The organism is Pseudomonas sp. GW822-FHT06B12 (genome assembly GCF_058799675.1).
Genome location: NZ_JBXALR010000002.1, coordinates 115,344 through 173,014, shown reverse-complemented (window position 1 = coordinate 173,014; position 57,671 = coordinate 115,344). Strand labels below are relative to the sequence as shown.

The window sequence follows — 57,671 nt, the reverse complement described above, 5'->3', positions numbered from 1 at the left end:
GGCGCTGCTGGGTTATGTCGCCGGGGACATTGCGGTGTCTGATCCGGTGGTGGCGGGCTGGGTCAACAGCCAGTCGCCGGCGCTCAATCAGGTGCTGCCGCTGTTGTGTGCGGTGTATGTGGTGCTTCAGGCGCGGATCATTCTTCGGCAGCGTGCGCGGTTGCCGAAACCGGCCGTCAGGCAGCGGGTTGCGCCGGCTGTCGCGGTTCAGGCGCCGCCTGGCACCAAGGTTGCGTTACCGATAGTGAAGCCTGAGGTCGTACTGACTGCTCAGCCCGCGCCTGCGATTGAGGCGATTGCCGATGAGCCGCCTCGGCGCTTGGCTCGGTGGTTCGGCGGCTACAGTGGCTGGGCGACGGTGTTGGCCGGGCTTGCAGGTATTTTCGTGATCAGTGCGGCGTTGTATAGCCTGGTGGGCGGCTTGTCGGGTGGTCTGCTGCCCACACCGCAAAAGGATTATGTGTATGTCTGCACCGGTGCCAGTACCACCCTTTACTATCGGCCCGGTGGCAGCACGATCCGGATCGTCACGGGCGGCGGTGAAGCCACGGGTTACGTGAGGTACAAGAAAATCCTCTGGCAGAACCCGCAAAACGCCCTCAAGGAGCTGCACCTGACGCCCCCCAGCGAGGTGGAAAAAACCAGCCCCACGGTCGTCACCCTCAATGGCGGCAGCTTCTCGCAGATCCAGTGCGCGCGCAGCCTGTGACGTGAGGGTTGCTGACCCGGTTGCCGCTGCGCTCCGCGCCGGGCATGCTGCCAGTTGATTTTCTATTCCATTGGCTGCGTTTCAGCCCAAACCAGGAGAACACGATGTCCAACACCCTGTTTATTACCGGCGCGACGTCCGGTTTTGGTGAAGCCTGTGCCCGTCGTTTTGCCGAGGCCGGCTGGAAACTGGTACTGACAGGCCGTCGTGAAGAGCGTCTGAATGCCCTGTGCGCCGAATTGTCGAAGCAGACCGAGGTCCATGGCCTGGTGCTCGACGTGCGTGACCGCAAGGCCATGGAGACGGCGATTGCCAACCTGCCGCCGTCGTTTGCCACGCTGCGCGGACTGATCAACAACGCTGGCCTGGCCCTGGGCGTAGACCCGGCGCCCAAGTGCGATCTGGACGACTGGGACACCATGGTCGACACCAACATCAAAGGCCTGATGTACAGCACTCGCCTGCTGCTGCCACGCCTGATCGCCCACGGTCGCGGCGCCGGGATCATCAACCTCGGTTCCATCGCCGGCAACTACCCGTACCCAGGCAGCCACGTGTACGGCGCGACCAAGGCCTTCGTCAAACAGTTCTCGCTGAACCTGCGTTGCGACCTGCAAGGCACCGGCGTGCGGGTGAGCAACATCGAGCCGGGCCTGTGTGAAAGCGAGTTCTCGCTGGTGCGTTTTGCCGGTGACCAGGCGCGCTACGACGCCACTTACGCGGGTGCCGAACCGATCCAGCCGCAGGACATCGCCGAGACGATCTTCTGGGTCCTCAACGCCCCGGCGCACATCAACATCAACCGTCTGGAATTGATGCCGGTGAGCCAGACCTGGGGCGGGTTTGCGATCGACCGTAGCGGTGGCAAGGCTTAAAACCGAGTCATCTTCATCGCGAGCAAGCTCGCTCCCACAGGGGGAAACTTGTTGTGTCCGACATTGCAGGCACACCAAAGATCCAGTGTGGGAGCGAGCTTGCTCGCGATTGCGTTCAGCCAGGCGAAAGTGCCCGTAAGGTAGACTCCTTTCCTTGAACCCCCACCGCAGTCTGCGGTTTCAAGGGTTTCAGAAGGAGGAAATGTGAGTAACCGAGGTGAGCAGGTACTGCTCAAACAATCGACCATCCTGATGTTCGCCGTGGCGATCGCCGCGATCGTCACGGGTTTTTTTTCTGGCTCCCAATCGATTTTGTTCGATGGGTTTTTTTCGCTGATCGCGACCTTCATCAAGGTTCTGATGCTGATTACCGCCAAGCTGATCGCCAAGGAAAGTAACCAGCGCTTTCAGTTTGGCTTCTGGCATCTCGAACCGATGGTGCTGCTGATCGAAGGCAGCTTCCTGTTGCTGATTGCGATCTACGCCTTTCTCAGCGGTATGTTCGGCATCATCAACGGTGGCCGCGAGATCGAACTGGGCCTGGTGATCCCTTTTGCGGCGGTGCTTAGCGTCGTCTGTTTCGGCTATTTCTTCTACGTTCGTTATCGTAATCGTACGTTGAAGTCCTCGCTGATCCAGTTCGACAACATGAGTTGGCTGGTGGATGCAATGCTCTCTATCGGCTTGCTGGTGAGCTTCCTCACCGCGTTGCTGCTCAAGTCGTACGGCTATGGCGCGTGGGCCGCTTACGTCGACCCGTCGATCCTGATCATGCTGGCTCTGAGCATGCTCGCGCCGGCCTTGAAAATCCTCAAGCCAGCGTTACGCGATGTGCTGGGGATTGTTCCGGATCAGCTGGATGACAAGGTTCGCCAAGTGATGGACGAGGCCAAGGCCGAGCATGGTTTTGCCGACTACATCTCGTATGTGCAGAAGCATGGGCGTGCGCGGTTCATCGAGATTCACGTGGTGTTACCGGCGGATTACCGGCTCGACGGCGTGGCCACACTGGATGAGCTGCGCGATCAGATTTCGGCGAAACTTGGCAAGCCTGACGCGGCGCGTTGGCTGACCATCAGTTTTACCGGTGATCGCAAGTGGATTGCTGGCTGAAGACCGTGTCGCTGCCATCGCGAGCAAGCTCGCTCCCACAAGGACACCGTTGAACCTGTGGGAGCGAGCTTGCTCGCGATGGCGGTCTTTCTGTCAGCCGAAATACTCGGCGAGGCCGCGATAGCAGGTCGCCAAATGGTAAGGCGTGGTCGACGGCATGTCCTGGCGGCTAACCGCGCCATCCCTGTCCAGGCATTCGTACCAGCCACCAGCATGCAGGAAGTGCTGCTGCAAGGCTTTCAATTGACGCTCGAGCAAGGCGTCGCTGCCCGGACGCAAGGTCAGGGCGCGCAGGTATTCCGCCTGGGCCCAGATGCGTTGGGTTTCATCGCGAGGCCTGCCGTCCAGCTCAAGGTCGAGCATCGCTCGCACCGCCCCCGTCTGCTGATTGACGCCCAATTGCTCGGTGAACGCGAATGCGCGGGTCAGCGAGGCGTGCAGTTTTGATCCGCGTAGCGCCGCCGATGATGCCAGCAGAAAGAACCATTCGAACTGATGCCCCGGTTCAAACCAGTTATCCACAGCCCCCAGCGGTTTTTCCATCATCACCCCGTGCTGCGGGTCGATGAAGCGCTTTTGCATGGCCTCGCACAGTGCATTGAGCGCGACCTGGGCCGGGCCATCATCGCGTACTGACAGCGTGGCGAGGAACGCTTCGGCCAGATGCATCAGCGGGTTCTGCAATGGTCCGGTGTTGAGCGACGACCAGTCGCGGTCGAGGCTGGCTTCGTACAGACCGTCACCTGTGGCGAAACGCTGAGCAACCACTTCCAGCGCCGCATTGAGCACCGATTCCACCAACGGCTCGCGAACCTTGGCCCAGTAATGGGCGCAGGCAAACAGAATGAAGGCGTGGGTGTAGAGGTCTTTACGCTGATCCAGCGGCGCGCCGTGGGCATCGATGCTGTAGAACCAGCCGCCGTGCTCGGCATCGTGGAAATGCCGTTGCAAGGAGCGGAACAGCGCAGCGGCGCGCTCTTCGGCGGCCGGCACTTCACCGATCAGGCTGGCGAACAGGTACAGCTGCCGTGCGCAGGCCATGGCCCGGTAGCGTTGTGGCGGCAATGGCCGATGCTCGGCGTCCAGCGCTTCATACGGCAGCGCCATGTCCGCGTTCCAGCCGGGCCCTTGCCAGAGCGGCACGATCACGTCCTGGAAATGCTCCCGCACAGTGGCGAACAGAGCGGTCAATTCAGGCTGGGAGGCGGAGCGGGGAGCATCGGGCATTGGCTGGCGTCGTCACGGCAGGAGTGTTTGCGCGACATGGTAGCAGGCCTGAGAGAAGCAGTGTCTGTCCGGGCCCCATCGCGAGCAGGCTCGCTCCCACATTAGTCCTGCGCACACAGTTCCACTGTGGGAGCGAGCTTGCTCGCGATGAGGCCCGCCCAGGCAATAGAACACTCAGCCGGCGAGCAACCAGACGCCGGTCGCCGCCGAAGCCGCCCCCGCTACCCGAACCAACGGCGCAGCGGCCTGAGGCAATACGCGCACCAGCGCATAACCGGCGGCATGCAGGGCTGCGGTCGCGGCGACGAAGCCAGCGGCATACGCCCAAGGGCTGGACATGTCCGGCAGCTCCAGACCATGAGCCACGCCGTGGAACAAGGCAAACAGCGCAGTCGCGCCGATGGCCAGACTCAATGGCGGGCGCACCGCCAACGCGACGGCCAAACCCAGCGCCAGTACCGAAGCGGCAATCCCGCTCTCCAGCGCTGGCAGGTTCAAGCCTTCAAACCCGAGCATCCCGCCAATCAGCATAGTGCCGACGAAAGTACACGGCAGTGCCCAGCGCGCTGCGCCCTTTTGTTGCGCGGCCCACAACCCCACGGCCAGCATCGCCAGCAAATGGTCGAGCCCCCCAATTGGGTGACTGATCCCGGCCAGCAAGCCGTTGTCGCCATGGCCAGGGTGGGCGAACGCCAGTGCGGGCGTGAGCAGCAGGGCTGCGGCGACGAAGATGCGTTTGAGTGTCATGAATAAGCTTCCTTGTTGATAACGCGTGTGGATAAGTTTCAGGCCGCGCTCAGCAGCCCTTGGCGCTCGATGAAGGCGATGATTTCTTCAAGGCCCTGGCCGGTTTTCTGGTTGCTGAAGACGAACGGCTTGCCGCCGCGCATGCGCTTGGTGTCGCTGTCCATCATCGACAGCGACGCGCCTACCAGTGGCGCCAGATCGATCTTGTTGATTACCAGCAGGTCGGATTTGCAGATCCCTGGCCCGCCCTTGCGCGGCAGCTTGTCGCCGGCCGAGACGTCGATCACGTAGATCGTCAGGTCCGAGAGTTCCGGGCTGAAGGTCGCCGACAGGTTGTCGCCACCGGACTCCACCAGAATCAGATCGAGGCCGGGAAAGCGCCGGTTCAGCTGATCCACCGCTTCGAGGTTGATCGATGCATCTTCGCGGATCGCCGTGTGCGGACAGCCGCCGGTTTCTACGCCGATGATCCGCTCGGGGGCCAGGGCTTCGTTGCGCACCAGAAAATCGGCGTCTTCGCGGGTATAGATGTCGTTGGTGACCACGGCCAGGTTGTAGCGATCACGCAACGCCAGGCACAGGGCCAGGGTCAGCGCGGTTTTGCCGGAACCGACCGGGCCGCCGATGCCGACGCGTAGAGGTTGTGCGTTCATGTGCTTCTCCAAAATAACAGGGCCAAAATAACAGGCCCTAGGAACGAAACAGACGGCTGTACTGGCGCTCATGGGCCATGCACGCCAGGGACAGGCCGAAAGCGGCGCTGCCGTAATGTTGGGGATCGATGCTTGAGGCGTTTTGCTGTGCCTGTTGCAGCAGCGGCAGCAGTTCGCTGGTGAGACGTTGTGCGGCTTGCTGGCCCAGCGGCAAAGTCTTCATCAACACGGCCAACTGATTCTCCAGCCAGCTCCAGAGCCAGGCGGCCAAGGCATCTTGTGGGCAGATCTGCCAGGCGCGGGCCGCCAGCGCCCAACCGAGGGCCAGATGCCGTTCGCCGCGTTGGGCGAGAAAGGCGCGGGCGGGGTCATCCAGTTCCGGTAAGCCATTGAGCAGTTGCTGCAGGGAATAGCCCATTTGCCGGCTCTCCTGATGCAACTCGCGGGTTTCCCGGCTGGCGCGGTGTTCCTCACAGCGTTGTAGCAACTGTGGCCAGTCTTCATTGGCGGCGGCGGTGCAATGGGCGAGCAACAGCGGCGCTTCGAAGCGCGCCAGGTTGAGCAGCAACTGATCGCTGATCCAGCGTTTGGCGGATTCCGGATCGCTCACGCGGCCATTGTCCACGGCCATTTCCAAGCCTTGGGAATAGCTGTAGCCACCAATCGGCAATTGCGGGCTGGCCAGACGCAGCAGCGCCCAGGCCGGGTTCATGTGCGTACGCCGAACTGGTGCAGTTTCGGCGGATAGTTGAAATCTTCATCACCGTGGCGTGAATGATGATGACCACCGCCATAGGCGCCGTGCTCCGGCTGGAACGCTGCTTCGATGTTTGCGGTCTGCGCGCCCAACTGTTCGAGCATGGCTTTGAGCACGTAGTCGTCGAGCAGGCGCAACCAGCCGTCGCCGACTTGTAGGGCAACATGGCGGTTGCCCAGGTGATAGGCGGCGCGGGTCAATTCGAAGGCGTTGGCGCAAGTGACGTGCAGCAGTTGCTCGGGACGGGCGCAGACACGCACGATACGACCGTCTTCGGCCTCCAGGCATTCGCCGTCGTACAGCGGCGGCTGCCCGCGCTCCAAAAACAACCCGACATCTTCACCTTCGGCACTGAAACAGCGCAGGCGACTTTTACTGCGCGCCTCGAAGTTCAGGTGCAACTCGGCGGCCCAGACGGGTTGAGGCTCGATTCTGCGATGAATCACCAGCATTGGAAGGCTTCCAGCAAAGGACAATGCTCAGGCTAGAGCAAGGGGCTTGCCAATCGGCCGAGGCGTAGGAAATCCCTTTCAGAGCGTAGTGGGTGTTTCTGAATGTTGCGGGATTTGGAAGTGAGGCGGGTGAGTTTGGTGCGCGCGGGTTCTTGTGCGCACCATTTTGTAGCGCATAAAAAAGATCGCAGCCTGCGATCTTTTAAACGATTACTCGGTACTACCTAACCCTTGCCAATGCTTCAAGCCGATAAAGATAAAGCGCAGCTGCTGAGTGATCTTCGCCTGTGGCGTCAGGTGCTCGGGCAATGCCTGGGCGGGTGGGTCGATGATGTCGGGGAGGGTGGCAAACACACTTTTGACGATCAGGTCGGCCATGACCGACAACCCGGCGAAGTCGAGGTGTTGCAGCTTGGGCATCAATGACAGGTCGGCGGCCAGGTCCGAGCTGATGTTCTCGCGCAGTTTGCCGATAGCCAGGCGCACCGGCAGCGAGCCACCATATTGTTCGCGCGCCAGAAACAGGAACTGCGAACGGTTGGCCGCCACCACATCGAGGAAGATTCGCACCGAGGCGTCGATGATCCCGCCCATGACGAATTCGTTGTGGCGCACCAGGCGGATGGTTTCGCGGAAGGTCTGGCCGACTTCGCTGACCAGTTCCAGCCCGAGCTGATCCATATCGGCAAAGTGCCGGTAGAAACCGGTCGGGACAATGCCAGCGGTTTTCGCCACTTCACGCAAGCTCAGGCTGCCGAATCCTCGGCCGTATTCCATCAGGTGGCGGGCAGCGTCCATCAAGGCGTTGCGGGTCTGTTGTTTCTGTTCGGCGCGGGGCAGCATCAGGCGGCTGACTTCTAATCAAGGACAGCGGCGCACTCTAGCAAATCAGCTTTGCTGGCGTCGAACTTGAGTAAAGGAGGGTGAGGCGAGGAGTGCGGCTTACATAAAGTCAAAGCCCGATCCAGGAGATCGGGCTTTTTTCCGGGCCAGCATGGTCTTAGCTCAGGCTAGCGTTGCGTTCGATCACGCGGTCACCACCACCTTCAGCCAGGGTCTGACCTTGTGGAGTGCGATCGGAACCATCGGAAGCCAGGGTTTGACCTTGTGGAGTGCGATCGGAACCGTCGGAAGCCAGGGTTTGACCTTGTGGAGTGCGATCGGAACCATCGGAAGCCAGGGTTTGACCTTGTGGAGTGCGATCGGAGCCGTCAGAGGCAAGGGTCTGACCTTGTGGAGTGCGATCGGAACCGTCGGAAGCCAGGGTCTGACCTTGTGGTGTCTTGTCGTAGCCGTCCTGAGTGATCAGGCCTTTTTCTTTCAGGCGTTCGTTACCGTTGGCACCGTCGGCAACCGTTTGGCTATAAACCGAGTGGCTGGATTTGACTTGCGGAGTTGCCTGATCGGCAGCTGGCAGGGCAAAAGCAGTGCTGGCTAGCATCGAGAGGGTCAGGCTAAGCAGTATTTGGCGTTTCATGATCGGTTGCTCCTTGGGAGGGCTATAAAGTGGGTACGAAGCTAATGCTACTCTCGATAAGTCGATATAAAAGTTCATAAAGACAATGGTAATAATCAACGGAATTGATTGTTCTGCGGAAAGCCTCTAGAACGGACGTTTCCGGGGAGTGCTTTTGCACCGAGGTGGGTATTTTCGACTCACTTGCGGGTCGGAAAAGTGCGGGGCGAGTAACGAAAAGCTGTCTGGATGGTCAGGGGGTTTGGCTTTTTAGCGCCTGAAAGGGTTTTTGCGTTAAACCTGCGGGCCATTTGCCAGTCGTAGTTCCTATAATCAGCCGATTTTTGGCCTACCGTTTCATGCAGGCGTCGCAGTTCGGGCGCTGAATCGTAATCAGGAGCTCTGTGCAATGACGCGCCCTCGTAAAATTCTCGCCTGGGTTTTCGGCAGCCTCGTGCTGCTGATGGCCCTGCTGGTGGTGATCATCGCGTTCTTCGACTGGAACCGGATCAAACCGCCGCTCAACACCAAAGTCTCCGAAGAACTGCACCGCCCCTTTGCCATCAACGGCAACCTGACGGTGGCCTGGAAGCGCGAAGTCGAGGAAGGCGGTTGGCGCGCCTGGGTGCCATGGCCGCACGTGGTAGCCGAGGACTTGAGCCTGGGTAACCCGGACTGGTCGAAAAAGCCGCAAATGGTCAGTCTCAAACGCGTCGAGTTGCGGATCTCGCCGTTGGCGCTATTGGCACAACGGGTAGTGATTCCGCGCATCGACCTCACAGAGCCGAATGCCGACCTGCAACGCCTGGCCGATGGTCGCGCCAACTGGACCTTCACGTTCGATCCGAACGCCAAACCGTCCCGCTGGGTGGTAGACATCGGTGCAATCGGCTTCGACAAGGGCCACGTCACGCTCGATGACCAGAGCCTCAACACTCAGCTCGATCTGCTGATCGACCTGTTGGGCAAGCCGATTCCATTCAGCGACATCGTTGGCGATAAAGCGGCGAAGAAAGCCCTGGAGAAGGGCTCGGCGCCGCAAGACTATGCGTTCGCGCTGAAGGTCAAAGGCCAATACCACGGTCAGAAACTGGGGGGCGAAGGCAAGGTCGGTGGGTTACTGGCGTTACAGGACGCTGCCAAGCCGTTTCCGTTGCACGCGCAAGTGAAGTTTGCCGACACCAGCGTCGAGCTGGCCGGCACCCTGACCGACCCGCTGAACCTCGGTGCGCTGGACCTGCGCCTGAAACTGGCCGGCACCAGCCTGGGCAATCTTTATCCCTTGACCGGTGTACCCCTGCCGGCTTCGCCGCCTTACACCACCGACGGTCACTTGATCGCCAACCTGCGCCAGGCGGACGGTGCGACGTTCCACTACGAGGCATTCAACGGCACCATCGGCAGCAGCGATATTCACGGCGACCTGACGTATGTCGCCAGCCAGCCGCGGCCCAAGCTCAGTGGTGCGGTAGTCTCCAACCAACTGCTGTTCGCCGACCTCGCGCCGTTGATCGGCGCCGACTCCAACGCCAAGCAAAAGGCCCGTGGCGGTGAAAGCAAGCAGCCGGCGGACAAGGTGTTGCCGGTCGAGGAGTTCCATACCGAGCGCTGGCGCGATATGGACGCGGATGTCGAATTCACCGGCAAACGCATCGTTCAAAGCGAGAAGCTGCCGTTTACCGATCTCTATACGCACCTGGTGCTCAACGATGGTCAGATCAGCCTGGAGCCGCTGCGCTTTGGCGTAGCGGGCGGCAAACTCGATGCGCAGATCCGTCTGAACGGCCTTGTCATTCCGTTGGAAGGACAGGCGAAACTGACCGCGCGCGGCTTCAAGCTCAAGCAACTGTTCCCGAGCTTCGAGACGATGAAAACCAGCTTTGGGGAACTCAACGGTGACGCCGATCTCGCGGGTCACGGCAACTCGGTGGCGGCGTTGCTGGGCAGCGCCAATGGTGATCTGAAGCTGTTGATGAACGACGGTGCGATCAGTCGCCAACTGATGGAGTTGGCCGGGCTGAATGTCGGCAATTATGTGGTCGGGAAAATCTTTGGCGACCAGGACGTGAAGATCAACTGCGCGGCGGCCGACTTCGGTATCAAGACCGGTCTGGCAACCTCCCGGCTGTTTGTGTTCGACACCGAGAACGCGATCGTCTACATCGACGGCACGGCGAACATGGCCACTGAGCAGCTCGACCTGACCATCTCGCCAGAGTCCAAGGGCGTGCGGCTGATCTCGTTGCGTTCGCCGCTGTATGTGCGCGGCAAATTCATCAAGCCGGACGCCGGTGTGAAGGGTGTGCCATTGATGCTGCGGGGCGCGGGGATGGTGGCGCTGGGGGTGATTGCAGGTCCGGCGGCGGGGCTGCTGGCACTGGTGGCGCCGAGTGGCGGCGAGCCGAATCAGTGCGTGCCGTTGCTGGCGCAAATGAAAGAGGGCAAGGCACCGGTGACGGTCAAGCCGACCAAATAGTCGGCTGTAAGTGATCGTTCCCGCGCGGGAACGATCATCGCAGTCAGCGGCGGCACCTACAGGCGTTCGCGTGATGGCTGCGATTTTGGCAAGAGCCCCGAAAGCTTTGCTTCTTCATCCAGCCATTGAAAAAACGCCCGCACCGGTGGATGCCGTTCGCGTCCGGGTACACACAGTGCGCTGTAGCCGGCGCCGTCCACCTGAACCTCAGGGCGATAACCGACCAGCAAACCACTGGCAACACTTTCCGACACCAGAATATTGCTCGCCAGCACCAGGCCCTGGCCGGCAATCGCCGCTTGCAGGGCGTAATGCTCTTCGTCGTATTCACGCGTGACGGGGTGGTGACTTAACCAGGTTTCCCCGGCTTGTGCGCACCAGGCTTCCCAGCCATGGGCGTAGAGCCTGGAATTGTGCCAGTTCACGCTGATCAGCGTCGGTGGCCGGCTGCCAGCCAGCGCGACTTGCTCGGGCGAACCGTAGACCCCGAATTGCTCATCGAACAGGCACTGGCCGTAGAGGTTCGGATAGTCGTCGAGGCTGTAGCGGATCACCAGGTCGACGCTTGCGTCCTGATGCAGGTCGATGACCTCGCAGTGGGTGTCCAGCCGCAGTTTGATGTTTGGGTGGCTGGCGTAAAACCGTCCCAGACGCGGCACCAGCCACAACGTGGCAAAGGCTGCCGTGGTGGAAATCATCAGCGTGCTGCCGCTGCGTTGCGGGCGCAGGGTGTCGACGCTTTGCGCCACTTCGAGCAAGGCGCCATGCAGGCTGCGGAACAGCCGTTCACCGCAGCCGGTCAGTTTCACGCGGCGCGGCAAGCGCTCGAACAACGGCACCCCGAGCCAGTTTTCCAGCGAACGGATTTGATGGGAGATCGCCGTCGGCGTCACCGACAGTTCATCGGCAGCCGCTTTGAAGCTCAGCAGCCGTGAGGCGGATTCGAACGCGCGCAGGGCGGTCAGGGGTAGCGAGGCAAACATCCGGAAAACTCCATGGATGAAATGGATTCATCCTGACTGACTTTTGCTCATTTGAAGAGGAGCAGCCGAGAGCGTCAAGCTTTAAGCCACAAGCTTTAAAGCAGCCAAGTCTTTCGAGTTTAGTCAGTTCAGGAGATTGAGATGAGTAAAATTCTTGCGATACACGCCAGCCCTCGCGGTGACCGTTCGCATTCGCGGCGGTTGGCCGAAGTGTTTCTTGCCGCCTGGCAGGCCCATCATCCGCAGGCGCGGTTGACCCGTCGGGAAGTCGGCCGGGCGTTGATTCCACCGGTCAATGAAGCGTTCATCGCCGCCGCGTTTCATCCTGAGCCCGAGTCTCGGCCGCTGTCGATGCAGGCCGACCTGGCGCTCAGCGATGAACTGGTCGGTGAGTTGCTCGGCCACGATTTGCTGGTGATCTCCACGCCCATGCACAACTTTAGTGTGCCCAGCGGCCTCAAGGCCTGGATCGATCAGATCGTGCGCCTGGGCCTGACCTTCAATCACAGCCTGGACAACGGCATCGCTCAATACGAGCCGTTGGTGAAGGGCAAAAAAGCCCTGATCATCACCAGCCGTGGCGGTTTCGGTTTTGGCCCCGGTGGCGACAACGAAGCGATGAACCACGCCGATGCGCTGCTGCGCACCGCACTGGGATTTATCGGCATTGACGACATCACCGTGGTCGCGGCCGAAGGCGAAGAGTCTACCGAGCGGACGTTTGCGGTTTCATCCGCCGAGGCTGAGCAACGCTTGTTGGCGCTGTCCAGGGTGTTTTGAGATGGCCTGGGGGTTTCTGCTGATTGCCGCCGCGTTCGAAGTGACGTTCGCCATGGGCATGAAATACGCCGAAGGCTTCACCCGGCTGTGGCCATCGCTGGTCACCGTGGCGGCCGCCATCGGCGGGATCTACTTCCTGACCCTGGCCATGCGCGAGCTACCGGTGAGCATCGCCTATCCGATCTGGACCGCCATCGGCTCGCTGGGCACGGTGCTTCTGGGGTTTGCCTTGCTGGGCGAAAGCCTGACGCTGATCAAATTGCTGTCGGTAGGGTTGATCGTGGCGGGGGTGGTGGGGTTGAAGTAGGGGGGCTGGAATGTCATAGACTGGTCGTGAAGGTGTCATTTTCGGTGGCGATGCTCGTGGCCGACGCCTGTATCCCACCTTGGGCCTTCTTATCGATTACAAGGATGTCTGCCCATGTCGCAAGAGACCGCCACGCGCTACCCCTTGGTGCTGGTCCCGGGAATGCTCGGCTTTATTCGCCTGCTGTTCTACCCCTACTGGTACGGGATCATCTCGGCGCTGCGCCGGGGTGGGGCGACAGTGATCGCGGTACAGGTTTCGCCGGTCAATTCCAATGAAGTGCGCGGTGAAGAGTTATTGGCGCAAATCGATGAAATATTGCGCGAAACCGGAGCGGGCAAAGTCAATCTGATCGGCCACAGCCAAGGTTCGCTGACCGCCCGTTACGCTGCCGCCAAGCGCCCGGACCAGGTGGCCTCGGTGACCTCGGTGGCCGGACCCAACCATGGCTCGGAGTTGGCGGACTATCTGCACAAACACTGTCCACCCGACAGTGCGAGGGGCCGTGTGCTGAGCGCCTTGTTGCAGTGGGTCGCGTGGTTGATGGGTCTGTTGGAAACCGGCTATCGCGGGCCGAAATGGCCGGTGGATATCGATGCCTCGCACAACTCGCTGACCAGCGAAGGGGTCGCGCTGTTCAATCAGCGCTACCCACAGGGATTGCCCGAGACCTGGGGCGGGCAAGGGCCGGAGCTGGTCAATGGTGTACGTTATTACTCGTGGTCGGGGACCTTGCAACCGGGCAAGACCAACCGTGGCGGCAACCTGTTCGACGGCACCAACCGCAGCTGTCGGTTGTTCGCTAAAACCTTCGTTCGCGAGGCCGGGCATTGCGACGGCATGGTCGGGCGCTACAGCTCACATCTGGGCACGGTGATTGGCGATGAATACCCGCTGGACCACTTCGACATCGTCAACCAGTCGCTGGGACTGGTGGGCAAGGGCGCCGATCCGGTGCGGTTGTTCGTCGAGCATGCGCAGCGGTTGAAGGCAGCGGGGGTGTAAGGACTTTGACCGCGTTATCGTTCATCGCGAGCAAGCTCGCTCCCACATTTGATCTGCGTCGCTCACAAATCCCCTGTGGGAGCGAGCCTGCTCGCGATGGCGTCAGATCAGGCAACACTTACCTTGCGACCCAACACCAAGGTCCAACGCTCCGAAAGAATCACCCCGCCCAGCGTCAGCATCCCACCCACCAGGTGGTACAGCGCCAACTGCTCATGCAGCACCACCGCCGCAATCAATGCGGTAATCAGCGGCAGCAGGTTGAAGAACAGCGTGGTTCGGCTGGGCCCCAGGCGCACCACCGCTTGCATCCACGCCAGTGGCGCGAGCATCGAGGCCAGCAGGCAGGCATAAAGCACCAGCGGAATGTTCTGCAAGGTCGGGCCGACTTTTGGCGAGGCCAGGAACAGCGGAAACAGCACCACCACCGCCACCAGCACCTGCAAATACAACAGCACCAGCGGCGGCAAACGCAGCTGCCATTTTTTCAGCAAGGTGCTGTAGATCGCATAGGCCAGGGTGGCGATCAGCATCATCGCATCGCCCAGGTTGACCCCGTGCTCCAGCAGCGCACCCAGGCTGCCGGACGAAACCACCACCAGCACGCCGGCAAACGACAGCACCGCACCGGCCAGCGCACCGGCGGTCAACCGTTGGCCGAGGCTGATGATCGCCATGGCCAGCGACATCAACGGCATCAGCGACAGGATGATGCCCATGTTGGTGGCCGAGGTCATCGTTGCGGCGAAGTAAGCCAGGCTTTGGTAGACCGCCATGCCGAGCACGCCGAGGACGAAAATTTTGCCCAGGTTCGGGCGAATCACCGCCCAATGGGTCATGACCGGTTTGAGCATGAAAGGCGTGAACAGCATCCCGGCGAGCAGCCAGCGATAGAAACCGATTTCGGCAGGGAAGATCGCGCCGACTGCCAGTTTGTTGATCACGGTGTTGCCGGCCCAGATGAAAATGGCCAGCAGGGGATAAGCGTATTGCATGGGAAAAACCAGAACGTTAATGAAGGGCAATTATCCGCTGTCTGGATTAAAGCCTATACTTCAATCCAGACAATCGGCCCCTGATTTCGGACAGCATGAACAGCAAACACATCGACCTGCTGGACTTCAGCGAACTGCCGGCCCCGGTGTACTTCCGTTATGCCGACTTCGACACCCACGAATATGCCTTGGCCCACCGCCACCCGTGGGGCACCCTCGAATATTCGGCCCATGGTGTTTTGCACATGGAAATTGGCAGCAGTCGTTTCATGTCGCCGCCCCAGTACGCCGTGTGGGTGCCGCCGCAGATCGAGCACAGTTTTTACAGCAATCAACCGATCAACTACCGCGCGGTCTGCCTCGCGCCGTCGTTGTGCCGCGAGCTGCCGCAGCAGGCCTGCACCCTGGCAATCAGTGACATCCTCAAGGCAATCCTCAAGGACTTCGCCGCCCGCGACGTGAAAATCCCTCAACACCCGGCCGATAAACGCTTGGCCGAGGTGTTGGTCGACCAGTTGCAACAAGCGCCGGTGCATAACTGTTATTTGCCTTACGCCAGCAGTAGCGGATTGCTCAGTGTGCTCGAAGCCTTGCAGGCGTCGCCGGGCGACAACCGGCCACTGGCGCAGTGGGCGGAGCAGATCCATGTCAGCGAACGAACCCTGGCCCGGCAGTTTGTTCGAGAGCTGGGCATGAGTTTTGGGGAGTGGCGCCAGCGCGTGCGTTTCCTGGCCTCGATCGAAGCACTGGACAGCCCGCGCAGCATTCAGGAGATCGCGTTCGATATGGGTTACAGCACATCGTCGGCGTTTATCGCGATGTTTCAGCGTCAAGCCGGTTGCACACCCGAGCAGTATCGAAGGCACAAAGTTCTTTGATCGTTTTGACTGCATTCAATGGGGTTGTTTATTAGCTTCTATATATTTTTGAGGGGGGCTTCGTCAGAGTTGTTTCACTGTTGAAACTGTTTTCTGGGGCAACGACTATCTCGGCTTGATCGAGAAAAGTCTTACGGAACTGTCAGCGATGTACTCCATTAATCGCTCGTCGAGCGTTATACGGTTTGTTGTCCGGCTCCCATGCTTTTTGAGTAGGGGCTGTTCAACTAATCCATTAATTCAGGCACTAGCGAATGAGTCGGTCGTCAATAAACAACCCGTCACCTGTTTCAGTTAAAACAAGTGCTCATCACGAACTTGTCAAAAACTCTATTCCTGCCTGGCTGGCCCACTCGACCCCGCAACGACTTCGTGCGTTGAAAGAGGGACGTTCAGCAATCCCCGACTGGATCAAAAACGCCTCCCGGGTTGAACACCTCAGCTTGAAGCAAACCCTGGAGGCGAGTTGGTCTGCGCAGAACGATGTCGACAATATGCTGATGGAGCTGCAAGACGTCTACGCATTTGCCGAACCCTTGCTTCGTCGGGCGTTAAAGGAGAAATACGGCGTTGAAGATGACGTCAGGGAAACATTTCTGAAGTTGTACTTTCCGGTAGCGCTTTCTCCGTGGGTCCACGACTTCCAGGGTGGGAGCACTAGCCGTACCGTTTCCATGCTGGACGCGGCACTGCGTAATTTCTCCAGTCTGGAAGTGCCTTTGCCGGGGTCGGAATTCATCACCCGCCCGGATGCTCTGGGGCATTTCGATGTAAAAGAAGTACGCAAGAAAATGTCTATTCAGCAGTTCAGGGATCTTTGTCGGGAGCTGGATATTGGCGCCCGATATAAAACGTACCTGGAAAGCTATCTACGTCCCGCCGATGGCCTGGCCCGTGGGGTGTTGCAATCCAGAGTCATCAAGAGTCAGAAGGCCGCCCTGAACGCCGCCCTGCAACTGGCACTGGTGAAAAAGCACATCACCAGTGATGCCTGGCTCGTTGTACAGGGCATGATCAAGGGCCTCAAAGGTCTGACGCTGGATGGCATCGCGGTTCGTTATTACTACCTGACAATGATGGACACACGCTTGACCGGCATCCTGCTCATCGCGCCGGATCTGTATGCCTCCGGCAGTGGCAACAGACGAGTCATTGCCTACGTGCCACATGACCCCGAGCATCCACTGAAAGAGTACGCATCACCTGTAGCGTTCCTCAACGAGCTGACGCGACAGCTACGAAACTCCGACACGGAGTTGGCCGAGGGCCAGCGCCCGTCGGGGGGGAGTTATCAGCAGTTTTTCAGCCGTTTCGTGGCTCACCAACAGCGCGGGCATTTTTTTGCAGGCCTCAACCAGCGTCTGACGCAAGTCACCTGGCACCCGAAAGAACCGGGCGTTGACTTGCCCAGCTGGCGAGAAACGCCAGTGGACAATCCGCGCCTGCACTTCAACACCGTGCGCTTTGAAGACGATACCCAACATCGATTTCGCGGCGATGTTTGGGTCTATCTGTACGAGCAACAACTGAACAAAATACTGAACGACGGTCGGGAACTGGTCATCTCCACGGCCGATGCGGACAGTGAGGCTCGCTGGGCGTGGATCGATAATCTGGAAAAAATGCTCGCCGACATCGTGAATGCCGCGCTGATGGTCGTGACGCCGTTCGTCCCGGGTCTGGGTGAGGTGATGATGGTTTACATGGTTTATCAGCTGGTCAGTGAGGTCGTCGAAGGTGTCGTCGATCTGGCTGAGGGTTTGTATCTGGAAGCGGCCGAAAACCTGATCGGTTTCACCGAAAGCCTGATTCAGCTGGGGCTGTTCGGTGCCGGTATGAAAATCGGTAGCGAGGTGGTGCTACCCAGGCTGTCGTCGTTCCTCGAGGGGACTAAACCGGTCACCCTGGCCAACGGCAATCAACGCCTGTGGGGACAGGACCTGGAACCGTACCTGCGAAAGAATCTGCTCCTGTCCTCGGACTCGAGGCCCGATGACCTATGGCTGCATCAGCACGAAGGCAAACCGATCCTGCGCCTCGATACGCGTCATTTCGAACTGACAAAAGACCCGCAAACCGGCAAGCATCGGGTCCAGCATCCCGTCCGGTCAGACGCTTATCAGCCTGTGGTCGAGAGTAACGGCGCGGGTGCATTCGTGATCGAAGGCGAACAGCCCCAATCGTGGGATGAGCACACGCTGATGGCGAGAGTGGGGCCGCTACTTGACGGGTTGGTGGACTCCTTCGGTGACATTCGCACGGTCAGCCAAAGCGACGTCAATGCGCTTCGTCAGATGTACACCGGCAATGAATCCCCATTGCCCTTACTGAGCGACACCGCTGCGCGATTCAGGATCGATCGGGATATTCAGACATTTATCGATCAGATCAGCAGTGAACAACCACAGCATTACTTGAAAGCCGATGCCCGTACACAGCTTCAACTGCTGGATGGTTTGTGGCCCCGTGAAAGGCCACTGCAACTTGTAGCGCGCGATGGAAACATCATTTCGGAGACAGGTTCCAACGGCTCTGCACCTGTGCGGATAGACGAGGGCCGCTTGATCGATGGCGACCTGCTTGAAACCTTGCTGTCGCACCTTGATGAACGTGAAACAAAAACATTGATGGAGCGTGAGCTCGGCGCTTCGGTAGCGACGGCCAAGGCCAATGCAAAAGTGTTGAGGACAGAGCTCGCAAGGCGTGCAAGAGAACAGCGCATGTTCCTGTTCTATGCGCGCTACAACGAACACGGGTTGCGCTGGAATACTCAGGTTCAGTTCATTCGGGAGGAAGTCACGGGTCTGCCAGGCTCGGTGGCTCAAGAGATACTGGCCGTCGCCACCCCCGAGGAGCTGCAAACCATCGCACGCGGGCGGCTGCCATCGCGACTCAAGGGGCTCGCCCTCTATGCGCTTGAAGAAGTGAAGGTGTCGCGCGCTTATGAGGGACTTTATCTGGAATCGGTAGCCAGCACCGATACCGACAAGCTGGTGCTGCATTCGCTTGAAAACCTGCCGGGCTGGTCTGCCGATGTGATGATTGAAGTCAGGCAGTACGAATACGATGGCAGGGTTGTGGACCGTATCGGCAAGGATGATGCGAGGCTCAAACGCACGATGGTCGCGCGTGAAGATGGCACCTTCCAGGCTTACGATGATCGTGGCCGTACCTTGCACTCAGGCACTGACCTCTACTCGTCGATCTTGCAGGCACTCCCGCAGGCTGAACTGAACGATTTGAATCTGCGCAAGAGCGACGTTCAGAGGTTCAAGCAGGCGATACGCGACCACGCTGTAGAGCCTGAGAGGTTGCCAGCGATTCTTTCCCAGTACCCGGCCCCCAGGCCACCGGCTTTCGATCCCGCAATACTTCGCTTGCGTGGCGGTGCTCCTGCGGGCGATGGTGTTGAGCCAGCGCCGCAGAGTCTCCAGGAGACGTTTAACAATCTGGTCGGGTGGGCTTATCCCGCTGACACTCAGCCGTTTGTAAAAAGCGATTATCTGGAAGGGTTGAAGTTAATCAGCGATGACTTGTCCGAATCACACCTGTATTCCCTTTATCTGGCATTTCTCGAGGCATCTAACGCCAACGACCCTTTGACCCGAGCAACAGTGAGGCAAAGCGTTGAACTGTTGCCCGAGCTGAAAAAACTGCTGTCCCCTGAGCAATTCACGGAACTGCTGGACAACATGTTCGCCGACGGCGAACTAACGCCGTTGTCGAGTTCGCAGCGAGAACTGGGCATGACCGCTCGTTACCTGGAGAAAACAGGACGTACGGATCAGTACGAATCGCTGGCCCTCTCCGCGATGGGGAATAACGTACCGGCAGATACAACACTGGCAGACTTGCGTAGCTATGCAAGCGAGTTGCGTTCCCCTGTAGTCAATGCCAAGAGTGCCATCCCGGTCTCGTCATCGACCCTGGCCGATTTGCACATGGCGCAACGCGCGATCACCCGTGCCAAGGAGCTTCTGCCCTTGTCCGGCAATCAACGGCCGAGCATCTGGGAAAAGGGTGGGTCGGCCATCGCGGCGCTGAAAAACCTCCGAAAAATCGACCTCGTAACCGGTTTGCCTACCGCTGAGTTAACCGTTGCCGAAGCTGCGCAGGCCGCCATCAATATCAAAGGGGGGAACTGTTCGGAAAACTCGAAAGTCACGTTTTCGATTCTCGCGAGTCAGCCCCGAACATCGGAAGTGCACATCGTCCGGGCCACCGACTTCGACCATCAATACGTTGTCATCGGCGACTTGAGCCGTCCCGAGCAATTGGTCGTTGCCGATTCCTGGCCAGAGTTTCCCGCTGCCCATCTGACCAGCGAGGGCTACTTCACGTTTGATCCGAAGCCGGTGCTGAGCCTGGCGCCCGGGCCCGCCGTCGCCGAGTATGGGTTTATCGACGATGCGCCACCAGGCCCCGCTGCTACACCGCCTCGGGGTTCGGACGACTCGACGCTCAGGGCGATAAAAATTCCCAAACTGCATGAGAAGGGCTCCTATGCCCAATGGACCTCATTGAAAGAGCTTGGCACTACCTACGCGGCGCGTGATGAGCGTCCGGTTTCTTTCGAGCGGCATAGCGCAGCGGTCATCGAAAGTCGACTCCAGGCCTTGGAGGACTACAACAACGCGATCTATCCGAAGTAACGCCGATTGTTGAGCGGCCTCTTCAAGCCGAGAGCGAGTCATTGAGAACTCGCTCTCGGCTTTTTTGTTTGCCGTCATAGTTGATGGGTGAAGGTGTAACGGCATTTGTCTACACTCCAGTCGAGGCCGCACCCCTCGGTGCGGTAACAAGGAGAAAACTCCATGAAGATGCTGCGTATCCCTTTGTTGATGATCGGTCTGCTGCTCTGTTCCCAGGGCTTTGCCGCCACTGCCCAGCAGAACAAAATGGCCACCTGCAACGCCGACGCCACCGCGAAAGCCCTCAAGGGTGATGAGCGCAAAACCTTTATGAGCACCTGCCTGAAAGCCGCGCCGGCAGCAGAAGCCGCCAAACCGATGACGCCTCAACAAGAGAAGATGAAAACCTGCAACGCCACCGCCACCACTCAGGCGCTTAAAGGCGATGCCCGTAAAACCTTCATGAGCGATTGCCTGAAGAAAAAATAAGCACTCGGGACTGATCACGATCAAGGGTGGGGCGGGGGAATTTGTGGTGATGGTGCTGGCCTCATCGCGAGCAAGCTCGCTCCCACATTTGATCTCGGGTGTTCACAAACCCTGTGTCATGAACAATCCAGTGTGGGAGCGAGCTTGCTCGCGATGAGGCCGGCAAGAACACCGAAATACCGGCGCTGCGCCCGAATCCCTAGTGCTGGCATCGGAAGGCTGGCAGACTGCCAATCCTTTAACGCCGTTTGTTTTGAGGCTGTATGCCAACGTTTTCTCAGCGTCACGTGTTGCTGTTGGTCAGTTGGGTGATCATTTTTGGTGGGTTGCTGCTGGTGATACCACTGCGACTGTTACCCAGTCTGCTGGCCGGGTTGCTGGTGTTCGAACTGGTCAACATGCTCACCCCGCAGTTGCAACGGTTGATCGAAGGACGGCGCGCACGCTGGCTGGCCGTGGCCTTGCTCGGCACGCTGGTGGTCAGCGTATTGGCGCTGATCTTTGCCGGTGCTATCAGTTTTCTGCTGCATGAAGCGGAAAACCCCGGGGCTTCCCTGGACAAATTCATGCTGGTGGTCGACAAGGCGCGAGGCCAGTTACCGCCGTTCATCGATGCTTATCTGCCCGCCAGTGCGGCTGAATTTCGCGTGGCCATCGGCGAGTGGCTGAGCAAACACCTGAGCGATCTGCAACTGGTCGGCAAAGACGCGGCGCACATGTTCGTCACGTTGCTGATCGGCATGGTGCTGGGGGCGATCATCGCCTTGCAGCGGGTCCCTGATCTGACTAAGCGCAAACCCTTGGCAGCCGCGCTGTTCGACCGTTTGCACCTGCTGGTTCAAGCGTTTCGCAATATCGTCTTCGCACAGATTAAGATATCCCTGCTCAACACCTTCTTCACCGGGATCTTCCTGGCGGTGATCCTGCCGTTGTTCGGGATCAAGCTGCCGCTGACCAAAACCCTGATCGTGCTGACCTTCCTGCTGGGCTTGCTGCCGGTGATCGGCAACCTGATGTCCAACACGCTGATCACCATCGTTGGCTTATCGCTGTCGATCTGGGTCGCGGTGGCGGCGCTGGGGTATCTGATCTTCATCCACAAGCTGGAGTATTTCCTCAACGCGCGGATCGTCGGCGGGCAGATCAGTGCCAAGTCCTGGGAGTTGCTGCTGGCAATGCTGGTGTTCGAGGCCGCGTTCGGCCTGCCAGGGGTGGTGGCGGGGCCGATCTATTACGCGTATTTGAAGAGCGAGTTGAAGCAGATCGAGATGGTTTGATCCAGCAGATGTATTGCCTGACCTGACGCCTTCGCGAGCAAGCCCGCTCCCACATTTGCTCAGCTGTGTTCACAAATAGTGTGTTCACAGGAGATCCAGTGTGGGAGCGGGCTTGCTCGCGAATGGCGCACCCTGGTTTCTGATCAGGCCATGTTGCCGTAACGCTTCATGGCCTCGATCGCCAACCCGCTGCCGATGCTGCCGAAGATATTTCCTTCCACATGCTGCGCATTCGGCAGCATCGCCGACACGCTGTTACGCAGCGCCGGAATCCCGCTCGAACCACCGGTGAAGAACACCGTGTCGACCTGATCGACGCGCACATTGGCGTCGTTCAACAGCTGGGTCACGCTGTTACGCACCCGCTCCAGCAAGTTGTCGATGGCCGACTCGAACAGCGCCCGGCTCAGCTCCACGCTCAAACCCGGCTCGATCCGGTCCAGCGGCACGTGGCGACTGTCGGCGTGGGTCAGCTGGATCTTGGTCTCTTCCACTTCCATCGCCAGCCAATGCCCGGCGCGCTGGTCGATCAACTTGAACAAGCGGTCGATACCACCGGTGTCTTCGATGTCGTAACGCATGCTGCCCAGCGCCAGGGTCGACTTCTGCGAGTACACCGAGTTGATCGTGTGCCAGGTCGCCAGGTTCATGTGGTGGCTGGTCGGCATGTAGGCGCCGCTCTTCATCCGGCTGCCGTAGCCGAACAGCGGCATCAGGCCCTGCAAGCTCAGTTGCTTGTCGAAATCGGTCCCGCCGATGTGCACGCCGCCGGTGGCGAGGATATCGTCGTGGCGGTTGTCATGGTTGCGACGTTCCGGGGACAGGCGCACCAGCGAGAAGTCCGAAGTACCCCCGCCGATGTCGACGATCAGCACCAACTCTTCCTTTTCGATGGTCGACTCATAGTCGAACGCCGCTGCAATCGGTTCGTACTGGAACGAGACATCCTTGAAACCGATGGCGCGGGCCACATCCACCAGAGTGTTTTCGGCTTCCTGGTCGGCCATTTCATCGTCATCGACGAAAAATACCGGGCGCCCCAGCACCACTTCTTCGAATTCCCGACCAGCGGCGGTCTCGGCACGCTTCTTCAGCTGGCCGATGAACAGCCCGAGCAGGTCCTTGAACGGCATCGCGGTGCCCAGAACGCTGGTATCGTGCTTGATCAGCTTGGAACCCAGCAGGCTTTTGAGCGAGCGCATCAAGCGGCCTTCGTAGCCTTCCAGGTACTCGTGCAGCGCCAGCCGGCCGTACACCGGGCGGCGTTCTTCCATATTGAAGAAGACCACCGACGGCAGGGTGATCTTGTCGTCCTCCAGCGCGATCAGCGTTTCCATGCCAGGGCGCAGCCAGCCGACAGTGGAGTTGGACGTGCCGAAGTCGATACCGCAGGCACGGGCTGGAGATGCGTTTTTCATGTCTTTCGAGTTCCGGTTAAAAAACGGCCGCGCAGTGTATGTCAGAGCGGCGCAGAATCGAAGGCCGACTATCCGCTAAATTCAAGGTCTTCGCTCACTTGAAAGACTATCCTTGTTCCCCAAACTTACAGGCATGAGCCTGGCAGCCACTCTGCGATCAAGTGATCCGCCCCGGCTGCCGATAAACTTCTGATGCGCTGCCCGCTCCCAACCTTGAGATCGGTCAAGCCCGCGACCGCCAATCGGCGCAGGCTGTGCGGGTGGCGCGATATCGATAACGGATGGTGATTCCCTCGATGGACTTCAAAGACTATTACAAGATTCTCGGTGTGGAGCCGACCGCTGACGATAAGGCGATCAAGGCCGCCTATCGCAAGCTGGCGCGCAAATACCACCCCGACGTCAGCAAGGAAAAAGACGCCGAGGCCAAGTTCAAGGACGCCTCGGAGGCCTATGAAGCGCTGAAAAGCGCCGACAAGCGCGCCGAATATGACGACTTGCGCAAATACGGCCAGCACGGCCAACCGTTCCAGGGCCCGCCGGGTTGGCAGGGACGAGGTGGTTCGGGTGGTTTTGGTGGACAGGATGGCGGCGACTTTTCGGACTTCTTCAGTTCGATCTTCGGTAACCGTGGCCCGGGTTTCGGGGGTGGACAGTCTGGCCGCAGTGCCGGTCGTCGAGGGCAAGACGTGGAAATGGAATTACCGATTTTTCTGGAAGAAAGCCTCTCGAACGAATCGAAGAAGGTCAGCTTCCAGGTGCCGCAGTACAACGCTGCCGGCCAGCATGTCAGCAACACCAGCAAAAGCCTGAACGTGAAAATCCCGGCCGGGGTGACCGATGGTGAGCGCATTCGGCTCAAGGGCCAGGGCGCACCGGGTGTCGGTGGCGGCGCCAATGGCGACCTGTACCTGACCATTCGTTTTGCGCCGCACCCGAAATTCGACGTTGAAGGTGAAAACCTGATCATCACCTTGCCGCTGGCCCCGTGGGAACTGGCGCTGGGTGCCGAAGTCGCGGTGCCGACCCTGACTGGCAAGATCAACCTCAAGGTTCCGGCCGGCAGCCAGAACGGCCAGCGCATGCGCGCCAAAGGCCACGGCCTGTTGAACAAGGCAGGCCAGCGCGGTTACCTGTTCGTGCAACTCAAGGCGGTGATGCCCAAGCACACCGACGATGACGTCAAGGCGTTGTGGCAGGAGCTGGCGAAGAAAGCCGCTTTTAATCCGCGGGAGCATTTTTGATCCTGGAACTCTGGAGTCACTGACAATGAGCAGCCCCCTGATCGTTCAACTGGACATGGCAGAATTCTGTGAGGCGACCGATTTGTCGGACGTCTACGTGATCGAAATCGTCGAACACGGCATCCTCGAGCCTCAGGGCGCACTGCCCAAGGATTGGCGTTTCAACGCCTACGAACTGGCGGTCGCCAAGCGCGCCGCCAAGTTGCGCCGCGACCTGGAACTGGAATGGGAAGGCGTCGCCCTGGCGCTCGACCTGCTCGAAGAAGTGCAGCAACTGCGCGCCGAGAATCGCATGCTCAGGCAGCGGTTGGGGCGGTTGGTGATCGAGTAGCTCAACATCAAAAAATCGCAGCCTGCGGCAGCTCCTACGGATGTACACCAATCCACTGTGGGAGCGAGCCTGCTCGCGATGGCGGTCTGACAGCTGACCAATCTCTTGCATATGTACACCCATCAAAACTGTGGGAGCGGGCTTGCTCGCGAAGGCGGACTGGCAGTCAACTGAGATGTTGAATGTGATGAACTCTTCGCGAGCAAGCCCGCTCCCACAGTCCAGTGTTACGGCGCCTCTGGCTGATCGAAACTATCCAGCGCTCGGTTCACCAGCAGTTCCCCCAACGAAATCATCTGCTGGATCGCCAGCGCCACATGTCGGCGTGTGCCTTCGAGCTCAAATGCCAGGTCGCTGGCCAGCACATTGACCGAGGCGAGTGTTTCCGAGGCGTGGGCCAGCAGGGTTTCGTTATCCAGATCGGGGATGACCGCGAAGATGTTGGAGGGACGTTTGTCGGGCAGGTTGGCTTGGGGGAAGGGCGGTTTGAGGTGATGATCCAGCGCCCGCTCAGCGGCTTCGTGGAGTTTTTTTGAGTCAGTGGTGGCGTAGGGCGAGGTGCTTGGGGTTTCAGGGGGATTTGGGGTGACTTTGTGCATGGTGACGCTCCGTTTATTTGGTTGGAGCTGCCACATTCGTTTCCAGGCGAAAGGGTGGCAGCTGTGAGCGGGCTGGAAAACCGGAGCAAAACGGCAAACCCGGCAGACCCGAAGGTCTCCCGCACACAGCCGCCATAACAGTGAACTGCTGGCGCAAAAAAAACGCACCGCAGTATGTCATGTGGCGCGTAGTTACGCCGTGTTGCTCAGCAGGTTTCCAGGCCCGGCCGCTGCATGGGCAGCGACCCTTGGAGATTAGTGATCGACCTTCCCACCCGCAACCGTCAAAACGCGTCGGACCATTCCCGGTTTTCGCTCAACCGTTAAACATCGCCACCGGCTTCTACAAAACCACCCGCGATACCCTCGGCAACACCACGCTGAACGTCGTGCCTTCGGCCTCGCTGGAGCTGACTTCGATCGTGCCCTGATGCGCATCCACCACTTGTTTGACGATGAACAAGCCCAGCCCAAGACTGGTGGAAGGGCCGGCGAGTTCTTCGCTGGCGCTGCGCACCAGCGGGTCGAAAATCGTCGGCAGTGCGTCGGCGGGAATCGGCTCGCCATGGTTGTGCATGGTCAGCGTCACCTGATCTTTTTCTCCGTTGATGCACAGGGTCACCGGGCGGTGATTGGTACCGTGCTGCAGGGCGTTGCCGACCAGGTTTTGCAGCAATTGGTCGAGGCGCGCGCGGTCCCAGACACCGTGAGTGTCGCCTTCGACTTTCAGTTGTGAATGGCAGTCCGGCTGCCCGGCGCCGGCCTCGTCCAGCGCCGCTTTTGCGGCGGCGGCCAGGTCCATCGGAGCCGGTTCGATGGGCAGGTCGCTGCCCAAGCGGTTGCGCACCAGTTCCAGCAAGTCGTTCACCATCGCCGCCATGTGTCGGGCGCTGCTCTTGATGCTGGTCACGTAGCGTCGGGCGTCGGCGTCCAGCTTGGCCTTGCGCAGCAGTATCTCGGTGGACATGTTCACTGCTTGCAACGGTGCGCGCAGGTCATGGCCGAGAATGGCCAGGAAGATGTCTCGTGAGCGATTGGCCCGCTCGGCGTAGGCCGCGGTGGACTCGGCCAGGGCTTCGTCGATGGCTTCGTTGAAACGGATCATGTCCTGCAAGTACGCCAGGTCCGGCGACTCCAGGCTGTTGATCCACAGGCGAATCACGCTGGCCCGCAAGTGGCGGAACTCAGAGGTCATCTGTACCAGGTCAAACCCCACGTTATGCCGAAGCTCGCCATGGCTGGCCGCAGCCTTGTCCAGGCTCGGGGTTTTTTCCGGGCCTTCACCCCTGGCCTTGGCCGCTTGTTCACGGGCGGTCTGGGCGGTCTGCATGTCACGGGAAGCGGCCAGCAGGATCGACTTGGCGTGGTCGCGCAAGAGTGCCCGGTCCATGGATTCAGGCTCAGGGGCAATGGATTGGGCGAACTGTTCCCATTCATCGACGATGCGATCGACGTGTTGCACGATGAATTCAGCTAAGCGCATGGTCGAAGGCTCCGAGCGGTGAGCACTGGAAGTGCTTGCATCATAACGCCATGGTGCAGCGGTAAAACAGCGTGTAACGGACGCATAAGACCAACGGAAAGCCATGGCGGTATTTATATAGTTTCGATCCTTTAATGTTCGAACTATCAGCGTGTTCTCATGGGCAATTCCGAGCAGGTTTTTAGTCTTTTGTTTTATCAGGCACGACTTAACCTAAAGAATCTTATGGCTGTTTTTGGTTGTGACATGATGTCTGAATTAAATCGGTTTGACCTTGTTGCTGGACGTGCTGTTTTTCGACGAGAGAATAACGCTGTTCATGATGAGCGTGTTGTTCAAGCGCTACCGAGCGCAATAAAAGAAGCACCGCCGGCCCGATTGTCATTACTGGACGGGACACGCGTAATAAAAATGCCGGATTGGTATCTGAACGCTTCCGAGAGTCAGCAGCGGTATCTCAAGGAGCTCGTTGAGGAACGCTGGCGATTGCAGGGGCACGTGGACGGCCCACTGGAAAACCTGCAGCAGGACATCAAGGCGTTTGCCAAGCGCTTGTTCTCATTGTTGATAACCTCGAACTTCAATACCCATGAGGACGTCAGCACGCTGACCCTGAAACTGTACATTCCGGACACGATCATCTTCGGTATCGACAGGGGGGCGAGTCGCTTGCGTGAGTCCACGTTATTGGACGCCGCGCTGCATAACTTCGAAGCCGCCGAAACCGTTACCGGTTATTTTGCCAGCGGTTCAGGCGTGTACCGCACCAACGTCAGAGGGGAACCTGGCCTTATACCGGCAATGACCGTCAGTAAAATAGCCACGTTGTGTCGTCGACTGGACATTGGTGCGCAGTACCAGACCCATATAAAAAGCATCCTTTTGCCCCAGGATCCGCGCGCAAGGCACGCGCTGGAGCAGGCGGCAGTCGCCAGCGAAAAAGCGGCTTTCAACCTGGACGCTCTGATTGCCTACTTGAAAGCAGACATCAGTTCATATGCGTACGGAAAACTTCAGGAGGTACGCGATAACAAACCGGATATCGTGTTTCATGAGCGTCCGTTGTACAGGCACCGGTTATCGCTGATGGGGTTCAGGCTGCACGGCGTCGTGTTGTTCAGCGCCCTGAGTGAGCCTTCAAAGATCGAAGCGGCGATTGATGAACTGACACCGGACGCGCTCAAGTTCTGGATCAACTGGTCGCAGCGGGTACCGGCGTTGTCGGGTGATCTGTACGAGCGGTTCAAACTGTTACAGTCGTTTTTTGCCAATGGCCCGAGCGGCGTCAGTGAAGAGATGCTGCGTCGGGACGACATCTATCAGCAAAGCCATTTGAGCGGCCCGGTGATTGCCTACGTCCCGGAGGATCCGTTGCACCCGCTCAAAGAGTACGACTCCCTGGCGGGCTTCATGAAGGAACTGATCAGCCAGCTGCGGGAGTCGGACTATCAGGAGTTTTTCAGCCGTTTTGTGGCGCAAAAAGACAAGGGCAGATTTTTCGCCCGGGCCAATGAGCGTCTGACGCAGATCACCTGGCAGCAGCGCCAGCCGTTGGACATGGGGCCTTGGTGGCGGGAAACCGCAGTTGAAAACCCCAATGCGGAGCCCGTCACCAACCTGATAGAGGGGGATCTGTGGCCAAGCCTTTACCGCGACAAACGCGATAAGGCCATCAGCGACGCACGGACGATCGCGGTCCCCACTGGCGATGAAGACGCCACCACCCGCTGGAAGCGCCTGACCAGTTATCTGGATATTGGCTGGAACATGTTCAACTTTGGCGCGATGTTGGTGCCGGGTCTGGGCGAAGCGATGCTGGGCTTGATGGTGGCGCAGATGGCCGCCGAGCTGCTGGAGGGCATCGAGGACTGGAGCAAGGGCGACAAGGAGGAGGCCTCGGCGCACTTGACCGGCGTCATGATCAATTTTGCCCAACTGGCCTTGATGGGCGTCGGGCATGTATTGCCGGGCGGCGCAGCGCTCGCCGTCAAGCCGAGCCCGCTGATCGACAGCCTCAAACCGGTTGAGCTTGCCAACGGCAAGACCCGGCTCTGGAAGCCGGACCTTGAGCCCTATGAACATCCGGTGTCGCTGCCGGCCAATGCCGTTCCCAATGACATTGGCCTGTATCGACACGGCGGCAAGCAGTGGCTGCGGCTGGAGGAAAAAAACTATCAGGTGAGCCAGGACCCGGTGACGGGCCAGCATCGACTGGAACATCCGCAGCGCGGTACGGCCTACAAACCGCTGGCGGAGCACAACAACGCCGGCGCCTGGAAGGTCGAGAGCGAGCGGCCGCTCGAGTGGCAAGCGCAACGGTTGATGCGGCGCCTGGGCTACTCGGCGGACGCGTTCACCGATGCCGAGCTTGAGCAGATCCGGACGGTCAGTGGCACCGATGAAGATCTATTGCGCAGAATGCATGTCGAGAGTGAGCCGATACCCGCTCTGTTGGCCGACACCGCCAGGCGATTCAGCGCATACGCCGATGCACAAGGGCTCTCACGGCAGATTCTCGACGGCGCGCTCAGGGAGGACCTTTGTGGTTATGCCGCCGAGCTGATGGTCAAACTGCCTGGATGGCCTGGCGATCAATTCGTGGAGGTCACGCAGAGCATAGAGGCGGGCAATCAATCCACGTTTTACGGCACCACCAGGGTGCCGACCTCCGGGTCCATCCGGATAAGTCGGGCCGAACTCATGGGCGGGCAACTGCCCAGGCGCGTAGTGGAGTCCCTGAATGACGTGCAGATAAAGAGCGTGCTGGGTCCACATGCGCCGCAGACGGTGGCCGCGCGTATCGAGGCATTGCAAGGTCGGCTCGCCGACCAGGCACTGAGCGCCAGAAGGCGGATATTCGAGCGTTTGTACCGGGAGCGCACGCCGACGGGCAATCGAAGCGTTCAGGACATACAGCGCGGTTTTTCGACACTGCCGGCACCCATGGTCGAGGTATTACTGGCCGATGCGGATGCGCTCGAGCTGCAACACATGAACGACACCGGGCGAGTGCCGTTACGTCTGGCCCAAAAGGCCCGCGAGCTACAGCAGCGCGTGCGATTGGCGCGCGCGTATGAGGGGCTTTATCTGCCGGGGTTGGTGAGTGCGGACACCGAAAATCTGATCCTGCATACGCTGGGCAAACTGCTGAACCGGTCGGACGATGTGTGCATCGAAGTCCGGGAGGGCTCGTTCGCTGGAGCGCTGCGAGCCCGAGTCGGCCCCGAGGAGGCTCCTCAGCGCAAGGTGCTGGTTCGTACCGCAGAGGGGCATTATGAGGCCCGCGACGCCAGCGACAATCATTTGCACGGGCGCGATGACCTGTATGCCGCCCTTCAGCACGCATTGCCGGATGCTCAACGCCAAGCGTTGGGCCTGCCCCATGTGAGTCAGGGCGCCGAACTGAAAGCGCTGGTCAGTCAAAATGCACTCTCGCGTGATGAACTGCGCTCGGTACTGAAGATGCAACCGGTCACCCGGCCGTTCTTCAAACCACCGACGGTGCTGCCTGACGGCCGACGCGGTTATCCATTGAGTGGCCGTGGCCAGGGTATCCGGGACCGAATCACCGAGGAAAGAGTCAGGACACTGTATCCCGACTTCACGGTTGACGAGTTGGGTGAGTTCATCGGGTCGCTGAATGCCGCGGAAGACTCGCCAGACCGACAGTTGAAAAAACTTGAAAGCGAATACAAGAAGCTGGATCACAGCCTGAACGTATGGCTCAGGGCACCCAATGATTGGTCCGGTGTAAGAGACAGTCCGGAGTATCAGCGGGAGTGGGGCGCCAGGATCCAGATCGTCAAAGCGCTCAAACAAGCCTGGCAAAGGACCGGACCACGGGACTATGACGCCTATGGCAACTACCGGGGTCATACGATAGACCTCAAGGGCATGTCATTGCAGCACCAGCTGCTGAGTTTGCCGTTGATCGAGGCGAACTTCGATCATGTGACGAGGCTGAGCTTGAAAAACACCGGGTTCTCCAACGAGGTAGAGAACTTTCTGGGTCACTTTCGTCAGCTTCGTGCCCTGAATCTGACAGGCAATAGCCTGACCCGACTTCCATCGATGCTGGGTGACATGCGGCATCTGCTCGAATTGCATCTGGGGTCGAATCGAATCGTGCTGACCGAGCAGGCGGTGGCACAACTCAGGCGCTTGACCCACTTGAAAGTCCTCGGCATGGGGCAAAACCCGCTGGCGTTGGTGCCGGATATCAGTCGCATGCGCGATCTGCATGCCCTGAACCTGTCGGAGACCGGGATAGAGACATGGCCGACCGGTATTTTTGCGCTGCCCCGGCCGCGTCATTTCGATTTGAGGTTGTTGGGCAATCCCATTACCCGAATACCGGTTGTGGCTCCCGGTTCTGTCAGGGCGCAGATTCTGGCGCGCACACTGATCAGTCGTGAAACAGAGTGGCTTTCGCCGCAGAACCTGACGATTCTCAAGGACTACATCGAGTCGGTCGGTCTCGACCCGGATCGACGATTCACTTCCGCGGTGATCGTCGACAGCCGTTTGTGGCTAGAGGCGCTGCCGCGCGAGCAGCGCTTGACCCCGCAATTGCGAGCGTTGAAACGCGATGCCTGGGGAGCGCTGGCCGATGAGTTTGGCTCCGAGCCTTTTTTCCATCAACTCAACGTGCTGTGGGAGTCGGGTGATGCGTTGACGGTATTTCGGGCCGAGCTTGCGGGTAAGGTCTGGCGAATGATTGAAGCGGCTGCGGCAGATACTCAACTGCGGGAAAAGCTCTTCAACATGGCGGCGGCGCCCACGACCTGTGCCGATGCTGGCGCCCAACTCTTCAATGCGATGGGGGTCGAGGTGCTGGTTCATGAGGCCTACGCCTTGGCCAGTAAAGATCTCGTCGAGGCTGAGCTGGTGAGTCTGGCGCGAGGCCGCTCTCGCCTGAATGAATTGAGCAAGATCGCCCGGGGGCGAATATCGGAGCTGCTGGAGCAGGGCCGACGATATCCGGTATTGGATGCCAACGGCGACCCTGTTCCTCTGCGGGATGAGTATGGAAACTTTGTCCGGTCGATCGATGAAGTGGAAATTCATATGGCTTACGCAACGGCATTGGCCGAGCGCCTTGACCTGCCCTGGCAATCGCGACTCATGCGGTTCGAGGAACCTGACGTCACCCTTGTGATGATAGAGGCGGCTTACCGACGGGTATTGGCGTTGGAGGAGGGCGACTTGATCACAGACTCGATCATCGAGCAGGACTTCTGGAGAACGTATATCCAGGGCTCGAACCGCCGGATATTCAAAGTCTTGCGGCGCAGAGCCGACGCTGCGCTGGACCTGCAAACTGCACAAACCGACTGGACGCAAAGCACGGACCTGGTTGAGCGCAACCGCTTGCGCGAAAAGATAACAGCGCTGGCGACGGTGCTGGGCAAGCAGCAAGAGGATGTTGCACCGGGTCGTGTCATGACGGACGCCGAGTACAACGCTGAGCTGGAGTTGATCGACGCCCAGACGCAGCAGATGCTGAAAAAGCTCACCCAAGAGGCAATGGACAGGGCAAAACTTCAACGGGTTGAGTTCCCTTTTAACGTTGAAACAAATCATTGATCGACGTGCCCTTAATCAAGCGTGGTGCAATGGCTGCCATGTTGCATTCAGGGCGTGAAGCGTTGTGGCTGAGCACCTCGGTGGGGTGTGGTGTTATTTATATATAGTTGGATCTCTAATTTTTGAACGGTCATTTAATGTTGTGTAAATGGTTCAGCAGGTTTTTAGTCTTTTGTTTTGTTGCGTGCGGCTTAAGCTGAAGACTTATTGGATTATCTTTGGTCGTAATATTATGTATGAATCACAAGGATTGGATGTTGTTACAAGGCCTTCAGTTTCACCCGTCGAAAATAACGGCATTCATTATGAACGTATTGTTCAGGCACTTCCGCCTGCCATAAAAGCGGCGCCGCCGGTCAGGTTGTCGTTTCTCGCCGGCACCACGGTCTCGACACCGGACTGGTATTTGAGGGCGTCAGTGATTGATCGGCAATACCTCAAGGAATTGATCGACAAACGCTGGTTGTTGCAGCGCCTGGTGGATGCGCCGTTGCAAGACCTGCAACAGGACATCAAGGCGTTTGCCAAGCCCTTGCTGTCCGTGTTGATGCGTTCGAACTTCAACAGCCATGACGACGTCAGCGAGCTGACCCTGAAACTGTATGTGCCGGACCGGATCATCTTTGGTATCGATCGCGGTGCCAGCCATCTGCGCGAGTCCACCCTGCTGGACGCGGCGCTGCATAACTTCGAAGAGCCGGAAACCGCCGCCGATTATTTCAGGAGTGGTTCCGGGGTCTATCGCCGCAACGTCAGAGGGGAGCCGTCGCTGATACCGGCGATGACGGTCAGTAAGATCGCCACGCTGTGTCGTCGGCTGGACATTGGCGCGCAGTATCAAACCCATCTGAAAACCCTGCTGCTGCCGGCCGACACGCAGCAAAGGCAAGCGCTGGAACAGCGCGGCGCGGCCAGTGAGCAGGCGGCGTTTGAATTGGCCTCACTGATCGCCCTGTTGAAAGACGACATCAGTTCGAATGCCTACAGTGTGCTGCGCCAGGTGCGCGAGCATAAAAGCGCCATCAGTTTCCACCAGCGCCCGCTGCACCGGCATCGCTTGTCGCTGATGGGGTTCAAGCTGCACGGGATCGTGTTGTTCAGCGCGTTGAGCGAGCCCTCAAAGATCGAGGAGGCGGTTAACGAGTTGACACCGGACACGCTCAAATTCTGGCTCAGCTGGTCGCAACGCGTGCCGGCGTTGTCGGGTGATCCGTACGAGCGGTTCAAACTGTTGCAGGCGTTTTTTGCCAATGGCCCGAGCGGTGTCAGTGAAGAGATGCTGCGCCGGGACGACATCTATCAGCAAAGCCATTTGAGTGGCCCGGTGATTGCCTACGTCCCGGAGGATCCGTTGCACCCGTTGAAAGAATACGCCTCGCTGGCGGACTTCATGAAAGCGCTGATCAGCCAGCTGCGCGAGCCGGAGTATCAGGAGTTTTTCAGCCGCTTCGTGGCGCAGAAGGACCAGGGCCGGTTCTTTGCCCGGGTCAGGGAACGCCTGAGCCGGATCACCTGGCAGCAGCGCGAACCGCTGGATATGGGGCCGTGGTGGCGGGAAAGCGCGGTCGAGAATCCCAATGCCGAGCCCATCACCAACCTGATGGAGGGGGATCTGTGGCAAAGCCTTTACCGCGATAAACGCGACAAGGCCATAAGCGACGCGCGGGCGATCGCGGTCCCGACCGGCGATGAAGATGCCGCCACCCGCTGGAAGCGCCTGACCAGCTACCTGGACATCGGCTGGAACGTCTTCAACTTTGCCGCGATGCTGGTGCCGGGTCTGGGCGAAGCGATGCTGGCGCTGATGGTGGCGCAGATGGCCGAAGAGCTGCTGGAAGGCATCGAAGACTGGAGCAAGGGCGATCGGGACGAGGCGTCGGCGCATATCAACGGGGTCATCATCAACTTCGCGCAACTGGCCTTGATGGCCGCCGGGCACGTATTGCCTCAGGGCGCCCGGATGCCGGTGAAACCCAGCGTGCTGATCGACAACCTGAAACCGGTGGAGCTGCCCAGCGGCAAGACCCGTCTGTGGAAGCCGGACCTGAGCCCTTATGCACACCCGGTGGCGCTGCCGGCCGAGGCCAGGCCCAACGAACTGGGGCTGTATCAGCACAACGAGCAGCAGTGGCTGCGGCTGGAAGACAAGCATTACCAGGTGCGTCAGGACCCGGCGACGGGCGAGCATCGCCTGCAACATCCGACCCGGTCCAACGCCTATCAGCCGAGGGTAGAGCACAACAATACCGGGGCCTGGATCCATGACACCGAGCAACCCTTGACCTGGGAGCGTCCGGCCTTGTTGCGACGCCTTGGCCACCGTGCGGACGCGTTAAGCGATACCGAGCTCGAGCTGGCCCGCAAGATCAGCGGCACCCACGAAGGCCTGTTGCGCAAAATGTATGTCGAACGCAAGCCCCTGCCGCCATTGCTGGCCGATACGCTCAGCCGTTTCGACGCCTACCGACAGACCGAAAACTTCATCTCGCGGATGGAAAGCACTGAGCCGGGTGCCTACGTGACGATCGATCACAAGACCGAATTATTCAATGCTCGCTACGCCAACCAGCAGGCATCGGGTGATCCGCGTGTCGAGCTGATTAAACGCCGTTTCACTGGCCTCCCCACGAATATTGTCGAAGACGTACTGGCGGGTGCTTCCAGCGCCGAGCGACGACAAATGGCCCTGTGGGACTTTGCGAACACGCAACAGACCAAGCCTGTTCCTCTGCGTCTGGCCGAAGCGTTACGCAATGCGCAACGTGAAGTGCGTCTGTCGCGGGCCTATGAGGGGTTGTATCTGGAGGTCGCGTTGACTCCCGATACCGAGACACTGGTTCTGCACACACTGGATGCATTACCGAACGGGATAAAAAATCTGCGAATTGAAGTGCGCAATGGTTCCTTCAATGGAGAACTGCGTGCCAGCGTCGGCCCGGAGGAAGCAATCGAGCGCAAGGTTCTGGTGCGCAACGAAGATGGGCGGTACGAAGCGCGTGACAGTGACGATAACCATCTGCACGGCGCTGACGATTTTTATGCAGCGCTGCAGCACGCTTTGCCGCAAAACCATCGCTCAACGCTGGGGTTGCCCCATGTGGGGCAGGGGCGGCAATTGCAGCAGTTGATCAGGCAGCATGCGCTGTCGCGCGATCAGTTGCGCCAGGCGTTGCGGATGCAGACGATCAAACCCTTCTTCAAGGCCCCGGTGCGCGGGGGCGACGGCGCTTTCGGCTATCCGTTGAGTGGTCGTGGGCAAGGCATGAATCTGCTGATGGCAGAGCGACGTGCGAGGGTTCGCCGACTGTATCCCTCCCTTGGCAATGCAGATGTCGAACTGGTTTTGACACGGGCGGAGCTTGCGCAGGCTCATCCCGTCTATCCGCTGTCAGTCGATGAGTATTTGCTGGGCCTTGAGCAAGAGCTCGACAGCCTGCAACACGAGGCGAATGCCTGGGTGGATACGCCGGGAACGCACGTCTTGCCCGATGGAAGTGTTGAACCGGTCAACCGGCCGGACAGGCAGCGGGTTGCCGACTTGCTCCGGTGTTGCTGGCAAAGGACCCATTCGCCGCAGCAGGCGATCGGTGGTTTGTACGCCGAGGGCACTCTCAGCTTGACCGGTCTGCGTATCGGGGAGCTTCCAGTGTTGACTCGAGCGCTTTTTACTCACGTTTTTTCGCTGGACCTCAGCGTCATGGCGCTTGAGGAGGTGCCGGCCACTTTCCTTGAAGCGTTCCCGAATTTGCGCGAGGTGAGCCTGGAGAACAATCGGCTGCAAACGCTTCCGGTGACGTTGCGGTTGATGCCGCGGTTGCAGGCGCTGAATCTTTCCAGGAATGGCATCGTCTTGAGCCCCGAGGCGCTCATTGCCCTGGAAGGCTACCCGGCGTTGCAGCAACTGCACCTGAGCTACAACCCGTTGGGTCGGGTTCCAGATTTTCGTCGGATACCAACATTAAGACAAATCAACCTGCGTAATGCTGTCGTAACCGAGTGGCCAGCGGGGCTTGATGGTTTACGGGAGCTTCAAGGCGTCGATCTGCGCGACAACTTCATCAGCCGGGTACCGGACGAAATCCTCAATCCCTCCGCGGAAAATGCAGGTGCTGCGCGGCGGGTATTCAGCAGTGCCGTTCTGGACGGTAATCCGCTCACACCGGCTGCTCTGGAAGACTATGCCCAAGCGTGGGTGCGCTTTTCTCCACCTGACCACGGGGTGCCAGTGCCCATTGAACCGGGTGGTGAGGTTGCTCCTCTGGCGAGCACCAGAGAGAGGTTTGAGCACTGGATGCGAGACATTCCGGCCGGCGAGCGTGCCGCCAGGCAAGAGCAGTGGCGGTTGCTTGAGGGGGAAGACACCCTCAGTCAGGAGTTCTTCAGGTTACTGGAGAATCTGCGGCAAACAGGCGAGTACAGGAACGCCTACCCTGATCTGCAGGCTCGGGTATGGACGCTGATGGACGCTGCTGCACAGTCCGAGCAATTGCGCACTGAGTTGTTCCGCCTGGCCGGGGATGTGGAAACCTGTGCCGATGGGGCTGCGCTGATTTTCAGTCGCCTGGAGGTCGGGAATCTGGTTAGCCACGGCTTGAGCACGCAGGCGACCCCGGAGCTTTCCACACTGGCAAAGGGCTTGTTCAGGCTTGATGAAGTCGAACGGATTGCGCAACAGGATGCGAGCGAGCGGATTCGCGACATTTCGGCCAATCACGCTTTGACCCTGGCGGAGAAGGTTGAGGAAGTTCTGCTTGTCGACCGGGTCGAGATTCGTCTTGCCTACCGTATCGGGCTGAAGGATCGACTGGGTTTGCCGGGGCAGCCGCAGCAGGCCAGATATATCGGCGTGGCTGATGTGACGGCGTCGATGCTGGAGGCCGCCGAGCAGAGGGTGTTAGCGCTGGACAATTCGCCCCAGGAGTTTACGGCGACCACCCAGCGTGATTTCTGGCGAGGGTTTCTGAAGCACAAATACGCCGATGAATTTCTGCTGGAACAAGAGCCGTTGCACGCACGACTCGATGCGCTGGCGGCAACGGATATGGCAAGTCAGGAATACCTGGTCAAGAGTGCAGAACTGGCCAGGGAGTTCGAAACGCTCGAAGACGCATTCATCAAACGCAAGACAAAACTGGAATTGCCTGACTTGAACGCCGGAGACTAACAGCGCGCGGTATTGAGCACCCCGAAGGTTGCTGCAAACGCAACGTTCGGGTTTTTTTTATATTCGCTCGGTGATGGAACATAAGTTATGGGTGCGTGGTGTTATTTATATATGTATTTGTCTTTGATATTCGAACGGTCTCGCAGCAATAGCGCCGATGGTTAAACCGGTTTTTAGTCTTTTGTTTTATTGGGTGAGGCTTAAGCTGAAGGCTTATCGGGTTGTTTTGGATTATCAGTATATGGATGGGTTACAGGATGTTAATGATGTTTCAAATCCGCCAGTATTACCGGCGGAGAACAACGGTGTTCATTATGAGCGTATTGTTCAGGCGCTTCCGCCAGCCATGACAGCGACACCGCCGCTCAGGTTGTCGTCGCTCGCCAGCACCCCGGTCTCGACACCGGACTGGTACCTGAAGGCTTCCGCCGTCGATCGGCAATACCTCAAGGAATTGATCGACAAACGCTGGTTGTTGCAACGCCTGGTGGATGCACCGTTGCAAGATCTGCAACAGGACATCAAGGCGTTTGCCAAACCCTTGCTGTCCGTGTTGATGCGTTCGAACCTCAACAGCCATGACGACGTCAGCGAGCTGACCCTGAAACTGTATGTGCCGGACCGGATCATCTTCGGTATCGATCGCGGTGCCAGCCATCTGCGCGAGTCCACCCTGCTGGACGCGGCGCTGCATAACTTCGAAGAGCCGGAAACCGCCGCCGATTATTTCAGGAGTGGTTCCGGGGTCTATCGCCGCAACTTCAGAGGGGAGCCGTCGCTGATACCGGCGATGACGGTCAGTAAGATCGCCACGCTGTGTCGTCGACTGAACATTGGCGCGCAGTATCAAACCCATCTGAAAACCCTGCTGCTGCCGGCCGACGCGCAGCAAAGGCAAACCCTGGAAGAACAAGGGGCGGCCAGCGAGCAGGCGGCGTTTGAGCTGGCCTCGCTGATCGCCCTGCTGAAAGACGACATCAGTTCGAATGCCTACGGGGTGCTGCGCCAGGTCCGCGAGCATAAAAGCGCCATCAGTTTCCACCGTCGGCCGCTGCACCAGCATCGGCTGTCGCTGATGGGTTTCAAGCTGCACGGTGTGGTGTTGTTCAGCGCCGAGGGCGACGCGGGCAAGGTCCAGGCGGCGGTGGAGGCCCTGGCGCCTGACGCGCGTGCCTCCTGGCTCAACTGGTCGGGCATGTTGTCGGTGATGTCACCGGGCAACGACTTGGACAAGTTCAAATTGCTGCAAGCGTTTTTCGCCAATGGCCCCGCCGGGGTCAGCGACGAGATGCTGCGCCAGCAGGACATCTACAAACAAAGCCGCTTGAGCGGCCCGGTGATTGCCTATGTGCCGGACGACCCGCTGCACCCGTTGAAAGAGTACGCCTCGCTGGCGGACTTCATGAAAACGCTGCTGAGCCAGCTGCGCGAGCCGGACTACCAGGCGTTCTTCAGCCGCTTCGTGGCACAGAAGGACAAGGGCCGGTTCTTTGCCCGGGTCAGGGAGCGTCTGAGCCGGATCACCTGGCAGCAACGCGAACCGCTGGACATGGGCCCCTGGTGGCGGGAAACCGCGGTCGAGAATCCGAATGCCGAGCCGATCACCAATCGGCTGTCGGGTGAGCTTTGGCCACAGCTGTATCGCCTCAAGCGCGACAAGGTGATCAGCGACGCGCGGGCGATTGCCGTGCCGACCGGCGATGAAGATGCCACCACGCGCTGGAAGCGCCTGACCAGCTACCTGGACATCGGCTGGAACGTCTTCAACTTTGCCGCGATGCTGGTGCCGGGGCTCGGCGAAGCCATGCTGGCGCTGATGGTGGCGCAGATGGCCGAAGAGCTGCTGGAAGGCATCGAAGACTGGAGCAAGGGCGACCGGGACGAGGCGTCGTCACACATCAACGGGGTCATCATCAACTTTGCGCAGTTGGCCCTGATGAGCGCCGGGCACGTCATCCCGCGGGCGGCACGGATCTCGGTCACCCCCAGTCCGCTGATCGACAACCTCAAACCGGTGGAACTGCCCACGGGCAAGACCCGTTTGTGGAAGCCGGACCTGACGCCTTACGAGCACCCGGTGGCGCTGCCGGCCGAGGCCAACCCCGATGATCTGGGGCTGTATCAGCACAACGATCAACAGTGGCTGCGGCTGGAAGACAAGCATTACCAGGTGCGCCAGGACCCGGCGACGGGCGAGCATCGCCTGCAGCATCCGACCCGGTCCAACGCCTATCAGCCGGCGGTGGAGCATAACAATGCCGGCGCCTGGAAAGCTGAAACCGAGCAACCGCTGGCCTGGGACGCGACTCGCCTGATCCTCCGGCTGGACAACTCTCTGGAGCATTACTCGGCCTCCACCCTGGCCAAAATCCAGCAGGTGAGCGGCGTTGAAGAGGGGCTGTTGCGTCGGCTGCATGTCGAGCATGAAACTCCGCCGGCGCTGTTGCGCGACACCCTCATGCGCTTCAACACCTACGCCGACGCACAGCGTTATCCCGAGCAAATCCTGTCGAATCGGGTGCCGGAGGACATGGCCGGTTTTCTGCCGGCGACTCTGGTCGAACTGCCGCGCTGGCCGGAGTCCCGGGCCCTGGAGGTGTTTGAAGGCGATGATCGCTTGGGGGCATCCGTCAAACATGGCAACGCCATGGCCGCTGAGCCACAGATCATCAAAATCAGCCGCTCGGAGTTGGTGGCGGGGAAACTGCCTGAGCGAGTGATTGAATCCCTGAACACGACCGAGTTGCGGGAAATGCTTGGTGAACGGGTCGCCAATGACACCCCTTCACGGGTTGACGCGCTGCGCAGTCGACTGGCCATGCAGGCACAGAAACAACGAAACCGTCTGTTCGAGGCGTTATACAAAAGCCGCGATGTGTCCGACAGCCCGCAGGTGCGCTTGCTGAAGGATGACTCCCCGCAGCTGCCCGGCGCTGTTGCGCAAGAGTTGCTGGACAACGCCGAGCCTGCCGACCTGAAACACCTGGCCGAGAAACAGCGCCTGCCGCTGCGTTTGCGCCAGCAGGTACGCCGGGCGCAGGAACAGGTGCGGTTGAACCGGGCATACGAGGGGCTTTACCTCGAGGAGCTGGAAAACGCCGACACCCGTCGCCTCGAGTTGGCCTCGCTGGCCAACTTGCCAGGCTGGTCGGCGGATGTTCGGATCGAAATTCATCACCTGGGATTTTCCGGGGACCTGCTCGCCAGCGTGGGGCCGGTGGAAGCGCCGATCCGCAAAGTACTGGTGCTGGATGAGGACGGTCGTTATCAGGCGCGAGACGCGGAGGATCAGCATCTGCACGGTACCGACGATCTCTACGCCTCGGTGTTGCATGCCCTGCCGGACACCGAACGCAACGCATTGGGTTATGACATTCACGAAGGCGCTCGGTTGAAGGACGCGGTGCAGCGCTCACCGCTGAGCCATGCACAATTGGAACCGATCCTGCTTGAGCACCCGATCCGCAAACCGGTGTACGACCCGCAAACCATGCGTTTGCCCGGGGGGATGCCGGGGTATTTTCGCGAGCTCGCTGACAGGCGTTGGGGGCAAAGCCCGGAGGCGCGGATCAGGAGGCTCTACCCCTCGTTCACGGCAGACGACACGGTCGCGTTGCTGGATAGTTTTAACCGGGAAGGGGTACCGGTTGACATGCAGATCGAGGCACTTGAACTCGAATTTGAACGGTTGAGCTCGAGCTTGAAGCGGTGGGTGAATTCGCCCACCCGGGATTTTCGTTTGAGTCTCAATGGAGTAGAGGAGTGGAACGCGAGAAATCAGCTTTCCCGAAAAATCAGGCAGTGCTGGCAGCGCACGGGCCCGAAACAAATTGACGGGTATGGGAATGTTCTTGGGGAGATACTGGACCTGACCGATTTTCCTCTGGATCGGCACTTTGCGGGAATGCCCGAGCTGGAGGCCAATTTCGACCATGTCACGTATTTGAAGTTACTTGGCACAGGTTTTTCTGATGCCGAGCAGTCCTTTCTTCAGTCGTTTCGTAAACTGCGTGCCCTGGACCTTGCTCGCAACAAACTGACGGTGCTGCCGCGACACATCGCCGAGATGCCACACCTCAATTTCCTCGAACTGACGGGAAACCGGATTGTGCTGACGCCCGCCGCCGTCGAAATGCTTAGCCGCTGCACGCGGTTGCAAACCCTCGGTCTGGCCGCAAATCCGTTGGGTCTGCTCCCGAACATCAGTCGCATGCCTGAGCTGCATACACTGCTCCTGTACGAAACCGGAGCGACCACTTGGCCACCGGGGTTGTTCGACCTTCCGCGCCCCCGGCATATCTATCTGGACATGCAGCACAATTCGCTCACTCGCATACCCGACGTCACGCCGGGTTCGGTTGATGCGGAGTTGCTGGCGCGTACATTGCTCAGCCGTCAACCGCCCTGGATGTCACCCGAAAACCTGGAGCTACTCAAAGACTACATCAGGTCAGTGGGGCTGGACCCGGACCGTCCTTATCCCGGCAGAGGCGTGCGCGACACCGTGGATTGGAGGCAAGGCGTGACCTTTGACGAGTGGGTGCACAAGCAAATGCTCTGGGATGAGCTTGAAGATGAGTTCAACTCGACCGGTTTCTTCGATGAGATCAGGCGCCTGACCCAATCGGCGGACTTCACCGCGGGTGGCGCCTATCGAACCGATTTGACGGCCAAGGTGTGGCGAATGGTCGAGGCCATGGCCAGGGACACTGAGCTGCGCACGAAGTTTTTCACCGAGGCCACGATGCGCACCCAATGCGTGGATGCCGCGACGCAGTTGTTCAACGTTCTGGGGGTCGAGGTACTTGTTCGTGAAGCTCATGAATTGGGTAACGCCAGTTTGATCGAGGCGCAGCTGATCGAGCTGGCCAGGGGTAAATCACGGCTGGATGAGATCGAGCGAATCGCCCGTCGTCATATCATCGACCGCGAGGCGGCTGGCGAGCGCTTTCGACGTATCGACGCCGAAGGCAATGCCACCGGAACCATTGACGAGGTCGAGGTTCATCTGGCGTTCATGACGGACCTGGCAGAACGGCTTGACCTGCCCTGGCAGGCGCGAGGAATGCAGTTTCGCCGGATCGCAGGCGTCACCAGCGAAATGATCGAGGGCGCCTACCAGAGGATTCTTGGGCTGGAGGAGGGTGATCTACTGCGTGATTCGATTGCCGAGCAGCCATTTTGGCGGACCTATGTGCAGCGTTCGAATCGGGCGCGTTTCAGGGCGTTCGATCGCAAGGCGGTCGCGACGACCGAGTTCAAGGTTGCCCTGGATGAACGCGCCTCCCGCACGGACCTGACGCTGGAGGAAAGAGAGGAACTGAAGGAGGAAATCAGGGTGCTGGCCGCCGAACTCGGTAAACCTGAAAGCGCCTTTGCGCCGGGTCAAGTCGTGACCGATGAAGCGTTTGCCGCAGAGCTTGAGCTGATCAAGGACGAGCGCGAAACCCTTCTCAAACAACTGACTCAGCAAGCCATGGACCGGGCAAAACTGCGACGGGTTGAACCTCCACTCTTTACGGTGGACACCAATAGCTGACCACGGTTGTTTTTTCCTCGGTGTGAAGACGCAATTCTTCGCATCGAGGGTGCTGAAAGCGTTGTATCGAAAAACCATTTAGGAATTATGTGATGACTACGTTGCAAGGAAGCAACGACGCCCTTCGATCGGGCTCGTTAAATACTGAAGAACACGGCCCCAATACCGAGTTTATAAAAAATGCCATCCCGGACTGGCTGATTGGGGCCACGCCTGCAAGGCGCGAGGCCTTTCGACAAGCCCCCACGCAGTTTCCGGACTGGTACAAAAACGCCACGCTCGAGCAGCGCCAAGAGATAAAGCGCTTGACCAAGGCGAGCATCAAGTCGCAGACCGCTCTCGATAAAGTCATGGCCAGGATGCAGGACATCAAGGCCTTTGCCCAGCCATTGTTGGCCAAGGCGTTGTATGAGCGAACCAGTGTGACGCTGGATGTCAGCAAGACCTTTTTAAGGTTAATGAAACCACTGACCTTCGGGCCACTGCACATTAAAGCCGGTGCCTTCCCGGTTCTGACGCTGTCGCTGTTGGATGCCGCCCTTCATAACTTCGAAGCGTTTGAAAACGACAGAGGAGCATTCGACGATTCATCGGGATTCGTGACTGAACCGGATGCGAATGGAAACGCTGAAACCATCGCAACGACATTGACGGTCCAGCGTTTCATTGCGGTGTGCCGCACGCTGGATATCGGTCAAAAATATCAGGACTACCTCAAGTCATTTTTGCTGCCTGGCGAACCTGTTGCCGAAGCCTTTCTCTCGCTTCGGTTTATCGCGTGCCAGAAGGATGCATTGAAATCCGCGGCCTATATCGCCTTGGTCAAGGGTGATATTGAACCCAATGATTACCGCATCATTCTTTCGGCAATAGCCGGCGAAAAAACGATCATGAATGGCAACACGCCGGTCTGGTTCTGGGAACCGGTCATTCTGGGCAAGGTACTCACCGGATGTCTGGCGTTCGTCACGGTCGAAGCATACCGCTGGGACATAAAAGAAGTCATTTTGTACATCCCTCATGACCCCGAACATCCGGTGAAGAAATACAGGGGGATGGAGGCACTTGAGGAACTGACCCGTCAGTTGCTGGCGACAGGCAAGTCGGCATCGAAGACGACCGCCAACCCAACGGATTACCCGGGTTTTATCAGCCAGTTCCTTCACCACAAGGATCGTCCGTATTTTTTCAATCGCCTCACGAAGGAAGCCGCCGATGCCCCTTCGGACCCATTGGCCGCCTTTCGTTCGCCGATCACCGGGGGGTTCATATCGATAGTCGGTGGAGCGCTGGGCAGCAATCTGACGCCGAACGAGTTACCACCGGCAAAGCCGGCGCCACGTGTGCCAGTGACTGAACTGGAGATACGTCTGGCCTACCGTAACAGAGACGGGTTATGGGCCGAAAACGCTGACCTTTGGGCGCAACTCTATCAACGTTCGCGGGACAAGATTCTCTCGGACGCCCGCAGCCTTGCAGTTCCGACCGCTGATGCCGATGCCAAAAGCCGCGCCGACTGGATCGCTCATTTGTTGGGTGGGGGGATGCTCGCCCTCAATCTGGTGTCTATGTTCGTGCCAGTGCTGGGTGAAGTCATGCTGGTGGTCATGGCGGGCCAGCTGATGTACGAAACACTTGAGGGCGCCGTCGAGTGGAGCGAGGGCGATCGGGAAGCGGCCTGGGCACACTTGAGCGACGTGGCCGAAAACCTCGCCCTGATGGGCGTGATGGCGGTGGGCGGGCGGGTGCTCAAGGGTGTGAAGGCTTCACCCTTTGTCGACAGTCTGAAGCCGGTGCAACTGCCGTCGGGCGAAACCCGCCTATGGAAACCCGATCCCACACCGTATGGCGCGAGTGTCTATCTGCCGGAAAATTCGGCGCCCAACGAGCTGGGTTTGCACCAGGTGGGTGGCGAGAAGGTTCTACCTCTGGACAACGCGTTGTATGTGGTGAAACAGAACCCTGCCACGGGGGAGTACCGTATCCAGCACCCTGGACGACCTGGTGCTTACCATCCGCTTATCGAGGGCAACGGCGAAGGTGCCTGGGTTCATGAAGGCGAAGAACCACTGAGCTGGCAAGGCCCGACGCTGATGCGCAGGCTGGGCTATCGTTCGGACACGTTTACCGACACTCAGCTGGAACAGGTTCGGATCGCCAGTGGCATCGAACAGGACCAGTTGCGCCGGATGCATGTCGAACAGGAACCACCCTCAGCGCTGTTGGCCGATACGCTCACGCGTTTTCGGATCGATCGGGACATTGAAACCTTCAGCAGGCAGATCGGCAGCGATGATCCGAGTGTTTACGCAAGGGCAGATATACGCCTGCAATTTCAGGTCATGGACAGTCAAGAACTGATACCGGGGCGCCCGCCGGTGCGGGTCATGGACAGTCAGGCGAACATTCTCTGGGAGGACCCGTCAGGCAGCGGTTCGTCACCGCGCAGGCTGGACATGGTGCTGAGTGAGTCGAGTCTGGCGAGGGGCCAGTGGCTCAAGTCGCTGCTGGAGACACTCGAGGCGCAAGGTGTCGATCTTGCACAGGCTCCGGGAGAGCCGGGAACGTCAATGGACCTGCGGGCCACGGCACTGCGCAAGGAAATCGCCCGTGGCGTGCAACGTAGAAAAGCCACGTTGTTCGAATCGCTCTATCGAAAGCAGGACGCCGCGGTGGATGCTTACGGACAGCGGATAAAGGCTTTTTTCCCGAGGTTGCCGGGGGCGGTCGTCAATCAGATTATCGAGGGCGCGACCACGCAAGAGCTGGCTGGGCTCGGCCAACCCGGGCCTTTGCCCCAGCGGATTTATGAGCAAGCCCGCTGGTGCCGGCAAGAGTTACGCGTGGCACGTGCCTATGAAGGTTTCTATCTCGATGCCTCGACCAACCTGGATGGCCAGCGACTGGCCCTGCGTAGCCTGGCAAGCCTGCCGGGATGGCCGAAGGATGTGCGCTTCGAACTGCGCGAGTACTGGGCCAGCGGGCAAGTGATTGACGCGGTCGGTGCGCCGGATGCGGCGGTGCGCAAGGTACTGGTATCCGGTGAAAACGGTCTGTATGGAGCGGATGCTTCTGAAAGTCTTTATTCGGCGGTGTTGCAGGCCTTGTCGGAAGATCAACGCCTGGCGCTCGGGTTCACCGAGCAGGAGGTTGAAAGTCTGAAGCAGACGGTGCAACGAACACCATTGTCGCGAGAGGCGCTCAGGGGTGCGCTGGTGCAGCATCGTCAACTGCGGCCGGCCTTTGATCCGAACAACAAATTGCTCGGGGGGGGCGGTTATTCCTTGCCGAGCGCGCAGGAGCTCGCGAGTTTTTTCAAAACCAGCCGGGCACGGGCTCGCAAGCTGTTCCCCGGTTTCCAGGACGCCGATGTCGAAACGTTTCTCCGGTCGCTGGGGCCTGATCCCCGCAGCTCATTGACCCGGCTTGAAGCCGAGTATGCAACCTTGAAACGCGAATTGAAGGCCTGGGTCTTTGAGCATCGTTCGCCAGGCCTGGGGATCAGGGGAACAGTGGAGGCACACGTGGCCAGCAAGATCAAGCGCTGCTGGCGTCGGGAGACGGGGCCCACGCTGAAAATCAATCATTGGGTAGAGCTGCCGGCGTTGAGTGTGGATTTTGATCATGTCGAGGAACTGACATTCATGTCGGCGAGCCCCAACGCACGGACCGACGGCTTCCTCAAAAGCTTCAAGAACCTCAAGCGATTGACCATCAATCGCGCAGCGGAAGTTCTCACTCGGCTGCCCGACAGCATCGGCCAGATGAAGGGGCTGACCCATCTGGATCTGAGCTGGCAATCGATCGTGCTGACCGAGCAGAGTGCCAACCTGCTTGGCGGAATGAGCACGCTTGAAGTACTTAATCTCAATGGTAACCCGCTTGGCAGGTTGCCGGACTTCAGCGCCATGCCGCGGTTACAGGAAGTGCGCCTGGAGAGAACGGCAATCGACCAGTGGCCCGTGGGGTTGCGTGATCAAAGCGGTCTGCGCACGGTCGATCTGCGTAACAACCGCTTGCGTGAGGTGCCGCACGCGCTGCTCAATCCGGCCGCCGGACGGCTTGAAGCGGTCGCGAGGGTCAACCGGGTGACGCTGCTGGAAGGCAATCCGTTCACCCGCCAAAGCGCGCTGCAACTCTGGGACTTTCGGCAACGCTTGATGCAGACGCATCCCGAGTGGCTGGAAGGGGGGCTGGAGGGGGCGTTTGAAGTCAATCCGCCTTTGCACCGCCGGTATCGCGCTGTCTATCCGGATGCTACCTATGGGCAGGTCGAAGACTACTTCAACGGGTTGCGCACCGAGGTACGAATCGAAGCAGAAGTGGTTCGGCAGGAAGCGGCGCTTCGCAGACTGAACAGCCAGTTGTCCGAGTGGGCATACACGGGGGAAGAGCCCCAGCAATATGTGTATGTGAGAAACCGGGCAAACATAGGTCTCAGGCAAGATCGCTATTTAGCCGCCGAGCGCATTCGCAGCTGCTGGCAGAGGCGCACTGCGCAACTGCTCGCCAATGACGGATCGCCGATCGGTCTTGAACTTGATCTCAGTGGTCTGAGGTTGCCGAACTTGCCTGAACTCGACGCCGATTTCAGTCATGTCGGATCACTCAAACTGAGCAACATGGGGCTGACCGTCACGCCAGAGGCTTTTTTGCGACGTAACAGTGGTGTGCGCTGGCTCGATCTGTCGGGTAACCAGCTGACAGAGTTACCCCGGGCACTGAATGAAATGAATGGCTTGACCCGGTTGTTCTTGCAGGGCAACCGGATTCGGCTGACGCCGGAGACCGCTCGGATACTGGCAGAGCGAACCACGCTCAGAGCTTTGAGTCTGTACGGCAATCCGTTGGGTATGGCGCCTGACTTCAGTCGTCTTACGGATATGCGTAGCGTAACACTGGGGGCGACCGGTATTGAGACCTGGCCTGTCGGCCTGGCTGATCAGCCTGCGCTCGATGGCATTGATCTGAGCGACAACCGGATCGTGACGATTCCGGACAGTGTCATCGCGCCTGTCGCCGAGCGCCTGCAGTGGGCAGCACGCATCAATAATGTCACTTACATTCAGGGTAATCCGCTGTCCGAGGCGACTCGGCAGCAGTTGGCCGAATACTGGAGCCGACTTGAACGCGAGCACCCCGACCTGTACGTGGAACGCAGGCAAGACAGGGGCGCCCGGGCGTTCGAATACCGAGCACCTGCCCCGAGGGATACGGCTGTCCCTTTGGCGGCTGAAACAGAGGCGGCTCTCGGACGTTGGACCCTGGACGTGCCTACCGAACTGTTGGCGACCAGAAGAGCTCAATGGCGTACGTTGTCCACTCAACAGGGATCCGCGGGGTTCTTCTCGGTACTCGCTGATCTCCAAGAGGCCGGTGCCGGTCACGAGGATCTCCAGCAGCGGGTATGGGCGGTTATCGACAGCATCACACAGCCCAACCCCGAGTCGGAACAGCTGCGCGAGGCAATGTTCGAATGGGCGGGAAGGCCGGCCTGCTGTGATCGAGCCGCCTTGTCGTTCAGTAATCTGGAGATCATGTCCATGGTCTACAAGGCCCGGACATTAGCCCAGGACGGGCAGCAAGGCGCCGGTCTGCTGAAGCTGTCCAGAGGCTTGTTTCGTCTGGACAAGGTCGAGAAGATCGCACTCTCCGATATCGAGCGACGCACAGCGGCAATCAATGCCACGCCTGGGTGGTCGTCGGCTCAGAAAGCGCGGCAAATTGAGCTTCTGGAAGAAGTTGAGATCAAGCTGGCCTACCGTTTCGGCCTGAAAGACCGGCTTGGTCTGCCAGGGCAGCCGCAACGTGTGCGGTTTACCAGCCTGGGCCGCGTTACGCCGCAGATGCTTGATAGCGCACAAGCTCAAGTACTGGCCCTGGACAACTCACCTGAAGAGCTCCAGGCACTGGTTGAACGCGATTTCTGGAAGAGTTATCTGGCGAACAAATACAAGTCGCAATTCGAAACGCAGCAAACGCCCTACCAGACAAACCAGGCTAGCCTGTACGAAGCACTGGAGTCGGGAGAACTCTCGCAGGCTTCGTATAGAGAACAGTCCGCCGACCTGGATGCCCAGTTGCAAATCGAGGAAGCAGCGCTGGTCGAGACGCTGACCCGCCAAGAGCTGGCTGAAAACCCGTTCTAACGAATCGGTGATACATCATTAAAACCCTGAGTGCGGATTGACGCACTCAGGGTTTTTTTTGCAGCTTGAACTTCAGAACAGGAAGTAACGCTGCGCCATCGGCAACACATCCGCCGGTTCACACCACAGCAACACGCCGTCGGCCTTGACCTGATAGGTCTGCGGATCAACGTCGATATTCGGCAAATAGTCGTTGTGGATCAGGTCGGTTTTCTGCACCTCGCGGCAGCCTTTGACCACGGCGATTTTCTTCTTCAATCCCAGCGCTTCGGGCAATCCGGCGTCTTGTGCCGCTTGGCTGATGAAGGTCAGGCTGGTGGCATGCAGCGAGCCGCCAAAGCTTGCGAACATCGGTCGGTAATGCACCGGTTGCGGCGTCGGGATCGAGGCGTTGGCGTCGCCCATCAGGCTGGCGGCGATGGCGCCGCCCTTGAGAATCAATGTCGGTTTCACGCCGAAAAACGCCGGGCGCCAGAGCACCAGATCCGCCCATTTACCGACCTCGATAGAGCCCACTTCATGGCTGATGCCGTGGGTGATGGCCGGGTTGATGGTGTACTTGGCGATGTAGCGTTTGGCGCGGAAGTTGTCGTTACCCTCGCCATCACCCGGCAGCGGGCCACGCTGTTTTTTCATCTTGTCGGCGGTCTGCCAGGTACGCGTGATGACTTCGCCGACGCGGCCCATGGCCTGGCTGTCGGAGCTGATCATCGAGAACGCACCGAGGTCGTGGAGGATGTCTTCGGCGGCGATGGTTTCGCGGCGGATACGGCTTTCGGCGAAGGCCACGTCTTCGGCGATGCTCGGGTCCAGGTGGTGGCAGACCATCAGCATGTCGAGGTGTTCGTCGATGGTGTTGCGGGTGAATGGCCGGGTCGGGTTGGTCGAACTCGGCAGCACGTTGGCGAAACCGCAGGCCTTGATGATGTCCGGCGCATGACCGCCACCGGCCCCTTCGGTGTGGTAGGTGTGGATGGTCCGGCCCTTGAAAGCGGCGAGGGTGGTTTCAACGAAACCCGACTCGTTGAGGGTGTCGGTGTGAATCGCCACTTGCACGTCGAACTGGTCGGCGACGCTCAGGCAGTTGTCGATGCTCGCCGGTGTGGTGCCCCAGTCTTCGTGCAATTTGAGGCCGATGGCGCCGGCCTTGACCTGCTCGATCAGCGGCTCCGGCAGGCTGGCGTTGCCCTTGCCGGTGAGGCCGATGTTCATCGGGAAGGCGTCCGCCGCCTGAAGCATCCGCGCCAGGTGCCATGGGCCGGAGGTGCAGGTGGTGGCGTTGGTGCCCGTCGCCGGTCCCGTGCCGCCGCCGATCATGGTGGTGACGCCGCTCATCAGCGCTTCTTCGATTTGCTGCGGGCAGATGAAGTGGATGTGCGTGTCGATGCCGCCGGCGGTGAGGATCATGCCTTCGCCGGCGATCACTTCGGTGCTGGCGCCGATGGCGATGGTCACGTTGGGCTGCACGTCCGGGTTGCCGGCCTTGCCGATGGCCGCAATGCGTCCGTCCTTGAGGCCGACGTCGGCTTTGACGATGCCCCAGTGGTCGATGATCAGCGCGTTGGTGATCAGCGTGTCGACCACTTCGGCGGCGAGCAATTGGCTTTGGCCCTGGCCGTCGCGGATGACTTTGCCGCCGCCGAATTTCACTTCTTCGCCGTAGGTGGTGAAGTCCTTTTCGACTTCGATCCACAGCTCGGTGTCGGCCAGACGGACCTTGTCGCCGACGGTGGGGCCGAACATGTCGACGTAGGCTTGTCTTGAAATTTTCATGCGCATGCCTTGGAATTCAATTGATTTTGAGACCGCTCGCGTTGCTCGCTTATCGCGAGCAAGCTCGCTCCCACATTCGGTCTGTGGTGTTTACACATTTTGTGTTCGCAGCAGATCCAGTGTGGGAGCGAGCTTGCTCGCGATGGGGCCAGTGCAGACACCGCATGATTTAGAGATCGCCCATGATCCGCCCGGCAAACCCGTACACCCGGCGATGTCCGGCCAGGTCCACCAGCTCGACCTCGCGGCGCTGTCCCGGTTCGAAGCGCACGGCGGTGCCGGCCGGGATGTTCAGGCGCATGCCACGGCTGGCGGCACGGTCGAACGTCAGGGCGTCGTTGGTTTCGAAAAAGTGGTAGTGCGAACCGACCTGAATCGGCCGGTCGCCGCTGTTGGCCACGGTCAGGCTCAGGGTGCGACGGCCGGCGTTGAGCTCGATGTCGCCAGGCTGGATCTGATATTCGCCAGGAATCATTCGGGTTGTCCCAGAGTCTTGAAGTAGATGGCGGTCGGGGTGTAACGGCCGTCCGGGCTTTGGCAGTAGTTCGGCAGCTCACCGACGCGGGTGTAGCCCAGGGATTGATAGAACGCTTCGGCCGCTGAGCCGGCTTCGGTGTCGAGGTACAGCAGGCCACGTTTGTACTGGCGTGCGGTCTGCTCCAACGCATTCATCAGTTGCTGAGCAAGGCCGCGTCGCCGTGTGTCATGGCGTACCTGGAGTTTTTGCACTTCGGCGCGATTGCGCCCGTTGGCTTTCTGGCACAGGGCCAGTTGCACGCTGGCCAGGACCTTTTCATCGTGAACGACTACCCACAGCAACAGACTGCCGTCCTCAAGGTCAGCCTGGACACTGTTGATATAGGCGCGGGCCTGGGCGTCATCAATGTCGGCCATGAAGCCGATAGAGGCGCCGTGCTTTACGGCGTCAAACAGCAAATCGATCAAGCCCTGACGGTAGTGCGCAAAGCTCTCGGCGTTCACGCGTCGCAGTTGGGCAGTGTTCATGGTGTATCACTCCTTGTTGGCGACAGGCGGCTCCGCGCCCGGGTTGAGAGTCAGCTGCATGAAGGTCAGGTCGAGCCAGCGGCCGAACTTGGTGCCCACTTGCGGCATGTGCCCGGTGGTGACGAAACCGACCCGTTCGTGCAGGCGAATCGAGGCGGTGTTAGCGCTTTCGATGGCGGCGACCATCACATGTTTATTGCAGCCCTTGGCGCGTTCGATCAGTTCGTCCATCAACTGCGGGCCGAGGCCATTGCCGCGCTGATCGCTGCGCACGTACACCGAATGTTCGACGGTGTGGCGGAAACCGTCGAACGGCCGCCAGTCACCGAACGAAGCGTAGCCGAGCACGTTGTTGTCGGCGTCGACGATTACCAGCACAGGATAGCCCTGGGATTGCCGGGCGCTGAACCAGGCCTGGCGGTTACCGAGGTCCACGGCCTGTTCGTTCCAGATCGCCGTCGTATTAAGGACGGCGTCGTTGTAGATGTCGCGGATCGCCGGCAGGTCGGCGTGCACGGCATCACGTAGGTGATAAGTCATGGCGCGGCCTCAGACGATGGGTTGATGGACGGTGACCAGTTTGGTGCCGTCGGGAAAGGTCGCCTCGACCTGGATCTCCGGGATCATTTCCGGGATGCCTTCCATCACTTGTTCGCGGTTCAGCAGGGTGGTGCCGTAGTGCATCAGTTCGGCCACGGTCTGGCCGTCACGCGCACCTTCGAGCAGCGCCGCGCAAATGTAGGCCATGGCTTCCGGGTAGTTGAGTTTCACGCCGCGCGCCAAACGCCGCTCGGCGACCAGGCCGGCGGTGAAGATCAGCAGCTTGTCTTTTTCGCGTGGGGTCAGGTCCATCGTTAGAAATCCGTATTGGGCAGTAAAAAAGGTATTCGGGCTGTGAATACAAACCCTGTGGGAGCGAGCTTGCTCGCGATGAGGCCATCACATTCAACAAAGATGTTGGCTGCAAGATCGCCATCGCGAGCAAGCTCGCTCCCACAAAAAGCACACATCAGGTGCTCCATATTCTGGGTGGGACTGCTTCGCGGCCGAGCAACGCCGGGCGCAGTAGATTCCACAAATCAATTAACCAACCGCGCGCCAGCAACGCTTCACTGGCCAGGCATCTGGCAACCAACAAACCTGGCAACTGGCTCAGATCGCCCCGCACGTCATTGGTCAACGAACGGCAGGCCTCCAGCAATTCGCTGTCGATTTCTCCGGTCACCAGCAACGTCGCAAACACCGGCTGGCCATCAAGCCCTATCGGTGAATCAAGCAAACCGTCATCCCCGACAATGCGCTGGCGTTCGTGCCAGAGCAACTGGCCGTCGCGGCGGATTTCCAGCTGTGACTGAAAATGCCCGTGCTCGAAGCGTTCGCCGCTGGCCGGACGGCCCAGAGCCACCACGTCCCAGTAAAACAACCGCGCGTCACCTTGCAGTTCAATAGACGTTCTGAGCTCAGCCTGGGCGGCGCTGAAGACGATGGTTTCTTGCGGCAGCCACTCCAGCGTAGCGCCGGCCGCGACGTGCAAATCGAGCTGCTGATAGGCCGGTCCGGCGGCGCGATACCACTTGGCGGCACCGGGGCTGGTCAGCTGCGCCCACGCGTCGGCACCGACGCAGGCCGTAATGTCCAGCCGATCACCGCCAGCAATGCCGCCCGGCGGGTGAACGATGATGTGCTGGCACACCTCGGGGCCTTCGGCGTACAGGTGTTTTTGCACCCGCAGCGGGCCCTTGTGGCGGCGTTGGATCGGGCGCGTGCTGTCGCCGAATCGCGCGTAGCCGAGTTCCAGCTCGGCGTGCCAGCTAGGGGTGAACAGGGCAGTGAAAACAGGTAAATTCATAGTTTCTAATTATCGTCAGGACGCTTCAGACTAGATCGTAACCAGCCCGCGCACACCCTCGGCTTCCATATTTTCTCCACGACCTTGCTGGACAATCTCGCCCCGGGACATCACCAGGTATTGATCGGCCAGCTCAGCGGCGAAATCGTAGAACTGCTCGACCAGCAGGATCGCCATGTCACCACGGGCTGCGAGTTTTTTGATCACTGCGCCAATCTCCTTGATCACCGACGGCTGAATGCCTTCGGTAGGCTCATCAAGGATCAGCAAGCGTGGTCGACTGGCCAGCGCTCGGCCAATGGCCAACTGTTGCTGCTGACCACCCGACAGATCGCCGCCGCGACGCTGCTTCATTTGCAACAACACCGGGAACAGCTCGTAGATGAACGCCGGGACTTCCCTGGCCTCGGAGCCCGGGAAGCGCGACAGGCCCATCAGCAGATTTTCCTCCACTGTCAGCCGTCCGAAAATCTCCCGGCCTTGCGGTACGTAAGCAATACCGGCGTGAACCCGTTGATGCGGCTTGAACCCGGTGATGGCCTTGCCTTCCCAGTTCACCGCACCTTCTTTGGCCGGTAGCAGGCCCATCAGGCATTTGAGCAGGGTGGTCTTGCCGACGCCGTTGCGCCCGAGCAGGCAGGTGACTTCACCGACCTTCACCTCGAAGCTCAGCCCCCGCAGAATGTGGCTACCGCCGTAGTACTGGTGCAGCTTGTCGACTTGCAGCATCTTCCAAATCTCCTCAATCCCCTGTGGGAGCGAGCTTGCTCGCGATAGCGGTGTATCAGTCGACATCAATGTTGAATGTCAGGCCGTCATCGCGAGCAAGCTCGCTCCCACAAAAAACAGATCGCGTTATCGACCTAAATACACCTCGATCACCCGTTCGTTATCCTGCACCTGCGCAAGCGACCCTTCGGCCAGCACGCTACCCTGGTGCAACACGGTGACGTGGTCGGCAATCGAGCCGACGAAGCCCATGTCGTGTTCCACCACCATCAGCGAATGCTTGCCGGCCAGGCTTTTGAACAGCTCGGCGGTGAATTCGGTTTCGGCGTCGGTCATGCCCGCCACCGGTTCATCGAGCAGCAGCAGGTGCGGGTCTTGCATCAGCAGCATGCCGATTTCCAGAAACTGCTTCTGTCCATGCGACAGCAGGCCGGCCGGGCGATTGACCGAGCTGGTCAGGCGAATGGTTTCCAGCACCTCGCAGATGCGATCTCTTTGTTCGCCATTGAGCTTTGCCCGCAGACTGGCCCACACCGACTTGTCGGTTTTCTGCGCCAGTTCAAGGTTTTCAAACACGCTCAAGGCTTCGAACACGGTCGGCTTCTGGAACTTGCGGCCGATCCCGGCCTGGGCGATCTGCACTTCACTCATCTGTGTCAGGTCCAGGGTTTCACCAAACCAGGCCTTGCCGTGGCTGGGTCGGGTCTTGCCGGTAATCACGTCCATCAGTGTGGTTTTGCCGGCGCCATTGGGGCCGATGATGCAGCGCAGTTCGCCGACACCGATGTACAGGTTCAGATCGTTCAGGGCCTTGAAACCATCGAAGCTGACGCTGATGTCTTCAAGCGTGAGGATCGTGCCGTGGAGGGTGTTCAGGCCTGAGCCTACGCGTTGGCCGAGGCCGATGGCGTCGCGACTGCTGCCGGCGTCTTTGTTCGGTTCGAGGATCGGCTCAAGCATGAATTCCGCCGTCGGTGTGATTCTCATTGCTCGCTCCTTTTCTTCAGCAAACCGATCACGCCTTTGGGCAGATACAAGGTTACGACGATGAACAGCGCGCCGAGGAAGAACAGCCAGTATTCGGGGAACGCCACGGTGAACCAGCTCTTCATGCCATTGACCACGCCAGCACCAAGCAGTGGCCCGATCAACGTGCCGCGCCCGCCGAGCGCGACCCACACGGCGGCTTCGATGGAGTTGGTCGGCGACATTTCGCTGGGGTTGATGATTCCCACTTGCGGCACATACAGCGCACCGGCCAGACCGCACAACACCGCGCTCAAGACCCAGACAAACAGCTTGAAACCGCGTGGGTCGTAACCGCAGAACATCAGCCGGTTTTCCGCGTCGCGCAGGGCGGTCAGGACCCGGCCAAATTTGCTTTGCGCCAGGCGCCAGCCGATGAACAGGCTGGCCACCAGTAACAGCACGGTGGCGACGAACAGCACTGCGCGAGTGCCCGGTTCAGTGATGCCGAAGCCGAGGATCGTGCGGAAGTTGGTGAAGCCGTTGTTGCCGCCAAACCCGGTCTCGTTGCGGAAAAACAGCAGCATCCCGGCGAAGGTCAGGGCCTGGGTCATGATCGAGAAGTACACGCCCTTGATCCGCGAGCGGAAGGCGAAGAAGCCGAACACCAACGCCAGCAAACCCGGCGCCAGCACCACCAGGCACATCGCCCAGATAAAACTGCTGGTGCCGGTCCAGTACCACGGCAGTTCGGTCCACGAGAGGAAGGTCATGAACGCCGGCAGGCCATCGCCCGAAGCCTGGCGCATCAGGTACATGCCCATGGCATAGCCACCGAGGGCGAAGAACAGGCCATGACCCAGGGACAACAACCCGGCGTAACCCCACACCAGATCCAGGGCCAGGGCGACGATGGCGTAGCAGAGAATTTTGCCGACCAGCGTCAGGGTGTAGGCCGAGACGTGAAACGTACTGTCGGCAGGCAGCAATGACAGCAGCGGCATCGCCAGCAGCAGTGCGAGAATCACCGCACCCACCGCGATCGTGACTTTGGGGCCGGCCTTTTGCGTGGCCGTGAGCATCAGGGGCTGGTTCATCAGTCGATCACCCGTCCTTTCAGTGCGAAGAGTCCTTGCGGGCGTTTCTGAATGAACAGAATGATCAGCGCGAGGATCAGGATCTTGCCGAGTACGGCGCCGATTTGCGGTTCAAGAATCTTGTTGGCGATCCCCAGGCCGAACGCGGCGAGCACGCTGCCGGCCAGTTGGCCAACGCCGCCGAGCACCACCACCAGGAACGAGTCGATGATGTAGCTCTGTCCGAGATCCGGGCCGACGTTGCCGACCTGACTCAGGGCCACGCCGCCAAGCCCGGCGATACCCGAACCGAGCCCAAAGGCGAGCATGTCGACGCGCCCGGTGGGTACGCCACAGCAGGCGGCCATGTTGCGATTCTGGGTAACCGCACGCACGTTCAAGCCGAGGCGGGTCTTGTTCAGCAGCAGCCAGGTCAGCACCACCACAAACAGTGCGAACGCGATGATCACGATGCGGTTGTACGGCAGCACCAGATTGGGCAGTACCTGAATCCCGCCCGAGAGCCAGGCCGGGTTCGCCACTTCGACGTTTTGCGCACCGAACAGCAATCGGACCAGCTGAATCAGCATCAGGCTGATGCCCCAGGTGGCCAGCAGGGTTTCCAGTGGCCGGCCATAAAGGTGGCGAATCACCGTGCGCTCCAACGCCATACCGATGCCGGCGGTGACAAAAAACGCTACCGGCAATGCCACCAGCGGGTAGAACTCGATGGCTTGCGGCAGGAAGCGCTGGAACAGCAACTGCACCACGTACGTGGAGTAGGCGCCGAGCATCAGCATCTCGCCGTGGGCCATGTTGATCACCCCGAGCAGGCCGAAAGTGATCGCCAGACCAAGGGCCGCCAACAGCAGGATCGAACCCAGGGACATGCCGCTGAAGGCCTGGCCAAGGAGCTCACCGACCAGCAGTTTGCGTTTGACCTGGGCCAG

The 57,671-nt window shown here is 59.5% G+C and carries 39 protein-coding genes (2 of these 39 cut by a window edge); 17 read left to right on the top strand and 22 right to left on the bottom strand.

Features of this window, described 5'->3' with window-relative positions; genetic code table 11:
• From AC1RKH_RS05555 to AC1RKH_RS05545, 3 genes are all read left to right on the top strand, one after another.
• Positions 1-709: the 3' portion of a TerC family protein gene (locus AC1RKH_RS05555; RefSeq protein WP_493062132.1), read on the top strand. 524 nt of this gene lie to the left of the window's left edge; only the last 709 of its 1,233 coding nucleotides appear in the window; the start codon falls outside the window, past its left edge; its stop codon occupies positions 707-709.
• A 104-nt stretch (positions 710-813) separates the two neighbouring features.
• A complete protein-coding gene (locus AC1RKH_RS05550; protein WP_123423751.1) occupies positions 814-1,584 on the top strand; it encodes an SDR family oxidoreductase in 771 nt (256 codons plus the stop codon).
• A 204-nt stretch (positions 1,585-1,788) separates the two neighbouring features.
• Complete coding sequence (locus AC1RKH_RS05545; protein ID WP_493062133.1) at positions 1,789-2,697, top strand: cation diffusion facilitator family transporter; 909 nt, start codon at positions 1,789-1,791, stop codon at positions 2,695-2,697.
• A gap of 93 nt (positions 2,698-2,790) precedes the next feature.
• On the opposite strand, the gene AC1RKH_RS05540 is transcribed toward AC1RKH_RS05545, so the two are convergent.
• From AC1RKH_RS05540 to AC1RKH_RS05510, 7 genes are all read right to left on the bottom strand, one after another.
• Positions 2,791-3,924 carry an AGE family epimerase/isomerase gene (locus AC1RKH_RS05540; protein ID WP_493062134.1) on the bottom strand — a complete coding sequence of 378 codons (1,134 nt, stop codon included), beginning with the start codon at positions 3,922-3,924 and terminating at the stop codon, positions 2,791-2,793.
• A gap of 174 nt (positions 3,925-4,098) precedes the next feature.
• Positions 4,099-4,671 (bottom strand): HupE/UreJ family protein, encoded by a 573-nt coding sequence (locus tag AC1RKH_RS05535; RefSeq protein ID WP_493062135.1) that lies wholly within the window; start codon positions 4,669-4,671, stop codon positions 4,099-4,101.
• Positions 4,672-4,709: 38 nt separating this feature from the next.
• Positions 4,710-5,324, bottom strand: a complete 615-nt coding sequence (gene ureG, locus AC1RKH_RS05530) for an urease accessory protein UreG (protein WP_493062136.1) — start codon at positions 5,322-5,324, stop codon at positions 4,710-4,712.
• A gap of 37 nt (positions 5,325-5,361) precedes the next feature.
• Entirely contained in the window at positions 5,362-6,036 is a 675-nt protein-coding gene (locus AC1RKH_RS05525) for an urease accessory protein UreF (RefSeq protein WP_493062137.1), read from the bottom strand.
• Positions 6,033-6,533, bottom strand: a complete 501-nt coding sequence (gene ureE / locus AC1RKH_RS05520) for an urease accessory protein UreE (protein ID WP_123423745.1) — start codon at positions 6,531-6,533, stop codon at positions 6,033-6,035. The genes AC1RKH_RS05525 and ureE overlap by 4 nt, the downstream gene beginning before the upstream one ends.
• Before the next feature lie 210 nt (positions 6,534-6,743).
• On the bottom strand, positions 6,744-7,376 hold the full coding sequence (locus AC1RKH_RS05515; protein WP_493062138.1) for a TetR family transcriptional regulator: 633 nt from the start codon (positions 7,374-7,376) through the stop codon (positions 6,744-6,746).
• 157 nt (positions 7,377-7,533) lie between these two features.
• Positions 7,534-8,010: a hypothetical protein gene (locus AC1RKH_RS05510; protein WP_477770304.1), complete on the bottom strand. Its 477-nt coding sequence runs from the start codon at positions 8,008-8,010 to the stop codon at positions 7,534-7,536.
• 388 nt (positions 8,011-8,398) lie between these two features.
• On the opposite strand from AC1RKH_RS05510, the gene AC1RKH_RS05505 reads away from it, so the two are divergent.
• A complete protein-coding gene (locus tag AC1RKH_RS05505) occupies positions 8,399-10,465 on the top strand; it encodes an AsmA family protein (RefSeq protein WP_493062139.1) in 2,067 nt (688 codons plus the stop codon).
• A 56-nt stretch (positions 10,466-10,521) separates the two neighbouring features.
• On the opposite strand, the gene AC1RKH_RS05500 is transcribed toward AC1RKH_RS05505, so the two are convergent.
• Complete coding sequence (locus AC1RKH_RS05500; protein WP_493062140.1) at positions 10,522-11,448, bottom strand: LysR substrate-binding domain-containing protein; 927 nt, start codon at positions 11,446-11,448, stop codon at positions 10,522-10,524.
• A 141-nt stretch (positions 11,449-11,589) separates the two neighbouring features.
• Between AC1RKH_RS05500 and AC1RKH_RS05495 the strand changes: the two genes are divergently transcribed.
• The 3 genes from AC1RKH_RS05495 (at position 11,590) to AC1RKH_RS05485 (ending at position 13,540) form a co-directional block, all read left to right on the top strand.
• Positions 11,590-12,228 (top strand): FMN-dependent NADH-azoreductase, encoded by a 639-nt coding sequence (locus tag AC1RKH_RS05495; protein ID WP_493062141.1) that lies wholly within the window; start codon positions 11,590-11,592, stop codon positions 12,226-12,228.
• A 1-nt stretch (position 12,229) separates the two neighbouring features.
• Complete coding sequence (locus AC1RKH_RS05490) at positions 12,230-12,535, top strand: DMT family transporter (protein ID WP_493062142.1); 306 nt, start codon at positions 12,230-12,232, stop codon at positions 12,533-12,535.
• Positions 12,536-12,649: 114 nt separating this feature from the next.
• A complete protein-coding gene (locus tag AC1RKH_RS05485; protein WP_493062143.1) occupies positions 12,650-13,540 on the top strand; it encodes an esterase/lipase family protein in 891 nt (296 codons plus the stop codon).
• 107 nt (positions 13,541-13,647) lie between these two features.
• Here the strand turns inward: AC1RKH_RS05485 and AC1RKH_RS05480 are convergent, their stop codons facing one another.
• The gene (locus AC1RKH_RS05480) at positions 13,648-14,535 is read right to left on the bottom strand and encodes a DMT family transporter (protein ID WP_493062144.1); all 888 of its coding nucleotides are present in this window, start codon (positions 14,533-14,535) and stop codon (positions 13,648-13,650) included.
• 95 nt (positions 14,536-14,630) lie between these two features.
• On the opposite strand from AC1RKH_RS05480, the gene AC1RKH_RS05475 reads away from it, so the two are divergent.
• The 4 genes from AC1RKH_RS05475 (at position 14,631) to AC1RKH_RS05460 (ending at position 21,810) form a co-directional block, all read left to right on the top strand.
• A complete protein-coding gene (locus AC1RKH_RS05475) occupies positions 14,631-15,413 on the top strand; it encodes an AraC family transcriptional regulator (RefSeq protein ID WP_493062145.1) in 783 nt (260 codons plus the stop codon).
• A 254-nt stretch (positions 15,414-15,667) separates the two neighbouring features.
• Positions 15,668-20,065: a dermonecrotic toxin domain-containing protein gene (locus AC1RKH_RS05470; protein ID WP_493062146.1), complete on the top strand. Its 4,398-nt coding sequence runs from the start codon at positions 15,668-15,670 to the stop codon at positions 20,063-20,065.
• A gap of 162 nt (positions 20,066-20,227) precedes the next feature.
• Positions 20,228-20,533 (top strand): PsiF family protein, encoded by a 306-nt coding sequence (locus AC1RKH_RS05465; protein WP_493062147.1) that lies wholly within the window; start codon positions 20,228-20,230, stop codon positions 20,531-20,533.
• 263 nt (positions 20,534-20,796) lie between these two features.
• Positions 20,797-21,810 carry an AI-2E family transporter gene (locus tag AC1RKH_RS05460; RefSeq protein ID WP_123423733.1) on the top strand — a complete coding sequence of 338 codons (1,014 nt, stop codon included), beginning with the start codon at positions 20,797-20,799 and terminating at the stop codon, positions 21,808-21,810.
• Positions 21,811-21,953: 143 nt separating this feature from the next.
• Here the strand turns inward: AC1RKH_RS05460 and AC1RKH_RS05455 are convergent, their stop codons facing one another.
• Entirely contained in the window at positions 21,954-23,228 is a 1,275-nt protein-coding gene (locus AC1RKH_RS05455; RefSeq protein WP_493062148.1) for an Hsp70 family protein, read from the bottom strand.
• 296 nt (positions 23,229-23,524) lie between these two features.
• Between AC1RKH_RS05455 and AC1RKH_RS05450 the strand changes: the two genes are divergently transcribed.
• The gene (locus AC1RKH_RS05450; RefSeq protein WP_123424074.1) at positions 23,525-24,472 is read left to right on the top strand and encodes a DnaJ C-terminal domain-containing protein; all 948 of its coding nucleotides are present in this window, start codon (positions 23,525-23,527) and stop codon (positions 24,470-24,472) included.
• Between the two features lie 25 nt (positions 24,473-24,497).
• A complete protein-coding gene (locus tag AC1RKH_RS05445) occupies positions 24,498-24,803 on the top strand; it encodes a chaperone modulator CbpM (RefSeq protein WP_493062149.1) in 306 nt (101 codons plus the stop codon).
• A gap of 227 nt (positions 24,804-25,030) precedes the next feature.
• On the opposite strand, the gene AC1RKH_RS05440 is transcribed toward AC1RKH_RS05445, so the two are convergent.
• On the bottom strand, positions 25,031-25,402 hold the full coding sequence (locus tag AC1RKH_RS05440) for a DUF6124 family protein (RefSeq protein ID WP_493062150.1): 372 nt from the start codon (positions 25,400-25,402) through the stop codon (positions 25,031-25,033).
• A gap of 343 nt (positions 25,403-25,745) precedes the next feature.
• Positions 25,746-26,885 carry a sensor histidine kinase gene (locus AC1RKH_RS05435; protein WP_493062151.1) on the bottom strand — a complete coding sequence of 380 codons (1,140 nt, stop codon included), beginning with the start codon at positions 26,883-26,885 and terminating at the stop codon, positions 25,746-25,748.
• Positions 26,886-27,296: 411 nt separating this feature from the next.
• Between AC1RKH_RS05435 and AC1RKH_RS05430 the strand changes: the two genes are divergently transcribed.
• The 4 genes from AC1RKH_RS05430 (at position 27,297) to AC1RKH_RS05415 (ending at position 49,323) form a co-directional block, all read left to right on the top strand.
• Positions 27,297-32,471 carry an NEL-type E3 ubiquitin ligase domain-containing protein gene (locus tag AC1RKH_RS05430; protein ID WP_493062152.1) on the top strand — a complete coding sequence of 1,725 codons (5,175 nt, stop codon included), beginning with the start codon at positions 27,297-27,299 and terminating at the stop codon, positions 32,469-32,471.
• Positions 32,472-32,889: 418 nt separating this feature from the next.
• Complete coding sequence (locus tag AC1RKH_RS05425; RefSeq protein ID WP_493062153.1) at positions 32,890-37,635, top strand: NEL-type E3 ubiquitin ligase domain-containing protein; 4,746 nt, start codon at positions 32,890-32,892, stop codon at positions 37,633-37,635.
• A gap of 346 nt (positions 37,636-37,981) precedes the next feature.
• Positions 37,982-43,174: an NEL-type E3 ubiquitin ligase domain-containing protein gene (locus tag AC1RKH_RS05420; protein WP_493062154.1), complete on the top strand. Its 5,193-nt coding sequence runs from the start codon at positions 37,982-37,984 to the stop codon at positions 43,172-43,174.
• Between the two features lie 92 nt (positions 43,175-43,266).
• On the top strand, positions 43,267-49,323 hold the full coding sequence (locus AC1RKH_RS05415; protein ID WP_493062155.1) for an NEL-type E3 ubiquitin ligase domain-containing protein: 6,057 nt from the start codon (positions 43,267-43,269) through the stop codon (positions 49,321-49,323).
• A 72-nt stretch (positions 49,324-49,395) separates the two neighbouring features.
• Here AC1RKH_RS05415 and ureC read toward each other — a convergent pair whose 3' ends face one another.
• The 10 genes from ureC to urtB form a co-directional block, all read right to left on the bottom strand.
• A complete protein-coding gene (gene ureC / locus AC1RKH_RS05410) occupies positions 49,396-51,096 on the bottom strand; it encodes an urease subunit alpha (protein ID WP_493062156.1) in 1,701 nt (566 codons plus the stop codon).
• A 169-nt stretch (positions 51,097-51,265) separates the two neighbouring features.
• On the bottom strand, positions 51,266-51,571 hold the full coding sequence (locus AC1RKH_RS05405) for an urease subunit beta (protein WP_493062157.1): 306 nt from the start codon (positions 51,569-51,571) through the stop codon (positions 51,266-51,268).
• Positions 51,568-52,101, bottom strand: a complete 534-nt coding sequence (locus AC1RKH_RS05400) for a GNAT family N-acetyltransferase (protein ID WP_493062158.1) — start codon at positions 52,099-52,101, stop codon at positions 51,568-51,570. The genes AC1RKH_RS05405 and AC1RKH_RS05400 overlap by 4 nt, the downstream gene beginning before the upstream one ends.
• A 6-nt stretch (positions 52,102-52,107) precedes the next feature.
• Positions 52,108-52,641 carry a GNAT family N-acetyltransferase gene (locus AC1RKH_RS05395; RefSeq protein WP_493062159.1) on the bottom strand — a complete coding sequence of 178 codons (534 nt, stop codon included), beginning with the start codon at positions 52,639-52,641 and terminating at the stop codon, positions 52,108-52,110.
• Positions 52,642-52,650: 9 nt separating this feature from the next.
• Positions 52,651-52,953: an urease subunit gamma gene (gene ureA, locus AC1RKH_RS05390; RefSeq protein WP_123423721.1), complete on the bottom strand. Its 303-nt coding sequence runs from the start codon at positions 52,951-52,953 to the stop codon at positions 52,651-52,653.
• A 157-nt stretch (positions 52,954-53,110) separates the two neighbouring features.
• Entirely contained in the window at positions 53,111-53,950 is an 840-nt protein-coding gene (locus tag AC1RKH_RS05385; protein WP_493062160.1) for an urease accessory protein UreD, read from the bottom strand.
• A gap of 30 nt (positions 53,951-53,980) precedes the next feature.
• Positions 53,981-54,679, bottom strand: a complete 699-nt coding sequence (gene urtE, locus AC1RKH_RS05380; protein WP_493062161.1) for an urea ABC transporter ATP-binding subunit UrtE — start codon at positions 54,677-54,679, stop codon at positions 53,981-53,983.
• Positions 54,680-54,805: 126 nt separating this feature from the next.
• The gene (gene urtD, locus AC1RKH_RS05375) at positions 54,806-55,666 is read right to left on the bottom strand and encodes an urea ABC transporter ATP-binding protein UrtD (protein ID WP_493062162.1); all 861 of its coding nucleotides are present in this window, start codon (positions 55,664-55,666) and stop codon (positions 54,806-54,808) included.
• Positions 55,663-56,742 (bottom strand): urea ABC transporter permease subunit UrtC, encoded by a 1,080-nt coding sequence (gene urtC, locus AC1RKH_RS05370; RefSeq protein ID WP_493062163.1) that lies wholly within the window; start codon positions 56,740-56,742, stop codon positions 55,663-55,665. The genes urtD and urtC overlap by 4 nt, the downstream gene beginning before the upstream one ends.
• Positions 56,742-57,671, bottom strand: partial view of an urea ABC transporter permease subunit UrtB gene (gene urtB / locus AC1RKH_RS05365; RefSeq protein WP_493062164.1) — the 3' portion only. Its footprint extends 573 nt past the window's final position; 930 of the gene's 1,503 nt are visible here — the last part of the coding sequence; the start codon falls outside the window, past its right edge; the stop codon is at positions 56,742-56,744. The genes urtC and urtB overlap by 1 nt, the downstream gene beginning before the upstream one ends.

What these genes read in the sequence shown, in the direction of transcription:
- AC1RKH_RS05550 (WP_123423751.1), top strand. Translation starts at nt 814, where the DNA reads ATGTCCAACACCCTGTTTATTACCGGCGCGACGTCCGGTTTTGGTGAA.
- AC1RKH_RS05540 (WP_493062134.1), bottom strand. Translation starts at nt 3,924, where the DNA reads ATGCCCGATGCTCCCCGCTCCGCCTCCCAGCCTGAATTGACCGCTCTG.
- AC1RKH_RS05535 (WP_493062135.1), bottom strand. Translation starts at nt 4,671, where the DNA reads ATGACACTCAAACGCATCTTCGTCGCCGCAGCCCTGCTGCTCACGCCC.
- ureG (WP_493062136.1), bottom strand. Translation starts at nt 5,324, where the DNA reads ATGAACGCACAACCTCTACGCGTCGGCATCGGCGGCCCGGTCGGTTCC.
- AC1RKH_RS05525 (WP_493062137.1), bottom strand. Translation starts at nt 6,036, where the DNA reads ATGAACCCGGCCTGGGCGCTGCTGCGTCTGGCCAGCCCGCAATTGCCG.
- ureE (WP_123423745.1), bottom strand. Translation starts at nt 6,533, where the DNA reads ATGCTGGTGATTCATCGCAGAATCGAGCCTCAACCCGTCTGGGCCGCC.
- AC1RKH_RS05515 (WP_493062138.1), bottom strand. Translation starts at nt 7,376, where the DNA reads ATGCTGCCCCGCGCCGAACAGAAACAACAGACCCGCAACGCCTTGATG.
- AC1RKH_RS05510 (WP_477770304.1), bottom strand. Translation starts at nt 8,010, where the DNA reads ATGAAACGCCAAATACTGCTTAGCCTGACCCTCTCGATGCTAGCCAGC.
- AC1RKH_RS05505 (WP_493062139.1), top strand. Translation starts at nt 8,399, where the DNA reads ATGACGCGCCCTCGTAAAATTCTCGCCTGGGTTTTCGGCAGCCTCGTG.
- AC1RKH_RS05500 (WP_493062140.1), bottom strand. Translation starts at nt 11,448, where the DNA reads ATGTTTGCCTCGCTACCCCTGACCGCCCTGCGCGCGTTCGAATCCGCC.
- AC1RKH_RS05495 (WP_493062141.1), top strand. Translation starts at nt 11,590, where the DNA reads ATGAGTAAAATTCTTGCGATACACGCCAGCCCTCGCGGTGACCGTTCG.
- AC1RKH_RS05490 (WP_493062142.1), top strand. Translation starts at nt 12,230, where the DNA reads ATGGCCTGGGGGTTTCTGCTGATTGCCGCCGCGTTCGAAGTGACGTTC.
- AC1RKH_RS05485 (WP_493062143.1), top strand. Translation starts at nt 12,650, where the DNA reads ATGTCGCAAGAGACCGCCACGCGCTACCCCTTGGTGCTGGTCCCGGGA.
- AC1RKH_RS05480 (WP_493062144.1), bottom strand. Translation starts at nt 14,535, where the DNA reads ATGCAATACGCTTATCCCCTGCTGGCCATTTTCATCTGGGCCGGCAAC.
- AC1RKH_RS05475 (WP_493062145.1), top strand. Translation starts at nt 14,631, where the DNA reads ATGAACAGCAAACACATCGACCTGCTGGACTTCAGCGAACTGCCGGCC.
- AC1RKH_RS05470 (WP_493062146.1), top strand. Translation starts at nt 15,668, where the DNA reads ATGAGTCGGTCGTCAATAAACAACCCGTCACCTGTTTCAGTTAAAACA.
- AC1RKH_RS05465 (WP_493062147.1), top strand. Translation starts at nt 20,228, where the DNA reads ATGAAGATGCTGCGTATCCCTTTGTTGATGATCGGTCTGCTGCTCTGT.
- AC1RKH_RS05460 (WP_123423733.1), top strand. Translation starts at nt 20,797, where the DNA reads ATGCCAACGTTTTCTCAGCGTCACGTGTTGCTGTTGGTCAGTTGGGTG.
- AC1RKH_RS05455 (WP_493062148.1), bottom strand. Translation starts at nt 23,228, where the DNA reads ATGAAAAACGCATCTCCAGCCCGTGCCTGCGGTATCGACTTCGGCACG.
- AC1RKH_RS05450 (WP_123424074.1), top strand. Translation starts at nt 23,525, where the DNA reads ATGGACTTCAAAGACTATTACAAGATTCTCGGTGTGGAGCCGACCGCT.
- AC1RKH_RS05445 (WP_493062149.1), top strand. Translation starts at nt 24,498, where the DNA reads ATGAGCAGCCCCCTGATCGTTCAACTGGACATGGCAGAATTCTGTGAG.
- AC1RKH_RS05440 (WP_493062150.1), bottom strand. Translation starts at nt 25,402, where the DNA reads ATGCACAAAGTCACCCCAAATCCCCCTGAAACCCCAAGCACCTCGCCC.
- AC1RKH_RS05435 (WP_493062151.1), bottom strand. Translation starts at nt 26,885, where the DNA reads ATGCGCTTAGCTGAATTCATCGTGCAACACGTCGATCGCATCGTCGAT.
- AC1RKH_RS05430 (WP_493062152.1), top strand. Translation starts at nt 27,297, where the DNA reads ATGCCGGATTGGTATCTGAACGCTTCCGAGAGTCAGCAGCGGTATCTC.
- AC1RKH_RS05420 (WP_493062154.1), top strand. Translation starts at nt 37,982, where the DNA reads ATGACAGCGACACCGCCGCTCAGGTTGTCGTCGCTCGCCAGCACCCCG.
- AC1RKH_RS05415 (WP_493062155.1), top strand. Translation starts at nt 43,267, where the DNA reads ATGACTACGTTGCAAGGAAGCAACGACGCCCTTCGATCGGGCTCGTTA.
- ureC (WP_493062156.1), bottom strand. Translation starts at nt 51,096, where the DNA reads ATGAAAATTTCAAGACAAGCCTACGTCGACATGTTCGGCCCCACCGTC.
- AC1RKH_RS05405 (WP_493062157.1), bottom strand. Translation starts at nt 51,571, where the DNA reads ATGATTCCTGGCGAATATCAGATCCAGCCTGGCGACATCGAGCTCAAC.
- AC1RKH_RS05400 (WP_493062158.1), bottom strand. Translation starts at nt 52,101, where the DNA reads ATGAACACTGCCCAACTGCGACGCGTGAACGCCGAGAGCTTTGCGCAC.
- AC1RKH_RS05395 (WP_493062159.1), bottom strand. Translation starts at nt 52,641, where the DNA reads ATGACTTATCACCTACGTGATGCCGTGCACGCCGACCTGCCGGCGATC.
- ureA (WP_123423721.1), bottom strand. Translation starts at nt 52,953, where the DNA reads ATGGACCTGACCCCACGCGAAAAAGACAAGCTGCTGATCTTCACCGCC.
- AC1RKH_RS05385 (WP_493062160.1), bottom strand. Translation starts at nt 53,950, where the DNA reads ATGAATTTACCTGTTTTCACTGCCCTGTTCACCCCTAGCTGGCACGCC.
- urtE (WP_493062161.1), bottom strand. Translation starts at nt 54,679, where the DNA reads ATGCTGCAAGTCGACAAGCTGCACCAGTACTACGGCGGTAGCCACATT.
- urtD (WP_493062162.1), bottom strand. Translation starts at nt 55,666, where the DNA reads ATGAGAATCACACCGACGGCGGAATTCATGCTTGAGCCGATCCTCGAA.
- urtC (WP_493062163.1), bottom strand. Translation starts at nt 56,742, where the DNA reads ATGAACCAGCCCCTGATGCTCACGGCCACGCAAAAGGCCGGCCCCAAA.